General features: G+C 66.3%; 50 protein-coding genes, 2 tRNA genes and 2 pseudogenes (2 of these 54 running past the window's edge). 24 read left to right on the top strand and 30 right to left on the bottom strand.

Annotated features, from left to right (window positions below):
* From GGR46_RS02705 to GGR46_RS02695, 3 genes are all read right to left on the bottom strand, one after another.
* Window positions 1–1,266, bottom strand: the 5' portion of a protein-coding gene (locus GGR46_RS02705; protein ID WP_183994326.1) for an Nramp family divalent metal transporter. It extends 54 nt beyond the left edge of the window; the window shows 1,266 of its 1,320 coding nt (coding positions 1–1,266); the start codon lies at window positions 1,264–1,266; its stop codon lies off the left edge, out of view.
* 245 nt (window positions 1,267–1,511) lie between these two features.
* Window positions 1,512–2,228: a siderophore-interacting protein gene (locus GGR46_RS02700; RefSeq protein WP_221262535.1), complete on the bottom strand. Its 717-nt coding sequence runs from the start codon at window positions 2,226–2,228 to the stop codon at window positions 1,512–1,514.
* 29 nt (window positions 2,229–2,257) lie between these two features.
* The gene (locus GGR46_RS02695) at window positions 2,258–2,965 is read right to left on the bottom strand and encodes a class I SAM-dependent methyltransferase (protein ID WP_183994324.1); all 708 of its coding nucleotides are present in this window, start codon (window positions 2,963–2,965) and stop codon (window positions 2,258–2,260) included.
* 121 nt (window positions 2,966–3,086) lie between these two features.
* Here GGR46_RS02695 and GGR46_RS02690 point away from each other — a divergent pair, with 121 nt between their 5' ends.
* The 3 genes from GGR46_RS02690 to GGR46_RS02680 all read left to right on the top strand — a co-directional run bounded on the left by GGR46_RS02690 (window position 3,087) and on the right by GGR46_RS02680 (window position 4,511).
* Window positions 3,087–3,899, top strand: coding sequence for an AraC family transcriptional regulator (locus GGR46_RS02690; protein WP_183994322.1), 813 nt, complete (start codon window positions 3,087–3,089; stop codon window positions 3,897–3,899).
* A 107-nt stretch (window positions 3,900–4,006) separates the two neighbouring features.
* Window positions 4,007–4,375: a YbaN family protein gene (locus tag GGR46_RS02685; protein ID WP_183994320.1), complete on the top strand. Its 369-nt coding sequence runs from the start codon at window positions 4,007–4,009 to the stop codon at window positions 4,373–4,375.
* A gap of 60 nt (window positions 4,376–4,435) precedes the next feature.
* Window positions 4,436–4,511, top strand: a tRNA-Thr gene (locus GGR46_RS02680).
* Window position 4,512: 1 nt separating this feature from the next.
* Here GGR46_RS02680 and GGR46_RS02675 read toward each other — a convergent pair.
* From GGR46_RS02675 to GGR46_RS02645, 7 genes are all read right to left on the bottom strand, one after another.
* Window positions 4,513–5,196 carry a response regulator gene (locus tag GGR46_RS02675; RefSeq protein WP_183994318.1) on the bottom strand — a complete coding sequence of 228 codons (684 nt, stop codon included), beginning with the start codon at window positions 5,194–5,196 and terminating at the stop codon, window positions 4,513–4,515.
* Window positions 5,189–7,855 (bottom strand): DUF4118 domain-containing protein, encoded by a 2,667-nt coding sequence (locus tag GGR46_RS02670; RefSeq protein ID WP_183994316.1) that lies wholly within the window; start codon window positions 7,853–7,855, stop codon window positions 5,189–5,191. The genes GGR46_RS02675 and GGR46_RS02670 overlap by 8 nt, the downstream gene beginning before the upstream one ends.
* Window positions 7,852–8,451: a potassium-transporting ATPase subunit KdpC gene (gene kdpC / locus GGR46_RS02665; protein WP_183994314.1), complete on the bottom strand. Its 600-nt coding sequence runs from the start codon at window positions 8,449–8,451 to the stop codon at window positions 7,852–7,854. The genes GGR46_RS02670 and kdpC overlap by 4 nt, the downstream gene beginning before the upstream one ends.
* A 121-nt stretch (window positions 8,452–8,572) precedes the next feature.
* A complete protein-coding gene (gene kdpB, locus GGR46_RS02660; protein ID WP_183994313.1) occupies window positions 8,573–10,585 on the bottom strand; it encodes a potassium-transporting ATPase subunit KdpB in 2,013 nt (670 codons plus the stop codon).
* A gap of 11 nt (window positions 10,586–10,596) precedes the next feature.
* Window positions 10,597–12,297 carry a potassium-transporting ATPase subunit KdpA gene (gene kdpA, locus GGR46_RS02655; protein WP_183994311.1) on the bottom strand — a complete coding sequence of 567 codons (1,701 nt, stop codon included), beginning with the start codon at window positions 12,295–12,297 and terminating at the stop codon, window positions 10,597–10,599.
* Between the two features lie 12 nt (window positions 12,298–12,309).
* Window positions 12,310–12,399: a potassium-transporting ATPase subunit F gene (locus GGR46_RS02650; protein ID WP_183994309.1), complete on the bottom strand. Its 90-nt coding sequence runs from the start codon at window positions 12,397–12,399 to the stop codon at window positions 12,310–12,312.
* A gap of 106 nt (window positions 12,400–12,505) precedes the next feature.
* Window positions 12,506–12,817 carry a hypothetical protein gene (locus GGR46_RS02645; RefSeq protein WP_183994307.1) on the bottom strand — a complete coding sequence of 104 codons (312 nt, stop codon included), beginning with the start codon at window positions 12,815–12,817 and terminating at the stop codon, window positions 12,506–12,508.
* Window positions 12,818–12,991: 174 nt separating this feature from the next.
* Here GGR46_RS02645 and GGR46_RS02640 point away from each other — a divergent pair, with 174 nt between their 5' ends.
* The gene (locus tag GGR46_RS02640; protein WP_246425876.1) at window positions 12,992–14,878 is read left to right on the top strand and encodes a potassium transporter Kup; all 1,887 of its coding nucleotides are present in this window, start codon (window positions 12,992–12,994) and stop codon (window positions 14,876–14,878) included.
* Between the two features lie 227 nt (window positions 14,879–15,105).
* On the opposite strand, the gene GGR46_RS02635 is transcribed toward GGR46_RS02640, so the two are convergent.
* The 9 genes from GGR46_RS02635 to GGR46_RS02595 form a co-directional block, all read right to left on the bottom strand.
* Window positions 15,106–18,432 carry a TonB-dependent receptor domain-containing protein gene (locus tag GGR46_RS02635; RefSeq protein WP_183994305.1) on the bottom strand — a complete coding sequence of 1,109 codons (3,327 nt, stop codon included), beginning with the start codon at window positions 18,430–18,432 and terminating at the stop codon, window positions 15,106–15,108.
* A 376-nt stretch (window positions 18,433–18,808) separates the two neighbouring features.
* A complete protein-coding gene (locus tag GGR46_RS02630) occupies window positions 18,809–19,843 on the bottom strand; it encodes a LacI family DNA-binding transcriptional regulator (protein WP_183994303.1) in 1,035 nt (344 codons plus the stop codon).
* Window positions 19,844–19,984: 141 nt separating this feature from the next.
* Window positions 19,985–21,544 carry a carboxylesterase/lipase family protein gene (locus tag GGR46_RS02625; protein ID WP_183994301.1) on the bottom strand — a complete coding sequence of 520 codons (1,560 nt, stop codon included), beginning with the start codon at window positions 21,542–21,544 and terminating at the stop codon, window positions 19,985–19,987.
* Window positions 21,545–21,589: 45 nt separating this feature from the next.
* Entirely contained in the window at window positions 21,590–22,597 is a 1,008-nt protein-coding gene (locus GGR46_RS02620) for a sugar kinase (protein ID WP_183994299.1), read from the bottom strand.
* Complete coding sequence (kduD, locus tag GGR46_RS02615; protein WP_183994297.1) at window positions 22,594–23,349, bottom strand: 2-dehydro-3-deoxy-D-gluconate 5-dehydrogenase KduD; 756 nt, start codon at window positions 23,347–23,349, stop codon at window positions 22,594–22,596. Before kduD ends, GGR46_RS02620 begins: the two co-directional genes overlap by 4 nt.
* A 98-nt stretch (window positions 23,350–23,447) precedes the next feature.
* Window positions 23,448–24,290, bottom strand: coding sequence for a 5-dehydro-4-deoxy-D-glucuronate isomerase (gene kduI / locus GGR46_RS02610; RefSeq protein ID WP_183994295.1), 843 nt, complete (start codon window positions 24,288–24,290; stop codon window positions 23,448–23,450).
* 20 nt (window positions 24,291–24,310) lie between these two features.
* Window positions 24,311–25,759, bottom strand: a complete 1,449-nt coding sequence (gene uxaC, locus GGR46_RS02605; protein ID WP_183994293.1) for a glucuronate isomerase — start codon at window positions 25,757–25,759, stop codon at window positions 24,311–24,313.
* A 16-nt stretch (window positions 25,760–25,775) separates the two neighbouring features.
* Complete coding sequence (locus GGR46_RS02600) at window positions 25,776–27,086, bottom strand: MFS transporter (RefSeq protein ID WP_183994291.1); 1,311 nt, start codon at window positions 27,084–27,086, stop codon at window positions 25,776–25,778.
* 38 nt (window positions 27,087–27,124) lie between these two features.
* Window positions 27,125–27,928: a 2-keto-4-pentenoate hydratase gene (locus tag GGR46_RS02595; RefSeq protein WP_221262534.1), complete on the bottom strand. Its 804-nt coding sequence runs from the start codon at window positions 27,926–27,928 to the stop codon at window positions 27,125–27,127.
* Between the two features lie 404 nt (window positions 27,929–28,332).
* Between GGR46_RS02595 and GGR46_RS02590 the strand changes: the two genes are divergently transcribed.
* From GGR46_RS02590 to GGR46_RS02580, 3 genes are all read left to right on the top strand, one after another.
* Window positions 28,333–32,100 carry a LamG-like jellyroll fold domain-containing protein gene (locus GGR46_RS02590; RefSeq protein ID WP_183994287.1) on the top strand — a complete coding sequence of 1,256 codons (3,768 nt, stop codon included), beginning with the start codon at window positions 28,333–28,335 and terminating at the stop codon, window positions 32,098–32,100.
* Between the two features lie 14 nt (window positions 32,101–32,114).
* On the top strand, window positions 32,115–33,590 hold the full coding sequence (locus tag GGR46_RS02585) for a DUF885 family protein (RefSeq protein ID WP_183994285.1): 1,476 nt from the start codon (window positions 32,115–32,117) through the stop codon (window positions 33,588–33,590).
* 110 nt (window positions 33,591–33,700) lie between these two features.
* Window positions 33,701–36,574: a TonB-dependent receptor gene (locus GGR46_RS02580; protein WP_183994283.1), complete on the top strand. Its 2,874-nt coding sequence runs from the start codon at window positions 33,701–33,703 to the stop codon at window positions 36,572–36,574.
* Window positions 36,575–36,691: 117 nt separating this feature from the next.
* Here GGR46_RS02580 and GGR46_RS02575 read toward each other — a convergent pair.
* Window positions 36,692–36,777, bottom strand: a tRNA-Leu gene (locus tag GGR46_RS02575).
* Between the two features lie 86 nt (window positions 36,778–36,863).
* Here GGR46_RS02575 and GGR46_RS02570 point away from each other — a divergent pair.
* A complete protein-coding gene (locus GGR46_RS02570; RefSeq protein ID WP_183994281.1) occupies window positions 36,864–37,409 on the top strand; it encodes a hypothetical protein in 546 nt (181 codons plus the stop codon).
* Between the two features lie 4 nt (window positions 37,410–37,413).
* On the opposite strand, the pseudogene GGR46_RS02565 reads toward GGR46_RS02570, so the two are convergent.
* Window positions 37,414–38,208: pseudogene (locus GGR46_RS02565) on the bottom strand (ATP-binding protein); the annotation flags it as partial.
* A 156-nt stretch (window positions 38,209–38,364) separates the two neighbouring features.
* On the opposite strand from GGR46_RS02565, the gene GGR46_RS02560 reads away from it, so the two are divergent.
* Complete coding sequence (locus GGR46_RS02560) at window positions 38,365–39,192, top strand: hypothetical protein (RefSeq protein WP_183994279.1); 828 nt, start codon at window positions 38,365–38,367, stop codon at window positions 39,190–39,192.
* Window positions 39,193–39,804: 612 nt separating this feature from the next.
* Here the strand turns inward: GGR46_RS02560 and GGR46_RS02555 are convergent.
* Entirely contained in the window at window positions 39,805–40,062 is a 258-nt protein-coding gene (locus GGR46_RS02555) for a helix-turn-helix domain-containing protein (protein WP_183994276.1), read from the bottom strand.
* A gap of 80 nt (window positions 40,063–40,142) precedes the next feature.
* Between GGR46_RS02555 and GGR46_RS02550 the strand changes: the two genes are divergently transcribed.
* Window positions 40,143–40,481, top strand: coding sequence for a hypothetical protein (locus GGR46_RS02550; protein ID WP_183994274.1), 339 nt, complete (start codon window positions 40,143–40,145; stop codon window positions 40,479–40,481).
* Window positions 40,481–40,912: a hypothetical protein gene (locus tag GGR46_RS02545; protein WP_183994272.1), complete on the top strand. Its 432-nt coding sequence runs from the start codon at window positions 40,481–40,483 to the stop codon at window positions 40,910–40,912. Before GGR46_RS02550 ends, GGR46_RS02545 begins: the two co-directional genes overlap by 1 nt.
* A gap of 6 nt (window positions 40,913–40,918) precedes the next feature.
* Here the strand turns inward: GGR46_RS02545 and GGR46_RS02540 are convergent, their stop codons facing one another.
* Window positions 40,919–41,119 carry a DUF6471 domain-containing protein gene (locus GGR46_RS02540; RefSeq protein ID WP_221262533.1) on the bottom strand — a complete coding sequence of 67 codons (201 nt, stop codon included), beginning with the start codon at window positions 41,117–41,119 and terminating at the stop codon, window positions 40,919–40,921.
* A 136-nt stretch (window positions 41,120–41,255) separates the two neighbouring features.
* Between GGR46_RS02540 and GGR46_RS02535 the strand changes: the two genes are divergently transcribed.
* Together GGR46_RS02535 and GGR46_RS02530 are read left to right on the top strand one after the other, a co-directional pair.
* Complete coding sequence (locus tag GGR46_RS02535) at window positions 41,256–42,215, top strand: IS1595 family transposase (RefSeq protein WP_183996666.1); 960 nt, start codon at window positions 41,256–41,258, stop codon at window positions 42,213–42,215.
* Entirely contained in the window at window positions 42,215–42,415 is a 201-nt protein-coding gene (locus tag GGR46_RS02530; protein ID WP_183994269.1) for a hypothetical protein, read from the top strand. Before GGR46_RS02535 ends, GGR46_RS02530 begins: the two co-directional genes overlap by 1 nt.
* Window positions 42,416–42,903: 488 nt before the next feature.
* Here GGR46_RS02530 and GGR46_RS02525 read toward each other — a convergent pair whose 3' ends face one another.
* The 4 genes and pseudogenes from GGR46_RS02525 to GGR46_RS02510 all read right to left on the bottom strand — a co-directional run.
* The gene (locus tag GGR46_RS02525) at window positions 42,904–43,107 is read right to left on the bottom strand and encodes a hypothetical protein (protein WP_183994267.1); all 204 of its coding nucleotides are present in this window, start codon (window positions 43,105–43,107) and stop codon (window positions 42,904–42,906) included.
* Between the two features lie 60 nt (window positions 43,108–43,167).
* On the bottom strand, window positions 43,168–43,452 hold the full coding sequence (locus GGR46_RS02520; RefSeq protein ID WP_183994265.1) for a hypothetical protein: 285 nt from the start codon (window positions 43,450–43,452) through the stop codon (window positions 43,168–43,170).
* A 509-nt stretch (window positions 43,453–43,961) separates the two neighbouring features.
* Entirely contained in the window at window positions 43,962–44,393 is a 432-nt protein-coding gene (locus GGR46_RS02515) for a hypothetical protein (RefSeq protein ID WP_183994263.1), read from the bottom strand.
* 67 nt (window positions 44,394–44,460) lie between these two features.
* A pseudogene (locus GGR46_RS02510) lies at window positions 44,461–45,186 on the bottom strand (magnesium chelatase domain-containing protein); the annotation flags it as partial.
* A gap of 170 nt (window positions 45,187–45,356) precedes the next feature.
* On the opposite strand from GGR46_RS02510, the gene GGR46_RS02505 reads away from it, so the two are divergent.
* The 9 genes from GGR46_RS02505 (at window position 45,357) to GGR46_RS02465 (ending at window position 52,153) form a co-directional block, all read left to right on the top strand.
* Window positions 45,357–45,680 (top strand): hypothetical protein, encoded by a 324-nt coding sequence (locus GGR46_RS02505; RefSeq protein WP_183994261.1) that lies wholly within the window; start codon window positions 45,357–45,359, stop codon window positions 45,678–45,680.
* Window positions 45,681–45,767: 87 nt separating this feature from the next.
* Complete coding sequence (rpmH, locus tag GGR46_RS02500; protein WP_055760664.1) at window positions 45,768–45,902, top strand: 50S ribosomal protein L34; 135 nt, start codon at window positions 45,768–45,770, stop codon at window positions 45,900–45,902.
* 17 nt (window positions 45,903–45,919) lie between these two features.
* Entirely contained in the window at window positions 45,920–46,252 is a 333-nt protein-coding gene (gene rnpA, locus GGR46_RS02495) for a ribonuclease P protein component (protein WP_343057960.1), read from the top strand.
* Entirely contained in the window at window positions 46,249–46,461 is a 213-nt protein-coding gene (yidD, locus tag GGR46_RS02490) for a membrane protein insertion efficiency factor YidD (protein ID WP_183994259.1), read from the top strand. Before rnpA ends, yidD begins: the two co-directional genes overlap by 4 nt.
* A 21-nt stretch (window positions 46,462–46,482) precedes the next feature.
* Window positions 46,483–48,207: a membrane protein insertase YidC gene (yidC, locus tag GGR46_RS02485; RefSeq protein ID WP_183994257.1), complete on the top strand. Its 1,725-nt coding sequence runs from the start codon at window positions 46,483–46,485 to the stop codon at window positions 48,205–48,207.
* Window positions 48,204–48,842: a ribosome biogenesis GTP-binding protein YihA/YsxC gene (yihA, locus tag GGR46_RS02480; protein WP_183994254.1), complete on the top strand. Its 639-nt coding sequence runs from the start codon at window positions 48,204–48,206 to the stop codon at window positions 48,840–48,842. Before yidC ends, yihA begins: the two co-directional genes overlap by 4 nt.
* Window positions 48,839–49,183: a gamma-glutamylcyclotransferase gene (locus GGR46_RS02475; protein ID WP_183994252.1), complete on the top strand. Its 345-nt coding sequence runs from the start codon at window positions 48,839–48,841 to the stop codon at window positions 49,181–49,183. Before yihA ends, GGR46_RS02475 begins: the two co-directional genes overlap by 4 nt.
* A gap of 207 nt (window positions 49,184–49,390) precedes the next feature.
* Window positions 49,391–50,524, top strand: a complete 1,134-nt coding sequence (locus tag GGR46_RS02470) for an acyltransferase family protein (protein ID WP_183994250.1) — start codon at window positions 49,391–49,393, stop codon at window positions 50,522–50,524.
* Window positions 50,525–50,560: 36 nt separating this feature from the next.
* Window positions 50,561–52,153 (top strand): methyl-accepting chemotaxis protein, encoded by a 1,593-nt coding sequence (locus tag GGR46_RS02465; protein WP_183994247.1) that lies wholly within the window; start codon window positions 50,561–50,563, stop codon window positions 52,151–52,153.
* On the opposite strand, the gene GGR46_RS02460 is transcribed toward GGR46_RS02465, so the two are convergent.
* The 3 genes from GGR46_RS02460 to GGR46_RS02450 form a co-directional block, all read right to left on the bottom strand.
* Window positions 52,150–53,433, bottom strand: coding sequence for an MFS transporter (locus GGR46_RS02460; RefSeq protein WP_183994245.1), 1,284 nt, complete (start codon window positions 53,431–53,433; stop codon window positions 52,150–52,152). The genes GGR46_RS02465 and GGR46_RS02460 overlap by 4 nt on opposite strands.
* Window positions 53,430–53,873 (bottom strand): MarR family winged helix-turn-helix transcriptional regulator, encoded by a 444-nt coding sequence (locus GGR46_RS02455; protein ID WP_246425874.1) that lies wholly within the window; start codon window positions 53,871–53,873, stop codon window positions 53,430–53,432. Before GGR46_RS02455 ends, GGR46_RS02460 begins: the two co-directional genes overlap by 4 nt.
* Window positions 53,874–53,965: 92 nt before the next feature.
* On the bottom strand, window positions 53,966–55,936 hold the full coding sequence (locus GGR46_RS02450) for an alpha/beta hydrolase family protein (RefSeq protein ID WP_183994243.1): 1,971 nt from the start codon (window positions 55,934–55,936) through the stop codon (window positions 53,966–53,968).
* 131 nt (window positions 55,937–56,067) lie between these two features.
* On the opposite strand from GGR46_RS02450, the gene GGR46_RS02445 reads away from it, so the two are divergent.
* Together GGR46_RS02445 and GGR46_RS02440 are read left to right on the top strand one after the other, a co-directional pair.
* Window positions 56,068–56,730 (top strand): glutathione S-transferase family protein, encoded by a 663-nt coding sequence (locus GGR46_RS02445; protein ID WP_183994241.1) that lies wholly within the window; start codon window positions 56,068–56,070, stop codon window positions 56,728–56,730.
* A gap of 85 nt (window positions 56,731–56,815) precedes the next feature.
* Window positions 56,816–56,989, top strand: the 5' portion of a protein-coding gene (locus GGR46_RS02440; protein WP_183994239.1) for a glycoside hydrolase family 19 protein. The gene runs 441 nt beyond the window's last position; only the first 174 of its 615 coding nucleotides appear in the window; the start codon lies at window positions 56,816–56,818; its stop codon lies off the right edge, out of view.

Below are 56,989 nucleotides of genomic sequence, written 5' to 3'. Positions count from 1 at the left end.
CAGCGCCCAGGCGGCCAGCTTCACCGCCGGCCCGTTGGCGTACACCCCCATCACCCCGCGATCGCTGGTGAAGCGGATCAGCGGCCAGATCGCGAAGGGCAGCTGGAGCGACAGCACCACCTGGGTCAGCACCAGCAACCGGCCCACCCCGTCCTCGCCCATCCAGACCACGCCGATCAGCGCCGGGATCAGCGCCAGCCCGCGGGTGATGACCCGGCGCAACCAGCAGGGGATGCTGAGGTTGAGGAACCCCTCCAGGATCACCTGCCCCGCGATCGTGCCGGTGAAGGTCGCGCTCTGCCCCGATGCGAACAGCGCGATGCCGAACAGCAGCGCCGCCGCGGCCGCGCCGGTCAGCGGCGCGAGCAGCCGGTAGGCATCGTCGATCTCCGCCACGCCGGTATAGCCGTTGCTGTGGAAGGTCGCCGCCGACAGCGTCAGGATCGCGCCGTTCACCAGCGTCGCCAGGAACAGCGCCACCACGATATCGATCGTCGCGAAGCGCAGCGCCTCGCGCGTCGCCGGCTCGCTGTTGGCGGTCACCCGCGTCTGCACCACCGCGCTGTGCAGATAGAGATTGTGCGGCATCACGGTCGCGCCGAGGATGCCGACCGCGAGATAGAGTGCGTGGGGATCCTGGAAGATCGTCAGCTTGGGGATCGCGCCGTGCAGCAGCCCCTCGAAGCTCGGCCCGACGATCGCCAGCTGCGCCGCGAAGCAGATCGCGATGGTCAGGATCAGCCCCAGCACGATCGCCTCGAGCTGGCGGAAGCCCTGCCCGCGCAGCCCGAGCACGATCAGCGTGTCGAGCCCGGTGAGCAGCACGCCAAGCCAGAGCGGGACCCCGAGCAGCAGGTTGAAGGCGAGCGCCGACCCCAGCACCTCGGCGACATCGGTGGCGATGATCGCCAGCTCGGCGAGCAGCCAGAGCGTGCGGGTGGTCCCCAGGCTGTACCGGTCGCGCGCCATCTGGGCGAGGTCGCGGCGCGCGACCAGCCCCAGCCGCATCGCCAGCCATTGCAGCAGCATCGCCGCCACGCCGCAGAACAGCACGACGAACAGCAGGTCGTATCCGTAGCGCGAGCCCGCCTCGATATCGGTCGCCCAGTTGCCCGGGTCCATATAGCCGACCGCGACGAGCAGCCCCGGCCCCGCCGAGCGCAGCAGCCGCCGCCAGGCGGGCATGCCCGCGGGCACCGCGACGCTCCCCTGCACCTCGGCCGGACAGAAAGGGGCGGTCGCGATGCGGGGAAGCGAAATGCGCATGGCGCTCCCTAACGTCCGGAGAGGCGCGCAGGCAACGCTACCAAGGGATGAGAATCTCCCTGTTCCGGAGTGGAGACGGTCACCACCCCAAACCAACGTACAATACCGCCCACCCGTCATCGGGCCCATAAAGGCTTTGCAAGGTCACGATGCCCATTCAGCCCCCTCGGCATCGGGGCCTTGCCAAGGCTTCCGCCCCCGGAAGCTGCGGGAGCGCCTCTCCCCCTCCGGCGCTCCCGCATCCTTCAGTCCAGGCCCGTCTTTCCCGGCGCCCAATAGGCCTTGGCCGCGATCCGGCTGCCCGGCACGCCGAGCCGCTTCAGCCCCTGGCGCAGCCGCTGGATCGTCCCCACCTTGCCGGTCAGCACGAACGAAGCGCCGGAAGCCGCCAGCCCGTCCAGACGCGCTTCCATTTCCTCCAGATGCGCATCGCCCGCGCTGCGGCTGAACAGCGCCACCCGGTCCAGCCCCAACTGCTCGGCCACCAGGCAGCTGCTCTCGGCATCACCCACTTCGAAGACGCCGGTCACACTGCGGCCGCGGTCCTGATAGGCGAGCGCATGCGCGAGCCCGATCGACGTCTCGTCGCCGAACACCGCGAGCGATCCAGCCATCCGGCTCGCGTCGAGCGAGGATCGCGGGCCGAAGATGTCGCACACGTCGCCCGGCGCCACGCCCCGCACCCAGGCGCTGCCCGGCCCGTCGCCATGGACATAGCCCAGGATGCAGGCGCGCCCGGTCACCGGGTTCCACTCGATCGGCGTATAGGTGCGTGCGGTGAACGCCGATCCCATCGCGATCTGGATCTTCTGCCCCGGCGTCCAACCCACGCCCTCCAACGCCGGGCCTTCGAGCGTGATCAGCCGGAAGGGGCCGGCGAGCGGCTCGGTCGCGGTGACGGTCGCGCGCTTCATCAACAGCCGGATCAGCGCCTGGCCGATCTTTCCGGGCGCTTTGGCCACGGGCCGTTCGGGGGAATCCACGGTAAGCATCACTTGGTCCTCACACTGAATTCATTGCCCCGCCCCTCGTCGATCGCGAGCGTCTGCGAGCGGTAGCCATTGGCCGGATCGCGGACATGGGCCTGGTATTCGGGGTCGAAGGCGTTCTCGCCGAGCACCACCGCGCCGGGGCGAAGCTGCGGCTCCAGCAGCCGGAGCACCGGCAGATAAAGCGAGAAGGCGCCGTCGAGCAGCACCAGGTCGATCGGCCCGCCCAGCGCGGTGCCGGCATCCGCCAGCGTCTCGCGCGCATCGCCTTCGCGGATCTCGACCAGGTCGGAAAGGCCGGCCGCCTCGATATGACCGCGCGCCCGGGACACCTTGCCCGGCTCCAGCTCGCTGCCGATCAGCCTGCCCCCGCCATTGTCGCGCAGGGCCGCCGCCAGATAGACGGTCGATACGCCCATCGAGGTGCCGAACTCGACGATCCGCGTGGCCCTGCTCGCCCGCGCCATCGCATAGAGAAACTGGCCATAGTCGGGCGTGACCGACAGGAAATGCTCGGCATAGCCCTGATAGACCGGGCGGAGCCCTGCTTTCTCCTCGACGAGCAGGGTTTCCGCCCATTGCTCGGCGGTCTGGCCCGACGTTTCGATCTCGGCCATCACCTTCTCGAAATGCGCATGATCGGCCGCATGCGCCTCGCGGTGCAGCCTTTCGAGCAGCTGCGCGACGATATCGGTGTGCAATGTGTCCACTTCGCTGGCCCTTCCCGGCTCGACTGTTCCGAAATGAACTGATAATGGCTCGCAACAACGGCGTCATTGCGAAGCCTGGACAGAATGTTATCCAATCCCGCCAATCGAACGGACGGTGCCGATGCCCATCCTCAACGTACACAGCAAGGAAGCGGATTGGGTCGATCCGGACGCGGTGCCCCGGCCGGTGGTCACCTATGGCTTCATCACCGATGATTTCGGCGCCATCGAGCTTGACCTGCACCGCCATGCCAAGGGCCAGATCATCCTCGCCCAGCGCGGCGCGCTGAGCTGCGAGGTGGAGGGCGGCCTGTGGATCGTCCCGCCGCGCAGCGCCATCTGGATCCCCGGCGGCGCCCTGCATTCGGTCAAGGCTTCGGGGGTGCTGGAGGGCTACAACGCCTTTGTCGGGCCGGACATCGAGGCGGGCCTGCCCCAGCGCTGCTGCGCCCTCTCGGTCACGCCGCTGCTGCGCGAGCTGCTCACCCGGGCAGCCACCCTGCCGGTGCTCTACGAGGAGACCGGCGCCAATGCCCGGCTGGTCTCGGTCCTGCTCGACGAGATCGCCACCGCCAGGGTCGAGGATCTCCACCTGCCCATGCCCGGCGACGCCCGCCTGCGCCGGGTGGTCGAGCTGCTGATGGACGCCCCTGCCGACCGCGGCACGCTCGACGTCTGGGCCCGCCGCGCGGGGCTCAGCGAGCGTACCCTCGGCCGGCTGATCCACCGCGAGACCGGCATGAGCTTCGGGCGCTGGCGCCAGCAGCTGGCGGTGATGCTCGCGGTCAAATGGCTGGCCGGCGGCGCCTCGATCCAGCAGGTCGCCGGCGACCTGGGCTATGAGAGCGTGCCGAGCTTCGTCACCATGTTCCGCAAGGCGCTGGGCACCTCGCCCGGCCGCTACATGGCCGAGCGGCATGCCAGCCGGCATTGATCCGCGCCGGCCCCGCTGGCAGAACCGCGCCACCAAGGAGATCCCCGTGACCGCGTCCCGATCGGCTTGCCGCCATCTCGTCTGAGCCACGCCTTGGCAACCGCGCCATGCGCCTGTTCTGGGTGCTGCTGGGGTTCTTCTTCGTCGCGCTCGGGGTGATCGGGGCGATGCTGCCGGTCATGCCGACGACGATCTTCCTGATCCTCGCCGCCGGCTGCTTCGCCCGCGGCTCGACCCGGCTCGAGGCCTGGCTGCTCGGCCATCCCAAGGTCGGCCCACCGATCCGCCAGTGGCGCGAGCAGGGCGCGATCCCGCGCAAGGGCAAGATCGCCGCCTGTGCCGGCATCGCGTTCGGCTATGCCATGTTCTGGGTGACGGCGCGCCCGCATCTCGGGCTCGCGCTCGGCGTGGCGGCGGCGATGGCCGCCTCGGCGCTGTGGATCGTCACCCGCCCCGCGCCGATCGGCCCCGCTTAGTTCGGCCCCACCTAGTTCAGCCTTGACCACTCGGCCCAAGCCGATCAAGGGCGGGGCCGTGCCGGTTTAGCTCAGCTGGTAGAGCAGCGGTTTTGTAAACCGAAGGTCGCGGGTTCGATTCCTGCAACCGGCACCATTCACGCCATCAGGCGGTATCCCACCCCCGGCTCGTTGCGGATCGCCGAGGGCATGGCGGGATCGTCCTCAAGCTTGCGGCGCACGCCCCGCGCCGCCACCCGCAGATACTCCACGTCGCGCTCGTGCCCCGGGCCCCAGACGGTGCGGAGCAGTTGGCTGTGCGTCACCACCTTGCCGGGGTGCTTGGCCAGCTCGGCGAGGAAGCCGAACTCCTTGGGGGTCAAATGCACCTCCTCCCCGCCCTTGCGCACCAGCCGCGCGCCCAGGTCGATCTCGATCGCGCCGATCCGCACCACTGGCATCTCGGCCTCGGCGGACAAGCGGTGGCGCAGCGCGGTGCGGATGCGGGCGAGCACTTCCTCGGTGTCGAACGGCTTGGTGACGTAGTCGTCGGCACCCAGGTCGAGCGCGGTGACCTTCTGCTCGGTCGCGTCGCGGGCGGAGACGACCAGCACCGATGCCCCCGCCGCCTTGAGCAAAGGCACCAGCTCAAGCCCGTCGCGGTCGGGCAGGCCCAGGTCGAGCAGCACCGCCTCGGGCTTGTCGATCTGCACCGCGGTCAGCGCGTCGCGCGCGCTGCCGGCCTCGACCACCCGGTAGCCGACGCGGGTCAGTCCGGCGCTCAGCAGCCGCCGGATCGCCGGCTCGTCATCGACGACGAGGATCTTCGCCTGGTTACTCATCGCTCGCACTCATCTTGCGCAACAGCGCCTCCGGAAACCGTATCGTGAAAATCGCCCCCGCGGGATCATGGCGGTTGGCGGCGGAGACGCTCAGCCCCATCGCCTCGGCGAAACCCTTGACGATGGCGAGCCCCAGTCCGGTGCCGCCCTTGCGGTCCGATCCCTCGATCCGGGTGAAGGTCTCGAAGATCCGCGTCTCGTCGCCGGGCGGAAGGCCGGGACCTTCGTCCATCACGCTCAGTGTCATGCTGCCCGGCTGGCGGCGCGCGGCGATCGTGATCGGCGAACCCGGATCGCCATATTTCCCGGCATTCTCGATCAGGTTGATCAGGCAGTGGTGGAATAGCTGCGGGTCGAGCGAGACGAAGGGCAGCTCGGGCGAGACGTCGAGCTGCACCGGATGATCCTCGAGCACGCGCCGCAGGTCGTGCACCGCGGCGGCGACCGCCTCGGCCAGGTCGACCGGCTCGATCGACTGGTGCAGCGCCCCTGCCTCGATCCGCACCATGTCGAGCAGGTTGGCGACGAAGCGGTTGAGCCGCTCCGCCTCGGCCCGGGCGGCAGCGAGCTGCTCGCCCTGCCCCTCACCCACCGGCTGCATCTCGCCCAGCATGCCCAGGATCGTGGTCAGCGGCGTGCGCAAGTCGTGGCTCACCGAGGAGAGCAGCGCCGCCCGCAGCCGGTCGCGCTCCTTGAGCTGGGTGACCGTCGCCATCTCGCTCTCCAGCGCGATCCGCTCGAAGGCGAGCGCGGCCTGGTCGAGCAGGCTGAGCAGCAGCGGCAGCTGGTCCGATCGCAGCGGGTTGCCCGCATCGATCCGCGCCACGCCGAACACCCCCAGCGCCCGCCCGCCGGCGGCAAGCGGGTGGAACAGCCATTCCGACGCGGTGAGCGTGTCCGATCCGCGCCCGGCCGGGCTGTTGTGATCGAACGACCATTGCGCCGCCGCCTGCTCGATCATCTCCAATCGGTCCTCGGGCGGATAGGCCGCGCTAAGGGTCAACTGGCTCCGCTGGGGGAGCAGCAGCACCGTGCTGACATCGAGCAGCCGCGCCACTTCCGCGCACAGCGTCTGCCCCAGATCCTCCTGCGTGCTCACCGCGGTGAGCAGCCGCGCGAAGCCGGCGAGCGTGGAGTTCTGCGCCGCGCTACGCTGGGCCAGCTCGGCCTGGGCGCGCACCCGCGCGGCGAGCTGGCTGGAGACCACCGCCACCCCCATCAGCACCAGCACGGTGATGATGTTCTGCGGGTCCTGGATGGTGAAGGTGTGGGTCGGCGGGATGAAGAAGAAATTATAGGCGAGCGACGAGATCAGCCCGGTCACCACGCCCGCGCGCACGCCGTAGCGCGTCGCCGCGACCATCACCGGCAGCAGGTAGAGCAGCCCGATATTGGTGATGTTGCCGAGCGAGAAGATCGTCGCGCCGAGCAGGGTGACCGCCGCCACCAACCCGAGCGACGCGGCATATTCGGTGGGCGAGCCCCATTGCCCCGCCGGCCGGCGATGCCCGGCGACGGGCTTGGGCGCCTCCACCATCGGCAGCACGTGCACCGCGACGCCGGGCGTCCCGCGCACCAGCTGGTCGACCACCGATCCGTGGCGCAGCTCGAACCAGCGCGAGCGCGCCGACTTGCCGACGATCAGCTGCGTCGCCCGCGCCTCGATCGTGAAGCGCTTCAATCCCTCGATCACCGATTCCGCCGGCACCGTCGCCACCTGCCCGCCAAGCTGGCTGGCGAGATGGAGCGAGGCGGCGACCTGGGCATTGTCGGCGTCGCTGAGCCGGGCGGTGCGCGGCGTCTCGATGTGCACCGCGGTCCAGGGCGCGCGCAGCCCGTCGGCGATGCGCTTGGCGGCACGGACCAGCTCGGCCGAGCCGGGCAGCTCGCTCACCGCCACCACCAGCCGCTCGCTCGCCGCCCAGGTGCCCGCCAGCGCATGGGTGCGCAGGTAATCGAGCATCTGCGCGTCGACCGCCTGGGCCGCGCGCCGCAGGGCGAGTTCGCGCAGCGCGGTCAGGTTCGACTTGGAGAAGAAATGCCCGAGCGCCCGCGTCGCTTCCTCGGGCACATAGACCTTGCCCTCGCGCAGCCGCTCGATCAGCTCGTCGGGCGGCAGGTCGACGATCTCGATGTCCGCCAGCTCGAGCACGCGGTCCGGCACCGTCTCGCGCACCCGCACCTTGGTGAAGCTGGCGACGACGTCGTTCAGGCTCTCGATGTGCTGGATGTTGACCGTCGAATAGACGTCGATCCCCGCGGCGAGCAGCTCCTCGACATCCTGGTAGCGCTTGTCGTGCCGGCTGCCGGGCGCATTGGTGTGGGCGAGCTCGTCGACCAGCACCAGCTGCGGCATGCGGGCAAGGATCGCGTCGATGTCCATCTCGGCGATGCTGCGGCCGTGATATTCCACCGGCCGGCGCGGCACGATCTCGAGACCGTGCACCAGCGCCTCGGTCTCGACGCGGCCATGCGTCTCGACCACGCCGATGACGACGTCGACGCCCGCCTTGCGCCGCGCCGCGGCCTCGGTGAGCATCTCATAGGTCTTGCCGACCCCTGGCGCGGCGCCGAGAAATACCTTCAGGCGGCCGACGCCCTCCTGCGCGGCGGCGCGCAGAAGAGCATCGGGATCGGGTCGTTGTTCGGCGTCGCTCACTCGGCGGCTTTTGCGCCCTGGGGAGCCTGCTTGTCGAGGTCGCGATTGAGCGCGAGCACATTGACGCGCCGCTCACCGAGGAAGCCGAGCAGCGGCTGCTCGACATGCGTCTCGACGATATGCCGCACCTTGTCCCCGCTCACGCCGCGCGCCTTGGCGACGCGCTCCACCTGGAAAAAGGCCGCCTCGGGGCTGATTTCAGGGTCGAGCCCCGAGGCGGAGGTGGTCACCAGATCGGCGGGAACCGAACTTCCTGGTGTAGTGCGGAGCGCCGCGACGTCCTTGGCGACACGGTCGTGCAGCGCCTGGGAGGTCGGGCCGAGATTGGAGCCGGAGGATGCGGTCGGGTCGTTGCCGTCGGCGCCGGCGGCCGAGGGGCGGCCGTGGAAATAGCCGGGGGCGGCGAAGTTCTGGCCGAGCAGCTCGGAACCGCGGACCTGGCCGTTCTCGACGATCAGGCTGCCGCCCGCCTGGTGCGGGAAGGCGACGGTGCCGATGCCGGTGAGCGCCGCCGGATAGGCGATGCCGAGCAGGGCTGCGAACAGGATCGTCAGGACGATTGCCGGACGAAGGGCGGTGGTGAAGTCTTTCAACATCTTGGTTCTTCCTTCTTCTCCCCTCCCGCCTGGGCGGGAGGGGTCGGGAGAGGGCCTGTGACGAGAGGTGGGGACAGGCCCTCCCCCAGCCCCTCCGGCTCGCGCGGGAGGGGAGTTCGGGTCAGGCGAGGTGCAGCCCCGCCACGACCAGATCGATCAGCTTGATCCCGACGAACGGGGCGAGCACGCCGCCCAGGCCGTAGATCGCGAGGTTCCGGGCGAGCAGCGGCCCGGCACCGATCGGACGATATTTCACGCCCTTCAGCGCCAGCGGCACCAGTGCCGGGATGATCAGCGCGTTGAAGATGATCGCCGACAGGATCGCGCTCTGCGGGCTCGCCAGCTGCATCACGTTGAGCACGCCGAGCGACGGGTAGAGCACGATGAACATCGCCGGGATGATCGCGAAATACTTGGCGATGTCGTTGGCCACCGAGAAGGTGGTCAGCGCGCCGCGCGTCATCAGCAGCTGCTTGCCCAGGCCCACGATCTCGATGAGCTTGGTCGGATCGCTGTCGAGATCGACCATGTTGCCCGCCTCGCGCGCAGCCTGGGTGCCGGTGTTCATCGCCACGCCGACGTCCGACTGGGCGAGCGCCGGGGCGTCGTTGGTGCCGTCGCCGCACATCGCGACCAAGCGACCGCCCTGCTGCTCCTTGCGGATCAGCGCGAGCTTGTCCTCCGGCGTGGCTTCCGCGAGGAAGTCGTCCACCCCGGCCTCGGCGGCGATCGCCGCGGCGGTCAGCGGGTTGTCGCCGGTGATCATCACCGTGCGGATGCCCATCCGGCGCAGCTCGCCGAACCGCTCGCGCACACCGGCCTTCACCACGTCCTTGAGCGCGATCACGCCGAGCAGCCGGCCGTCCTCGGCCACCGCGAGCGGAGTCTGGCCCTGGCGCGCGATCTCCTCGGCAACGCGGCGCATGTCGGTCGCCACCGCGGTGTCGCCCACGCCCGGATGGGCGCGCAGGACCGCGTCGACCGCACCCTTCTGGATCAGCGTGGTGCCGATGCGTACGCCCGAGATGCGGGTCTGGGCAGTGAAGGCGATGATCTCCGCCGTCTTGGGCAGCTCGCGAATATCCACCGCGTACTTGCCCTGGGCGAGCGTGACGACGGAGCGGCCCTCGGGCGTCTCGTCGGCCAGGCTGGCGAGCAGGGCGGCACGCGCCAGCTCGTCGGTGGTGACGCCGCCCAGCGGACGGAAGTCGCTCGCGGCGCGGTCGCCGATCGTGATCGTGCCTGTCTTGTCGAGCAGCAGCACGTCGATGTCGCCCGCGGCTTCCACCGCACGGCCCGACTTGGCGAGCACGTTGAAGCGGACGAGACGGTCCATGCCGGCAATGCCGATCGCCGAAAGCAAAGCCGCGATCGTGGTCGGGATCAGGGTGATCAGCAGCGCGGCGAGGATCGCCACCGGCACCTGGCCGCCGGCATAGGAGGCGAAGCCTGGGATGGTCGAGACGGCGATCAGGAAGATGATCGTCAGGCCGACGAGCAGGATCGTCAGCGCGATCTCGTTCGGGGTCTTCTGGCGCTCGGCACCTTCGACCAGCGCGATCATGCGATCGAGGAAGCCCTGGCCCGGCTCCTGGGTGATGCGGACCTTGATCTGGTCCGAGATCACCCGGGTGCCGGCGGTCACTGCAGAACGGTCGCCGCCCGCCTCGCGGATCACCGGCGCGCTTTCGCCGGTGATCGCGCTTTCGTTGACCGAGGCGACGCCTTCGATGACCTCGCCGTCCGCCGGGATCAGGTCCCCGGTGTGGACGAGGACGGTATCACCCTTCTTGAGCTGGGAGGCCGGAACCGTCTTGCCGTTCGGCAGGCGGGCGGTCAGCTCGGACTTGGTGGCGCGCAGCGAGGCGGCCTGGGCGCGGCCCCTGCCTTCCGCCAGCGCCTCGGCAAAGGTGCCGAAGAGGACGGTCAGCCACAGCCACACGATCAGCTGGATCTGGAAGGCCATGGAGAGGTTGGTGCCGCCGATGAACAGCAGCACGGTGAGCAGGAGGGCCACCACCGCGGTGGTAAAGAGCACGGGGTTCTTCACCAGCTGGCGCGGATCGAGCTTCTTGAACGCGTCGCCGATGGCAGGGCCGATCAGGGACGGTTTGAACATGGTTGCGGTCGTCATGGAATTGGACCTCAGAAGAGCTGGCCGTGGATCATCGCGAGATGATCGGCGATGGGACCGAGCGCGAGGCTGGGAAGGAACGTGAGTCCGCCCAGGACCAGGATGATGCCGACGAGCAGGCCGATCCAGAGCAGGCCGGTCGTCGGGAACGAGCCCGCGCTTTCCGGGTGCACCTTCTTCGCGGCCAGGCTGCCGGCGATGGCGAGCACGGGCACGATGATGAAGAAGCGGCCGATCCACATCGCCACGCCGAGCAGCCCGTTGTAGAAGGGCGTGTTGGCGGTCAGGCCGGCAAAGGCCGAGCCGTTATTGGCCGTCGCGGACGTGAAGGCGTAGAGGATCTCGCTGAAGCCGTGCGGCCCCTTGTTGAGCGGACCCGCAAGGCCGGCCGGCAGAACCGAGGCGAGCGCGGTACAGCCCAGGATCATCAGCGGCAGCACCGCGATGGCGAGGACGGCGAGCTTGACCTCGCGGCTCTCGATCTTCTTGCCGACATATTCCGGCGTGCGGCCGACCATCAGGCCCGCGACGAACACCGCGAGGATGGCGAAGAGCAGGAAGCCGTAGATGCCGGCACCAACGCCGCCGATCACGACTTCGCCGAGCTGCATGTTGAACAGCGGGATCAGGCCGCCCAGCGGGGTCAGGCTGTCGTGCATCGCATTGACCGCGCCGCACGAGGCCGCCGTGGTCACCACGCTGAACAGCGCGCTGGCGGCGATGCCGAAGCGGACTTCCTTGCCCTCCATGCTGCCGCCGGCGAGGCCCAGCTGGTGGAGCATCGGGTTGCCCGCGGCTTCCTGCCAATAGGTGACGGCGGTGCCGGCGACGAACAGCGTCAGCATCGCGGCGAGGATCGCCCAGCCCTGACGCGTGTTCCCCACGGCCTTGCCGAAGGTATAGGTCAGGCCGACGCCGATCACGAGGATCGACAGCATCTGGAAGAAGTTGGTCAGCGCGCTCGGATTCTCGAACGGATGCGCCGAATTGACGTTGAAGAAGCCGCCACCGTTGGTGCCGAGCATCTTGATCGCTTCCTGGCTAGCCACCGGACCCATCAGGATGGTCTGCTTGGCGCCTTCCAGCGTCGTCGCGTCGACCGAGGTCATGAAGGTCTGCGGCACGCCGCTGGCGATCAGATAGGTCGCATAGACCACGCAGATCGGCAGCAGGACGTAGAGCGTCACCCGGGTCATGTCGGCCCAGAAATTGCCGATGCCGTTCGCCTGGCGCCGGGCGAAGCCGCGGAACAGCGCGAAGGCGATCGCGATGCCGGTCGCCGCCGACAGGAAGTTGTGGATGGCGAGGCCGAGCATGTTGCTCAGGATCGACAGGGTCTCGCCCGAATAGCTCTGCCAGTTGGTGTTGGCGACGAAGCTCACCGCAGTGTTGAAGGCGAGGTCGGGCGACTGGCCGGCCAGCCCGCGCGGATTGAGCGGCAGCAGGTCCTGGAAGCGCAAGATGAAGTAGGTGAACGCGAAGGTCGCGATCTGGAAGGCCAGCATGTGCAGCGCGTAGCGGCGCCAGCCCTGCTCGGCATTCGGGTCGACGCCCGCGAGCTTGTAGAAGCCGCGCTCGACGGGGCCGAGCACGGTGTGGAGCGGCGTGCGCCGCCCCTCATAGATGGCGAACAGCCAGAGCCCCATCGGCTTTGCCAGCGCGACGAGGATGAGGGTGAAGACGAGGATCAGCATCCAGCCTTGGACGGTCATGGAGATTTCCGATCAGAAGCGCTCGGGCCGGACGAGCACGGCCACGAGGTAGAGGAGCAGGCCCAAAGCGGTGAGCCCGGCGAGGATGAGCGGCAGCGGCATGGCGGTTCTCCTCAGGCCTGGTCGCAGAGGCGGACGAAGCCGAGGGTGAGCAGGACCAGCCCTGCGAGTGCCCCCAGCCAGATCAGGTCGTTCATGGTTTTCTTCCCTATTTCGAATGGGATGTATCGAAGCGCGACTTGTCGAAGCGGATATGGCGGGGCGGCACCGGGATCAGGCGGAACAAGCCCGGCCCCTCGATCAGCAGCGCCCAGCCCAGCATCCAGGCCGCGACGGAGGAGACTGCCTCGCCGAACTCGGCCGGGCTGGCGCTGTGCTCGGGCGGGCGGTGCATCGAGACGACCAGCGCCCACACCGCGAGCGCGCAGGCACCGAGCAGCAGCACGCCGCCCAGCCGGAGACCGAGCTGGGCGCGCCAGCCGCCGGTTCCTTCCTCCAGATGACGCAACGACAAACCCACGGTCAGACTCCCACATTGTCGGCTGGCGATGTGGTCCGGGGGGGAGTTAAGGTTCCACGGGGAAGTTGGTACCCACCATAAAGATTCCATAAAATCGTTGGCTGGGGCGGGAACCTCTGGATACTAGGAGGGTTCGAGGGCGCCGAGGGCGGTGCCGGAAGTGAAAGCTACGCCTTGGACACCACACACTCGGCCGAACCCGGCCATCAGGATCGGCTCGGCACCCTGGCGGTAGGCGCGATCGGCGTGGTGTTCGGCGACATCGGCACCTCGCCGCTCTATTCGCTCAAGGAAAGCTTCATCGGCCACCACCCGCTGGCGGTGGACCGAGCGCACATCTTCGGGGTGCTCTCGCTGGTCTTCTGGACGATGATGCTGGTGGTGACGGTCAAGTACGTCTTCATCATCCTGCGCGCGGACAACAAGGGCGAAGGCGGCAGCCTGGCGCTGCTCGCGCTGATCTCGCGCAAGCTCGGCGAGACGCGCTGGACGCCCTGGATCGCCGCGCTGGGCGTGAGCGCCACCGCGCTCTTCTACGGCGACGCGATCATCACCCCCGCCGTCTCGGTGCTATCGGCGGTCGAGGGCCTCGCCACGGTGCACAGCTCGCTGTCCGAGCTGGTGCTGCCGATCAGCATCGTCATCCTGATCGGCCTGTTCGCGATCCAGTCGCACGGCACCGCGCGGGTAGGCCGGCTGTTCGGGCCGGTGATGGTCTTCTACTTCCTGGTGATCGCGGTGCTCGGCGCCTTCGGCATCGCGAAGAACCCCGAGATCCTCTGGGCGCTCAATCCCTGGTACGCGCTCAACTTCTTCCTGCTCGATCCGATGCTCGCCTTCCTCGCGCTCGGCTCGGTGGTGCTGGCGGTGACCGGCGCCGAGGCGCTCTATGCCGATATGGGCCATTTCGGCCGCAAGGCGATCATGGTCTCCTGGCTCTACATCGCCTTCCCCTGCCTGATGCTCAACTATCTCGGCCAGTCGGCGCTGCTGCTCAGCCACCCGGCAGCGGTCGAGAACCCGTTCTTCCTGCTGGCGCCGGATTGGGCCCGCCTCCCCCTCGTCATCCTCGCGACCATGGCGACGGTGATCGCGTCGCAAGCGGTGATCTCGGGCGCCTTCTCGGTCACCCAACAGGCCGTCCAGCTCGGTTTCCTGCCCCGCCTGCGCATCCTCCACACCAGCGCCAAGGCAGCCGGCCAGATCTACGTCCCGCTGGCCAACTGGCTGCTGCTGGTCATGGTCATCCTGCTCGTCCTCGGCTTCCGCAGCTCGAGCAACCTCGCCGCGGCCTATGGCATCGCGGTCACCGGCACGATGTTCATCACCGCCTGCATGCTGGGCGTGCTGACCTTCGCGGTGTGGAAATGGCCGCCGGTGGTGGCCGGCCTCGTCACCGGCGGCTTCCTGCTGATCGACGGGCTCTATTTCGCCTCGAACGTCACCAAGATCCCCGATGGCGGCTGGTTCCCGCTGCTCGTCGCCGCGATCGCCTTCACCCTGCTCACCACCTGGGCGACCGGGCGCAAGCTGGTCCGCGCGCGATTGCACGAAGGCGCGATGCCGATCGAGATCTTCATCCAGTCCGCCGGCCAGTCGGTGCAGCGGGTGGGCGGCACCGCGGTGTTCCTCGCCAGCACCGACGACATCCCGCCCGCGCTGCTCCACAACCTCAAGCACAACAAGGTGCTGCACGATCGCGTGGTGATCCTCACCGTGGCGATCGAGCAGGTGCCGCACGTCGCGCCCGAAGCACGCAACCAGGTGACCCAGCTCGGCGCCGGCTTCTACCGCGTGGTCCTGCACTATGGCTTCATGGACGAAGTCGACATCCCCGCCGCCCTGCGCGGGCTGGGCGCTGCGGCGGGTGAGCCGTTCAAGCCGATGGAGACCAGCTATTTCCTCGCCCGCCAGACGCTGATCGCCTCGTCGCGGCCGGGCATGGCGATCTGGCGCGAGAAGCTGTTCGCCTGGATGGTCCGCAATGCGGAAAGCGCGATGGAGTTCTTCAAGCTGCCGACCAACCGCGTGGTCGAGCTGGGCAGCCAGGTGGAAATCTGAGCCCACCCCTCCCCCCAATCGTCATCCCGGCGAAAGCCGGGATCTCGTGCGGCTCAATCCCCGCCCTCGCCTGAGATCCCGACTTTCGTCGGGATGACGGCCATCCGCACACAAAACGGCCGGCGCCAGGAGGCATTGGCGCCGGCCAGTGAGCAACATAGTGCCCGTCGCGGGGCGAAGAATGGAGCGGCGCCGATTGGCACCGCCCCACTCCCTCCCCCCGAAGGTCAGAAGGACATGCGCAGGCCCGCGGTGATGATCCGCCCGGTGCTGGCATAGGTCTGCGAGACCGGGTTCGCCGCGTACATCGTGCGGTATTGCGGCGAATTGGTCATGTTGCGGCCCTCGAGCGAGAGCTTGGCGAAGTCGGTCACCGCATAGGACAGCGCGAAGTCGATGTTCAGCTGGTCCTCGTTATAGCCGAAGTCCGCGAACACCGGCGAGTTGCAGGGGCCGCCGCCGACGGTGGTGGTGCCCACCGAGCAGGTGCCGGTCGAAAGCGGGAAGCGGTTCACGTAGCGCGCGCGCCACGAACCCGAGACGCGAGCCGAGAACTTGCTGTCCTCATAGTAGAGCGTCGCGTTGAACGCGTCCGGCGAGGTGTTGAGGAACGGCCCCTCGGCATAGCTGTTCACCGCCGTGCCCGACACCGTCTGGCTGGTGTTGAGCACCGTGCCGGTCAGGTAGCTCAGGCTCGATTCGATGTGCGTGTAGTTCGCGGTCACGCCGAAATGCTTCAGGAAGCCGGGCAGGAAGAAGAAGTCGGTCTGCAGATTGACTTCGATGCCCTTGATGTCGCCGCCCGGCGCGTCCTTGAACTGGCGGATGGCCCAGGTGCCGCCCGCCGTGGTGTAGTTGAGCAGCGCGGCATTGGTGATGAAGCCGAGCACCTGCTGATACACTTCCGGCTCGAACACCGCGCCCAGCGGCGCCTCGAGCGCCACCTGCTGCGGGAAGCTGTCGATCGTCTTCTTGAACAGGTTGACCGCGACCAGCCCGTTATGGGCGAAATACTTCTCGACGCTCAGGTCGAGATTGGTCGCGCGGAACGGGTTGAGATAGGGATTGCCCACCGTCAGCGACGGCGCGGTGCCGTTGGCGTTCAGGCTGGTGGTGAAGGCGGTGGTGCCCGGCGTCAGGCTGGAGAGCTGCGGACGCGACATCACCTTGGAGGCGGCGAAGCGGACCAGGAGGTCGTCGGCGACTTCCCAGTTCGCGTTCATCGAGGGCAGCCAGTCCCAATATTCGTTCTTCGCGGTCACCGGCAGGCCGGCGACGCCATCGGCACCGCCGACATTGCCCGAGCCCGAAACGCGGGTGTTGGCGACGCGCAGGCCGACATTGCCGCGCAGCGGACGACCGAGCAGGTTGACGTTGTAGTCGACCTGGAAATAGCCCGAGACGTCATTCTCGGTCACGCCGCTCTTCTGGCGGCCGTCGACCACGGCGCGATAGTCGCCCCATTTGTTCACGCAATTGCAGTTGATGCCGAACTGATTGATGAACTTCTGGATGTCCGGCGCATAATAGCTGGTCGGCGTGCCCTGGGTCACGTTCAGGCCCTGGCCGAAGCCGATGGTCTGCCCCAGGTCGGTGATGTTGAGCTTCGATTCCGCCAGCGTCGGGTTGATCGCCTCGATCGACTGGTTGCGGCGGCCCTGATCGCCTTCATAGGAGAACTGCTTGGCCGTGCCGCCGAAGCGGATCGACATCTCGGGCAGCGCTTCATAGGTGAAGTTGACCCGCGCCACCTTGAACTCGTTGTCGACGGTGTTGGTGAAGTAGCGGATCGTCGAGAGACCCTTCACCAGCGTCCAGCTGTTCGGGTCGGCGACGTTGAAGCCCGGGTTGAACACCGGCATCTTGCCACCGGCGCGTTCGTCGAAGGTATAGCCGTCGCGGTCGATCGCGTTGAATTCCGCCAACAGGCCATAGGCGCGGAATTCCGACTTGGACCAGCCACCGGTAGCATCGGCATAGAAGCCCGGCGCGAACTCCTGGTGGACGTTCAGCGTCACCTGCTTGAAGTCGGTGCGGCCGAACTGGGTGTCGGCGAAGCTGCGCCAATCGACGTCGTCGAGGACGAGATAATCGGCCTGGCCGGCGCTGTTGACGTGCGCCTGGCGGATCTTGGTGTTCGGGCGGCCGAGCAGCTCGTTGTAATAGCCGATCTGGTTGGCCGTCGCGACGTACCCGGGCGAGGCCGGATTGTTGTAATAGTCGAACGGGTTGAGGTTGTTGGGGTTGAGGCTGTTCAGATAGCCCGCGAGCGGCGTCTGGCCGACGCCGTTGCCGGCCTGGTCGCCGTTGCAGTCGATGATCGCGCTGGGCACGCAGTTCGCGTAGAGCGCGACGCGGTCGGCATTGCCGTTGGTCGTGCCGATCGCGCGCAGGCCGGCCGTGCCGGTGCTGACGACGCGGGCATTGGTGCCGTTGCGGTTGAGGCCGATCGGCGTGATGCCGGTGTTGTTGCTGTTCTGGTCGTAGCGCGAGAAGACGCCGTCGACGGTGATCTCGGTGCCGGGACCCGGCTTCCACTGCGCGGTGGCGGTGGCGCCGATCCGCTCATAGTCGAGATACTGGCGACCGACCGAGGGCAGGCCCGGGATGATCGTGGTCGGCGTGACCGTGGCATAGGCCGCCGGGTCCGAGCCGAAGGTCGCGCCGGTGCCCTGGTTGCTCGGCCGCGCGAAGCCGAAGACGTTCGGCGTGATGCCGGCGATCTGCGAGTTGCGATAGGCATATTCGAACACGCCGATGTTGCGGCGATAGGCGTCGATCTGCTGTTCCTGCTTCTGGTAGGCGCCGGAGACCAGGATGCCGAAATTGTCGGTCACCCGCACCGATGCCAGGCCAGTGAAGCGCGGGTTCCACTTCTTGCCGTTCTCGCGATACTCGGCCTCGGCGCCCACGGCGAAGCGGTTCTTCTTGTACGAGAGCGGGCGGCCGGTGGTCAGGTCGATGATCGCGCCGAGCGAGCCCTCGTCATTCTCGGCCGCAGTCGACTTGGTCACCTTGATGCCGCCGAACAGCTCCGAGGCGAAGGTGTTGAAGTCGAAACCGCGCGAGCGGTTGGCGCCGGCGTCGGACTGGTTGCCGCCCGCGACGTTCTGGGCGTCGGCGCCGTTCAGGCGCACCGCCTGGAAGTCGCCGCCCAGACCGCGCACGGTGATGGTGCGGCCCTCGCCATTGTCACGGTCGATCGAGACGCCCGGCAGGCGCTGGATCGATTCCGCCAGGTTCGCGTCCGGGAAGTCGGCAATGTCCTCGGCAGTGATCGCGTCGACGATCTGGTTCGAGTTGCGCTTGATGTTGACCGAGTTGGCCAGCGAGGCGCGGAAACCGGTGACAACGATCGCATCGCCGCTCTCGGTCTGGTCCTGCGGCCGTGCCTGCGGATCGTCCTGGGCGGCGGTGGTGACTGCGGCGGCAGCCTCGGTGGTCTGCGCCCAGGCCGGCGTCGCCATCAGCAGCGCCAGGCCGAGCGCGCCGAGCGCAGTCGTGCCACGGAGCGCGGCGCGGCGCAGCGCCAGAGTGTCAGCGGTAGAAATCATCTTATCCTCCCCAAGGACTTTTCATCGACAAGCACTGGTCGATGCGCCCGGAGAAGCCTGGAATCAGGGTGCGACGCAGCATCTCGGAAAACGACCTCCGTCGCTCCGCAAGTTACAGCCATGTCGCGACTTGCCCCCTCCCACGCCCCCTTTGCGAATCTTCTCGTCCGCTTGGGCGCAAGCGTATCAGCCACGCTTGTTCACCCTATTGATCACGCTACCAGTCGCCGATGTCAACCGGTGTCATTGAACAAAATTTCACATTCCGGGCGTTGCGGCATTTCAGCAACATCGGGGAAATGCTGCTATGCAGCGCACAAATCCAGCCTAGGCACGCCCTTCCACCTCCCCTCCCCGCAAGGGAGGGGAATGCAGGCTACCCCTCGCGCGGCGGGGCGACCGAGGCGCGGTGGATCAGCGTCGAGGGGAAGAGCGACGGCTCCTCCACGGCGCTGCCATCGTCGCCGAAGAACTCGGCGAGCAGCTTCAGCGCCGCCGATCGCGCCATCGAGATGATCGGCCAGTGCACCGTGGTGAGCGGCGGCCAGATGTGCGAGGCGATGGCGGTGTCGTCGAAGCCGACGATCGACAGGTCCTCGGGCACGCTCATCCCGCGCCGGCGCGCGGCGTGGAGCGTGGCGGCGGCCATCTCGTCGTTCGAAGCGAAGATCGCGGTGGGGCGCGGCGACAGGTCGAGCAGCCGGTCGGCGGCGGCCAGGCCGGTCTCGAACGTGTAGTTGCCGTCGGCGATCAGGCTGCGCGGCAGCTTGATCCCCGCCTCTTCCAGCGCGTTCTCGAAGCCCTTCCTGCGCTCACGGGCCGAGCGGAAGCCATGCGGCCCCGCGATCAGGCCGATGCGGCGATGGCCGAGCGCGATCAGGTGGTTCACCGCCTCGGTCACCACTTCGCTGTCGTTCGAGGCGACCATGTGCTCGGAGCTGTCCAGCGTCGCCGAGCCCATGCGGACATAGCGGATGCCCAGCTCGCGGCAGAGTTCCGCCACCATCTCGTTCTCCGAGACCGGCGGCAGGAACATCACGCCGTAGAGCCGCTGGCGCTCGAGGAAGTTGCGGACATCCTCGAGCATGGTCGAGCTGCCGCGGTCGATCGGGCGGACGATCAGCTCGAACTCGGTGTCGCGCATCGCCTCGAGCATGCCGGCCTGCACGTTCATCACCATCTGGGCATTGGGATTGTCGTGGATCAGGCCGATCAGGAAGTTGCGCCGCAAAGCCAGCGCGCGCGCCTGGACATTGGGGACATAACCCAGGTCCGCGATCACCTGCTCCACCTTGGCGCGCGTGTCGCTATTGAGCAGCGGCGAGCGGTTGATCACCCGGCTGACGGTCTTTTTCGAGACGCCCGCGATACGCGCGACGTCGTTGATCGTGGGCTTTCCGGTTCTCTCCATCCCGCGACCATAATGGCTCGCGAGACAAAGACAAACCTGCTTGCGTGCGCAGCAATTCGGTAACCGGTGTCAGATACTTCCAGCAGTCATCCCCGCGAGGGCGGAGATGACGATTAGTCCGCGAGGATTACGATCAGGACGTCAGCTCCCAGGCTGGATGTACGGCACCCTGCCCCACAGCTCGCGCTCCCATTTGCGCGGGTCATTGGCCAGCCGGCTGGGCACGTCGAAGACCATCGTCGCGCGGTTGGGCAGTGTATAGGGCGCCCAGGCCGGCAGCCCCTTCGCCACCGGCCGTCCCGTCCGGGCCAGTGCCGCGAAGGCGCCCATCACCTGCCCGCTAAGCTTCCGCGCCGCCGCCCCGGTGCCGGTGAACGAGCCCGGCGCGTCGAGCGTCCCGAAGGCGAGCGCGATGTCCATCGTGTGCGGCGCACCACGCCCGGGCTGGGTCGGCGACTGGAAATCGACCTGATAGACCCAGGTGGCCTTCGCTCCCGCAGCGGCCCGCGCATCCGCCTCGAGCCACTGGCCCGGCCAGCTCCGCCCGGCGGTGGTGGCGCGGTAGAAGAGCTGCTCGGGCGTGTCCGACGGGAAATGCTCTCGGTACCGGGCGACCACCCATTCGGGCAGCAGGTCCATGCGCAGTTCGGGCGCCATGCGCGCGGCGACATTGTCCCAGGTCAGCCCCTTCACCTTGGCCGAACCGGGATCGATGAAGGCGCGTGTCTCGTCATGGGTGTTGCCCAGGATCATCGGGATCGACAGGCTCTGCGGATTCGCGTCGGGCCAGAACGGGTGGCGAGTGAGCCACTTCATGTCGAGCACCGGCCCGAAATAGACGCCGCCGCCCAGGATCGGATCGGTCGCGTCGAGCGCGTCGACCAGCTTCTCCACCGGCATGTCGAGCAGCGGCTGGAGGCTTTCCTCCTTCACCCCCAGCTTTGCCAGATAGGCCTGGGCACGCTTGGTGGCGTTGATCGGGCCCGAGGCGGTGACCTGCTGCCCGCTCATCGTCGCGGCGGAGTGGAACAGGCCCTTGGCCGCCGGCATGCCCATCAGCGTCGCGATCTTGGCGCCGCCGCCCGACTGGCCGAACACGAAGACACGCCGGGGATCGCCGCCGAACGCCGCGATATTGTCCCGCACCCATTGCAGCGCGAGGATCAGGTCGAGCTGGCCGAGATTGCCGCTGTCCGCAAAGCGCGGGTCGAACCGGGCGAGATAGAGATAGCCCAGCGCGTTGAGCCGGTGGTTGACCGTCACCACCACCACATCCTCGGTCGCGGCGAGCGTCGTTCCGTCGTTGAGCGGCACGGTGACGGTGCCGTTCGAATAGGCGCCGCCATGGATGTAGAGCATCACCGGACGCTTGGCGGCCGGATTGGCGCCGGGGGTCCAGATGTTGAGGAACAGGCAGTCCTCCGAAGCGGGCTGGCCGCCCTTCCCCTGGGGGCAGATCGCGCCGAAGTCATGCGCCGGCACGCTGACTCCCGGCGTCGCGAACGGCACCGGCGCGCGGAAACGGGGCGCGTTGCCGTAGCGGATGCCACGGAAGCGCAGCATGCCGCCGTCGAGCCTGTCGCCCTCGAACCGCCCCGCCCGTGTCTCGACCACCGCTTCGCCCGAAGCCGCCCGCGCGATCAGCGGCGCCGCCGCCAGCGCCATGCCACCCGCCACCACGCCACGCCGCGAAACCTGCATCACTCTCTCCCGACCCAAATATCCCCGCCTCGGATCGGGCGAGGTTCAACGGCGGACGTCGAGCCCGCCTTCGCCGAACGCAGCCAGATCGGCACGCGTGAACAGGCTCGCATCGCCCGGCAGCGAATGCTTGAGCGCCGTGAGCGCCAGGCCGGCATGCGCCGCGACCCTGGCATCGCCGCCGCTCTCGATCAGCCCGTGCAGCACGCCGGCCGCAAAGGCATCGCCCGCGCCGATGCGATCGACGATGCCGGCAATCAGGATCTCGTCGGTCTGGTAGCCGCCGGCACGCGTATCGACCCGCGCCGAGACGCGGTGGCTGTCGGCATCGTCGACATGGCGCGCGGTGTTGGCGATCGTCTGCAGCTTCGGGAAGGCCGCGAACGCCGCCTCCGCCGCCTCGCGCCGCCGATCGGGCCCGTCGCCCGAGAATGCGCGCCCGAGCAGCAGCGAGATGTCGCGGTGGTTGCCGAACAACAGGTCGGCATGGCCGATCAGCTGCGTCAGCACCGCCCTGGGATCGCTGTCCCAGCTCTCCCACAGCTTCGCGCGGTAATTGCCGTCGAACGAGACCGGGATGCCCTTCGCGCTCGCCGCCTCGGCCGCAGCGATGGCAGCGCTGGCGGTGTTGTGGCCGAGCGCCGGGGTGATCCCCGACAGGTGCAGCCGCGTGGCGCCTTCGAGCAGCTTGTCCCAGTCCCAGCTTTCCGCCGGCCGCTGGGCGAACACGGAGTAGGCACGGTCATAGACGACCTCGGACGCGCGCAGCCCGGCGCCAGGCGTCAGGAAGTACAGGCCCAGCCGGCCGGGCTCGGAAGCGATCGTCGAGGTATCGACCCCGCGCCGGCGCAACTCGCCGATCACGGCACCACCCAGCGGATTGTCCGCCACCGAGGAGATCATCCGCACCGAATGGCCAAGGCAGGCGAGACCGGTAGCGACATTCGCCTCGGCCCCGCCGACATTCACTTCGAGCTTCGGCGTCTGGAGCAGCAGTTCGCGCCCCGGAGGCGAGAGCCGCAGCATCAGCTCACCGAAAAAGGCGATGCTCATCGCGCCAGCCACCCGCCATCGACCGCCAGGATATGGCCCTGGACATAGTCCGCCGCCGAGGAAGCGAGGAACACCGCCGCGCCGCCCATGTCTTCGGGCGAACCCCAGCGACCGGCGGGGATGCGCTCCATGATCTGGCGGTTGCGCGTCTCGTCGGCCTGCAGCGCCGCGGTGTTGTTGGTGGCGATATAGCCCGGGGCGATCGCGTTCACATTGATGCCCTTGGCCGCCCACTCATTGGCGAGCAGCTTGGTGAGCCCGCCAATGCCCGACTTGGACGCGGTGTAGCTCGGCACGCGGATGCCGCCCTGGAAGGTCAGCATCGAGGCGATGTTGATGATCTTGCCGCCGCCATTGGCCACCATGTGCTTGCCCGCGGCCTGGCACAGGAAGAACACCGACTTGAGGTTGGTGTCGACCACCGCATCCCAATCCTCCTCGGTGAAATCGAGGCTGTCGTTGCGGCGGATGATGCCGGCATTGTTGACCAGGATGTTCAGCCCGCCCAACTTATCCACAGCTTCATCCACAACCCTGCCCACAGGCTCGATGGTCGAGAGATCGGCCGAGATGATCTCGGCGCGGCGGCCCAGCGCACGGACCTTCTCCACCGTCTCCTGCGCCGGCGTGCGGCCCACGGCGGCAACGTCCGCGCCCGCCGCTGCGAGCGCCAGCGCGATGCCTTGGCCGATGCCGGTATTGGCGCCGGTGACAACCGCGACGCGGCCAGTGAGGTCGAAAGGATTGGTCATTTTACCTCGTCATTCCCGCGAAAGCGGGAACCCACCTCCCGCCGTCGCACCAAGATCATCGCGTAGGAGATGGGCCCCCGCTTTCGCGGGGGTGACGATCAAACCAGCTGGCAGATGTCCAGCACGTTCATGTCGGTATAGTCCTGGTTCTCGCCCGCCATCGCCCAGATGAAGGCATAGGCCTTGGTCCCCGAACCCATATGAACCGACCAGGGCGGGCTGATCACCGCTTCCTCGTTCTGGACCACGATGTGCCGCAGCGCATCCTCCTGGCCCATGTAGTGGAACACGCGGTCCTTCGCGAGATCGTCGAGCTCGAAGTAGAGATAGATCTCGCTGCGACGCTCATGGATGTGCGGGGGCATGGTGTTCCACACCGAACCCGGCTTGAGCACGGTCAGGCCCATCACCAGCTGCGCGCTGTCGCACACCCCGGGGATGACGAGCTGGTAGATCGAGCGCTCGTTCGATTCCTCCAGCGTGCCGCGATCGAGGCGGTTGGCGTCGGCGATGCCGAGCTTGCGGGTCTGGAAGCCCTTATGCGCCGGGCACGAGACCAGATAGAAGCGCGCGCCGTCGCCCGAGAACTGCACGTCCTTGGCGCCCATCGTCACGTACAGGCAGTCCTTGTTGCCCAGCGTGAAGCTCTCGCCATCCACGGTCACGGTGCCTTCGGCACCGCTGATGTTGACCACCGCCAGCTCGCGGCGCTCGAGGAACGGATGACCCGCGGCCGAGGCCGGCTCGGTCTGGTCGGGCAGCTTCACCGAGCCGCTGGCCACCGCGACGCCGCCGATCACCATGCGATCGGCATGGGTGTAGTTCAGCACGACCTCGCCGTCGCGGAACAGGTCCGTGATCAGGTAGCGGTCACGCAGCTCCTCGTTCGAGACGCACTCCATCATGTCGGGGTGCGTGGCATAATAGGTACGGTCGAACATGGATGACTCCGTTGGTTGGATCAGGCTGCGGCGGCGACGGGCGCCGGCGCTTGTTGGTCGAGCTTGTACGCTTCACGCACCAGCCCGTTGGTGAGTTCGTACGCCAGCTCCGCCGCTTCCCAGTCGAGCAGCCGCCCCTCGGCGACCAGCCGCGCGAGGAAGCCGCAATCGATCCGCCGCGCGACGTCGTGGCGCGCCGGGATCGAGAGGAAGGCGCGCGTATCGTCGTTGAAGCCGACGGTGTTGTAGAAGCCGGCGGTCTCGGTCACCTGCTCGCGGAAGCGGCGCATGCCCTCGGGCGAGTCATGAAACCACCAGCTCGGGCCGAGCTTCAGGCACGGATAATGGCCGGCCAGCGGCGCCAGCTCGCGGGCGTAGACGGTCTCGTCGAGCGTGAAGAGAATGATCGAGAGATCGGTCGAGGTGCCGAACCGGTCGAGCAGCGGCTTGAGCGCGTGCACATAATCGGTGCGCATCGGGATGTCCGCGCCCTTGTCGCGGCCATGGCTCTCGAACAGCCCGCCATTGTGATTGCGGAACGAGCCCGGGTGGATCTGCATCACCATCCCGTCCTCGACGCTCATCGCCGCCATCTCGGTCAGCATCTGGGCGCGGAACAGCTCGGCATCCTGCGGGGTCCAGCGATCGGAGAGGATCGTGCGGAACAGCCGCTCGGCCTCGTCCTTGGAAAGGTTCGCCGTGGCGGCCGTCGGGTGGCCATGGTCGGTCGCGGTGGCGCCGGCGGCGCGGAAATCGGCGCGACGCTTGCGGTGGGCGGCGAGATAGCCGTCCCAGCTGTACACGTCCTCGCCGGTCTTCTCGGCGAAGATCTTCATCGCGCCGGCGAACTGCTCGTGCTCGACGTCGATCACCGCATCGGGGCGATAGGTGGTGACCACCCGGCCTTCCCAGCCGCTATTGTGGATCGCATGGTGCGGCGACAGGTCGTCCTGCGGCCCCTCGGTGGTGGCGAGGAAGCCGATGTTGAAGCGGTCGAACAGCGCCCGCGGCTTGAACGCGTCGGTCGCCAGCTTCTCGTTGATCGTGTCGTAATAATGATCGGCGGTGGAGGCATCGAGCGCCACGTCGAAGCCGAACACCTCGCCGAACACATGGCTCAGCCACATCGCCGAAGGGGTGCCGCGGAAGAGGTAGGTGTGCTCGGCAAAGGTCCGCCACGCCTCGCGCGGATCAGTCCCGGGCATGCCCGCCTTGCTCGGCACGCACAGATCGTCGAGTGCCACGCCCTGCGAATAGAGCATGCGGTAGATATAGTGATCCGGCGAGAGCAGCAGCTCGGTGGCGTTCGACCAGTTGGCATTGGTCGAGAACCAGGTCGGATCGGTGTGCCCATGCGGGCTGATGATCGGAAGCCCGGCCACCTCGGCATAGAGCGCACGCGCGATACGCCGCGTGTTCTCCTCCGCCGGGAACAGCCGGTCAGGGTCAAGCTTCAGGGGCCGGGGCATCTCTCAATCCTCTCTTTTACGCGACGTCCGCGCGCTCGAGGCGCGGCGAAAGCAGGTGGATCGAAAGCAGCGCCAGGAAGTACGCCGCACCCGCGACGATGAAGAGCGGCGCATAGCTGCCGATCACGTCGAGCACATACCCCGCGTACTTCGAGAAGACCATGCCGCCAACCGCACCGACGGTGCCGCCGATCCCGATCACCGAGCCTACCGCGAAGCGCGGCACGGTGTCCGACGGGATGGTGTAGAGCGTCGCCGAGAAGCTCTGGTGTGCAGCCGCGGCCACACCGACCACGAACACGCTGATCCAGAGGTTGCCGTAGAAGGTGGTGAACACCACCGGCAGCACGAAGCAGGCCGAGATCAGCATGGTCAGCTTGCGCGCCTTGTTCACGCTCATGCCCGTGCTCATCAGCTTGCCCGAGAGCCAGCCGCCCGCGATCGAGCCTACGTCGGAGATCAGGTAGATGGCGCCCAGCGCGATCGCCGCGGTCGGCGTGTCCCAGCTCGTCAGGTTCAGGCCATATTCCTTGCCCAGCCAGCTCGGCAGCCAGAACAGGTAGAACCACCAGATCGGGTCGATGAAGAACTTGCCGAGCGCGAACGCCCAGGTTTCCCTGGTACGGAGCAGCTTGCCCCAGAGGTTCTTCACCTTCACCTCGGGATCGGCTGGGTCCTGGGTGATATAGGCGAGTTCGGTCGCGCCTACCTTGGGGTGATCGGCCGGCTTGTCGCGGAAGATGGCGAGCCAGGCGATCAGCCAGACAATGCCGAACACGCCGGTGATCACGAAGGTCATACGCCAGCCAAAGGCCGGCACCATCGCCCAGATCAGCAGCGGGGTGAGGATCGCGCCGACGTTCGAGCCGGCGTTGAACAGGCCGACCGCGAAGGCACGCTCCTTGGCCGGGAACCAGTCCGCGACGGTCTTCACGCCCGCCGGGAAGTTGCCCGATTCACCGATGCCCAGGCCGAAGCGAGCCAGGGTGAACTGCATGACGCTGTGCACGCCGCCATGCGCGACGTGCGCGATCGTCCAGATCACGACCGCGATGGCGTAGCCGAAGCGCGCGCCGATCGCGTCGACGATCTTGCCGAAGGCGAGATAGCCGATCGCATAGGCTGCCTGGAAATAGAAGACTATGTTGGCGTAGTCGGTCTCGGACCAGCCGAGTTCCTTGGAGAGATCGGGCTTGAGCACCGCAATCATCTGCCGGTCGACATAGTTGATCGCGGTGGCAGCGAAGAGCAGCCCCACGATCACCCAGCGGTAGCGACCGACGCGCGAAACCGCGCCGGAGACTGCCGCCTCTCCCTTACTCGCCATCATTCTCTCCCTTTTATTTTTCTTCCGCGACCACCGAATCAGGCGTCGTGAATGCCGACGATACGGCACTTCACGCTGTAGTCATTCGCGAACCGTGCCTCCACCAGCTCGCCGACGCGAACGGGATGGACACCGGTGACTGCGCCGGTGGAGATCCACTGGCCCTTCGCGAGCGGAAGCTGCCGGTTGGCGGCGAGTTCGAACAGGAAGCGGACGGCGCCGAACGGACCATCGAGCATGGTGCTCGCCGTCGCCTCGCCGGCCACTTCGCCGTCGATCGTCAGCGCAACCGGCCATTCCAGGAAGTCGGTGCCGCGCGGGATCTCCGCACCGATCACCAGGCCGTTATTGTTGCCGAAATCGGAGACGGTCACGGCCGGACCATGCTCGTTGATCCCTGGGAAGGGCGAGCTCGCCACCTCGATGCCGACATGGACGGCGTCGACATATTCGGCGACTTCCGCGTTGGTCCAGGCGCGGTCGAAATTCTCGGGCAGCGTGCCCAGGCGCAGCAGATATTCCGCCTCGCCCGCTGCGAAACCGCGCTCGAACACCGGCATCACGGGCACGTCGCCTTCGTCGGCGGTCACCACCGAATCGGCGAAGATCGGGCCGGCCAGGCGGTTCGAGCCATAGGTGTCGTCCAGCGGCGCGGGAATCTTGCCCACCTTCCAGCCGGCAACCTCGTCGCCGAACAGCGCGATCGCGCGCTCCTGGATGCCGTAAGCCTCGTCGAGCGTACCGGGCAGCTCGCCCGGATAGTCGATCGGTGCATTTCCTGCCTGTCGGGCCGCGACAAATGCTTGGGCGATGGCCTCGGCCGGTTCACGTCCTTCAATCAACGGTAAATCCCCTGCTCCGGTCGCGTGAGAGTCGCCCGCCATGTCTCGACCACGCAAACGCAGCCGTCGCCCGACATCGCCGTTCCACCCGCTTCGCCTTGATCCGTGGACCGCTCGCCTCCCGCGATCCGCGAATTTGTGGAGAAGACAGGCCGGAACCGGTGCCGGACCATGTCGAGTAACTTGCGCGCGATCTCCTCTCCGAGTGGCCGCGTCCCGGCTTTGCGCGGGTCCGCGGAATGTCGCTACGATGCTACCGGTGTCAGGGCCATGCGTCAACGCACCTCGGCTCGGAAGATCGAAATAACACGGAAACGAGAAAGATATTGCCACCGGTGTCACCCATAGGCATGCTTGACAGCGGAGACGGCAAAGACCGTCCTGTTCGTTCAGAGAGGCATGTCATGATCCGCACCTCCACCAGCATCGCCCTGGCCTGGGTACTTGCGCTCGCCGCGAGCCCCGCCTTTGCGCAAACGGCGGATGATGGCCTGCTCTTCCGCGCATCCGGCGACCGGAACGGCACGGCGGAAGTGGCACGCGGCGATGCGGTGCCCAACTTCCAGTCCAAGGTCACCAATGTTGCCGACGGGGCGATCGGCGGCGCCTTCCGCTGGGCCGATGACGGCTACATCGCCTGGAACGCGCCGGGGAACATCGAGGCGCAGCGCGGCACCCTCTCCTTCTTCTGGCGCGCCCGCGAGCCGCTCGGCGAAGCGCCCTTCGTGATCTTCCGCACCGGCTTCGCGGATCATTCGAGCTGGGACATGGCGTTCCTGCGCATCGACTGGAACGGCCATGGCTTCGACGCCTTCGTGACCGATGCGAACCTGTCTCGCGTCCGCGTCTCGTTCCGCATGCCCGAAGTCCCGGCCGCCAATGCCTGGCACCATATCGCCTTCGCCTGGGACGAAGCGGTCGGCGTGCGCCTCTTCGTCGATGGCAAGGAAGTCGCCCGCAAGGACCAGAAGGCCGATCTCGATTCGGGGCTCGACCAGTTCGGCCTGGCCGGCCGGATCATGTCGCCGCACCAGGTACAGAGCCGCTACAATTTCATGCGCGGCAGCGATGTCGACGAGCTGCGCGTCTACAACCGCATGCTCGACGGCGCCGGCATCGCCGCGCTCGCCGCCAAGGCCGAGCCCGCGCCCGAGCCCGCCGCCGATACGGCAGGCAAGCGCCCCGCGTGGCTCCACCGCTTCGGCTGGGACACCGCCTCGCCGCCGGTCCTCGCCGACAAGGTCACCAGCGTCCGCAAGGTCGAGTTCGCCGATGCCAAAGACCTGAAGGAATGGATGTGGAAGGGCGTGGACGGAATCGCCGAGACCACCTGGCCCGGCGTCTACAACCGCTCGAAGCTGCCTGGCCGCGACGACTATTTCGAGCTGCCCGACTGGAACGTCTATGTGCAGGGCGGCAAGACCTACACGCTGACCGTCCCCGCCGCCGAGAAGTTCAACCGCGTCGAGATCCGCGGCGCAGCCTATGGCGCACTCGACTACAGCCCTGACGGCACCAGCTTCCGCTCCGTCGCAAAGCGCCCTCAGGGCGTCGTCCGCAGCGTCACCTCGCTGGGTGAGGCGCAGGGTGGCACGCTCCGCTTCACCAATGTGATGCAGGAGCAGCCGATCCAGGAGATCTGGGCCTATGACGTCGGCACCGCGAAAGAACCGGAGGGCAGCTTCAAGCTGAGCTACACGGTCGACGCCAAGGTTTCCGCCGATCTCGCCGCGCTCGAGCCGCTCAACAAGTTCATCCGCGGCCGCTATCCCACCGACGAGCGCAACACCGTGCTGGCCTTGCCCCCGGGCGCAGGCTCGGCCGCAGCCGGCGCGGGCAGCGCCGCCTCGACCGGTGCTGCCGCGCATGTCGAAGGGGCGATGCCGATCGTCCATGTCCTGATCCCCTCGGGCTTCGGCGACGCCTTCGCCGGCCGCGCCCTCGCCCGCGCCTGGAACTATGGCTGGGAGAACAGCCGCGACGGGCTCGACGGCATCGCGCTCGACATCCCGGCACTCAAGGCCACGCCCGGCAAGGACGGGCTGATCCCGCTCAACATCAAGGTGAAGGACCCGATCTGGCCGGGCCGCGACATGATCGACCTGTCGGTCTCGGTCCGCCCGAACGAGGCCCGCACGCTCTGGCTCGACCTGCGCGACCGCATCCTCACCAACGACAGCCTCTATCTGTCGGTAGCCTCCGCCGCGCCCGACTTCGGCCCCGCCTCACTCGACGGGATGAACATCCGCCTGGTCTTCAAGGACCGAGCCGCCGCACTTCCCGAGCATGTCGCCGACCGGTTCAACCAGGTGAAGGACAATTGGGCCTTCCTGGTCGAGGAACACACCGCCTCGAAGCGCGAGGGGCTGTACCGCCGCGTCTTCGCCGATGCGAGCGACCTGCTGCGCGTCGATCCCGACCATGTCGAGGGGCGCCGCTACTGGGCGGACATCAGCTATGGCGCGCAGAACCTGCCCGAGTTCAAGCAGCCAGAAGCCCCCGCGGGCATGCCGCTATGGGCCTTTCGCCAGCTCGAGGACCTCAGGATCACCCGCCAGTTCGTCAACTGGTGGATCGACAATCGCCAGGTGCCGTACGGCGATTTCGGCGGCGGCATCTCGGACGACACCGACCTGACCCAGCAATGGCCGGGCCTGGCGCTGATGGGCGTCGATCCCGACAAGATCAACACCTCGCTCCGCGCGCTTTCGGACGCCGTCTACACCAACGGCATGATGGTGAACGGCCTCGGCCACATCACCACCGATGAGCTCCACGCCTATGAGGAGGGCATGAACTCGGACGCCGAGCGGCTCTACCTCAACTGGGGTGAGCCCAAATCGGTCGAGCGGCTGATGGCGACGGTGAAGGCGCTGAAGACCGTCATCCTGCCCAACCCCGCCGGCCATATGCACTTCGCCAGCAACTGGTACGGCGCGCAGAAGGTCTACCGCGAGGGGCCGTTCGAGTGGCAGAAGCCCTATAGCTGGGTCGTCCTCCACGCCCCAACGCTGATCGGCGTCTATAACGGCAACCCCGATGCCCGCGGCCTGATCACCGGCACGGTCGACGGGCTGCTCGCGCACGGCAAGCAGGACGCCAAGGGCAATTGGAGCTACCCCAACGAGATCAACTGGCGCAGCGATGCCGAGCGCGCGGGCGATGGCGGCGGCGCTTCCACCCCGATGCAGGCGGTGTGGTCGGCATACCGCTTCACCGGCGACACCAAGTACCTGAACCCGATCCTCGCCCGCGCGACCAAGAGCGGCCCGGCCTCGGTGCAGGACATCAACGAGAACCTGGTCAAGCTGCTCGGCGGCGACAAGGACTGGTCGAAGACGCTCACCGACAGGGCGAAGAAGGGCGGCGCCTTCGAGCAATGGGCCGCCTGGGACGCGACTGGCGACACCAGATACCTGGAATCGCTCCATGCCGCGGCAATCGAGGACAAGTCGCAGCGCCAGTACATGTACACCGAGGGCCATTGGTGGTCCGACCGTGTCGACCAGCCCAACGAGATTCTCCAGCGCGAGCGTCTCGGCGGCATCGCGCTGCGCCGGAACCAGACCTGGCCGGGCAATGCGGTGAGCTGGCGCTTCGACGATCCCGAAGGTGCGCTCAAGACGGCGATCCTCGTCCCAGGCGCCACGCAGACCCACTTCAAGGTCATCGCCTACAATAGCGGCGACACGCCCCAGAGCGCGGAGATGTCGACCTGGAACGTAGCCGCAGGCGAATGGGAGATGGTAGCGAACGGCACTACCACCCCCCTCCATCTCGAACGCAGCGCCTCCACCCGCGTGACCTTCGCGCCGCACGCCACGACGGAGATCGAGTTCACCCTGAAGACGCCAGGCGAAGAAGTCGCCACGCGTGCGGACCTCGGCATCGGCAATGACGATATCGTGGTGAAGGGCGGCAGGCTCGCCGCCACCGTCCACAGCCTTGGCGCGAAGGACGCCGCGGGCGGCACGCTCATCATCGAGGACGCCTCGGGCAAGACGCTGGCGAGCGCTCCCGTCCCCGCCCTCGCCGCGCCACTCGACCTCACGCCCAAGACCGCGACGGTGCGCCTCTCGCTTCCCAGGGGGGCGGCACGCGTGCGCGTTGCGCTCCCCGGCAATGCCCCGGAGGTGACGCAGCGGAACAATGTGGTGAAGCTGCCCAACTGATCCGGAGGACCGCGATGCAACGCCGTCAGTTCCTCGCCGCCGCCAGTGTCGCCGCGCTTCCGCGCATCGCACTGGCCGCACCCGATCGCGATGCCGAGCTGCGCGCGATGCTCGACGGGCTTTCCGGCACCCCTTCGGTGAAGCTGGGCCGGGTCTCCGGATTCGATCCGAACGGCCTTTCCGCTTCGTCCCGGATCGACCTGGAGACGGTCCGCGCCGGGCTCGAGGCCGATTCCGCGATGATCCGGCTGTTCCCCATAGGGCGCTTCGGCCGTTCGCCCTATGTGATCGCGCCCAATGCGGGCGCCTGGCGCGAAGCCGTCCCGTCTGCGCAACGGGTCGAGGCGGAGACCACACAGATCGAGGCCGATGCCCAGCGGGGCGTGATCCTCCCCGCGCCGCTGCTCGCGAAAACGCGCGCTGGTATCGGCGCGGCCGCCGACAAGGCTGGCGGTGCCGCCGCCCAGGCCTTGCGCAAACAGGCAGCGCTGCTCGCCGAGCTTGTCTCCAGGGCGCCCGCCGAGCCGGGAACCGGACGCTTCCCGGGCGGCCGCGATTATTTCGCGCTGCTGCTCGAACGCCATTACGGCCGGATCGACCCGGCGGAAGCGCACCGGATCATGCTCCACAAGGCGCGCGAACTCACTGCCCGCACCGATAGCGTCCTCAGGCGTCTGGGCTACACAAAGGGCAGTGTCGGCGCGCGGATCAGCGCGGCGTTCAAGGACCCGCGCTTCCTCTACAGCGACGACGATGCCGGCCGCGATCGCGCGGTCGCCGACATGAACGCGGCGCTCGCCAGGGTCCCTGAGCATCTGCCCGCGTTGTTCGGTCCGCTGCCGCCCCAGTGCCTGAACGTCGCCACGGTGCGGATGACGCGGGCCGAGGAAGCCGAAGGCAAGCAGGGCTATCGCACCGTCCCCACCGCCACCACGCCCGGCGCCTATTATCCCGACCTCAAGCGCATCCGCGATCGCCCGTCCTGGACGCTGCCCGCCGTCGTCCATCACGAATTGCTGCCCGGCCACATGATCCAGCTGCCGATCGAGGTGGCGGCCAACCCGCACCCGCTGCGACTCGAATATGCCCCCGCCTTTGCGGAAGGCTGGGCGATCTACACCGAGCAGCTGATGGCCTCTGAAGGCGCCTTTGCCGGCGACGATCATGCCCTTCTGGGGCATTTGCACTGGCTGCTGTTCCGGATCGGTCGCGGACTGGTTGACACCGGTGTCCATATCGGACAAGAAACCCTTGCACAGACGAGCGGGAAGCTCGCCACATTGCAGGGAGAGGCAGCCTATTTCGCGCCGATGGCGCAGGATATCGAGCGAATCTGCATTGAACCCGCCATGCGCGCCGCGGAGGCGCTCACCTGGCTGGGACTGGCCCGCAAGGGGGCCGCTGCAAAGCGCAACGGCCTGGAATCGCTCAGGAAATTCCATCGCAAGGTGCTGGCCGACGGCCGCAAGCGCTTCGCGATGATCGGATAGAGCCGACGCAAGCCGGCCAGGACGAACAGAGAGCCGGCATCAGCCGGCCAATACACCAGGCGAGCCGCGTGCGCGGCGGGACCTGGGACACTGACCATGGGAGAATTGGGATGCGTAAAGGGATAATCAGGCAGAATCTGTGGTGTGCCGGCGCTTCGCTGGCGGTGATTGCCGGCGCGAGCATCGCGTCTCCGGCGCTGGCGCAGGACGCGCAGGCGCCCGCCCCCGCCGACACGACCGTGCAGGAGCAGGACCAGGCCACCGAAGGCGCCATCGTTGTCACCGGTTTCCGTCAGTCGCTCGACAAGGCGCTGAACGTGAAGCGCGAGTCGGTATCGTCGGTCGACGCGATCGTCGCGGAGGACATCGCGAAGTTCCCGGACCAGAACCTCGCGGAATCGCTGCAGCGTATCCCGGGCATCTCGATCCAGCGTGACGCCGGCGAAGGCCGCGCGATCACCGTGCGCGGCCTCGGCGCGCAGTTCACACGCGTCCGCGTCAACGGCCTGGAGACAGTCGCCACCTCGACCGACGGCGCCTCGGCCAATCGCGATCGTGCGTTCGATTTCAACGTGTTCGCGTCCGAGCTGTTCAGCTCGCTCGTCGTCCACAAGACCGCCGAGGCCTCGCTCGACGAAGGCTCGCTCGGCGCCGTGGTCGATCTCAACACCGGCAATCCGCTCGCGGGCAAGGCCGGCTTCACCTTTGTCGGCTCGGTGCAGGGCAGCTACAACGACCTCTCCAAGAACTGGGGACCGCGCGTCGCCGGCCTGCTGTCGTGGAAGTCGCCGGACGGGACGTTCGGCGTGGCGGTCTCGGGCGCCTATTCGAAGACCGACAATCTCGAGCTCGGCAACAATTCGGTGCGCTGGGCGCAGGCGACCTTCGACCAGGTCGACGGCACCAACTGCTGGACCACGGCGAACTCGGGCGGCACCTATGTCCCAAGCGCGGCCTGTTCCAAGGCTGCCCTCGCCTTCCACCCGCGCATCCCGCGCTACGGCATCGTCGAGCATGACCGCGAGCGCCTGGGACTCACCGGCAGTGTCCAATGGTCGCCGAGCGACGCCACCAAGATCTCGATCGACGGCCTCTATTCGCGGTTCAAGGAAACCCGCGAGGAGAAGTGGCTCGAGGTGCTGGCGCGTTCGAACGAGCGTTCGATCAACGTCGTGAACCCGGTCTACGACAGCAACAACAACATGATCTCGGCGACGCTCAACGACGCCTGGGTGCGTACCGAGCATTATCTGCGCAAGTCGGACACCGAGTTCTACCAGATCGGCGGCACCTGGGATCAGCAGCTGGGCGACAGCTTCCGCTTCACCCTGCTCGGCGGTCTGTCCAAGTCCAACGCGGACATCCCTGTCGAGACCACGCTCATCCTCGATGACCGCGACGCGCAGAACTACAAGTACGACTATACCAACATGCGCCAGCCGGTGCTGAGCTACGGCACCAGCGTCACCGATCCGGCGAACTTCCAGCTCGCCGAAATCCGCGATCGTCCGTCGAACGTCACCAACAAGTTCCGCACCGCCCAGCTGCGCACCGAGTGGGACGTGGCCGAGGGCTTCCAGATCAAGTCGGGCGCGATGTATCGCCGCTTCGATTACACGGTGAAGGCGTTCCAGCGCGACACAGCGGTCTGCGGCAATGGCGGGCTCGACCTGGTACTCAAGACGATCACCTGCTCGACCACCTCCACCTTCGGCCCCAGCGCGGTCTACGGCTTCCAGGCCACCCCGGCGCTGACCGAGCTGGTCAATCTGGGCAATGCCGGCCAGCCGGCGGGCACCACCACCAGCTGGGTGGTCGCGAACATCGACGCGGCGGCCAAGTACACTGGCCTCTACAACCGCGCGCTCGCGCTCGACGTCGGCAACAACCGCAACGTCACCGAAGAGGTGAAGGGCGGCTATCTCCAGTTCGATGCCAAGGGCGAGCTGCTCGGCCTGCGCTATGCGCTCAACGCCGGCATCCGCTATGCGAGCACCGACCAGAGCTCGACCGGCATCAACGGCACCACCCCGGTGACCGTGAAGCGCAACTATTCCGACTGGCTGCCGTCGATGAACATCGCGCTGTTCCCGACCGACAAGGTCATCCTGCGCGGCGCCATCGCGGACGTGATGACCCGCCCGACGCTCGGCAGCCTGACTCCCGGCGGCTCGGCCGACGGCTTCAACTACCGGGTGAGCTTCGGCAATCCGAACCTCGATCCGTTCCGTGCCACCGCCTATGACCTTGCGGCCGAATGGTATTTCGCGCCCCAGTCGATCTTCTCGGTCGCGGTGTTCAAGAAGGACGTGAAGAGCTTCCCGGTCAGCGCCACGCTGACGGGCCAGACCTTCACCTCGACCGGCCTGCCCGCCTCGGTGCTCGCCGCCTCGTCGCCGGCCTTCCTCAACCCGGCCCAGCTGTCGCAGCCGATCTGGACGGTGGTAACCACGGTCAACGGCACCGGCGCCTCGCTCAAGGGCGTCGAGATCGCGATCCAGGCGCCGTTCCGCTTCCTGCCGGGCTTCCTCAAGAACTTCGGCGGCATCGCGAACGCGACCTTCATCGATTCGACCGCGAACTACAGCCAGTCGGCACCGGCCACCGCGGTCAACGCCAACGGCTCGCTCACGCTGCCGAACAAGGTGTTCTCCTCGACGCTCTACGGCGTGTCGAAAAAGGCGTTCAACGCGACGCTCTACTATGAGGACAAGAAGTTCAGCGCCCGCGCCTCGGTCAGCTATCGCGGTCCCTATGTCGACGCCGGCTCGGGCACGGGCAACGTGTTCGAAGGCTATAACGCGATCACCAATGTCGATGCCTCGGTGCGCTACAAGCTCACCGACTGGATCGAGCTCTCGATCGAGGGCACCAACCTCACCGACGCCTATCGCGACCGCTACACCGACACGGCGGCGAACCGGAACTACGAGTACAACCACTTCGGCCGCACGTTCCTGTTCGGCGCCCGCCTGAAGCTCTGATCGCCTCCGCGATCCACTTGGGGGCCGTCGCATCACCCGATGCGGCGGCCCTTTCTTTTGCCCGCACGCGAAAACGCACACGGCGCGAGCCGGCGGGATCTTCTACTGGCTGGAGATTGGTACGGGTGGTCGGACTCGAACCGACATGTTGTTGCCAACGGCGGATTTTGAGTCCGCTGCGTCTACCATTCCGCCACACCCGCAGCGAAGCGGCTGGCTAGACCATGGGGCGAGCCAGGGCAAGCCGCTGCTGCTGGCGATCCGCGGGGAAATCGCGCATGGGAAAGCCATGAGCGCAAGCGAACCCATTGGCATCCCCTATGACGGCACGGCACCCGAAAGCATCGATCCCTGGTCCCGGCTGATCTTCGATACGCTGTCGCCGTGGCCGATCGCCCAGGCCGGCACCTGGACGCGCTGGGATCCCGGCTATCTGCTGCTCCAGATCGACACCTCCGGCGACGCGAAGATCGAACCGATCTTCATCGACAGCGCCGATAGCGGCCTGACCGTGATGTTCGGCCATTGGGAAGACACTCTGCCGCATATGGAAACCAGCTCCACGGATGAGGATGCAGCCGTAGCGGCGGCGCAGGTCGAGCGTCTGGTCGAGCAATGGCTGGGCGGCGATTTGCGGACTGCGGTCTATTACCGGGCAGACGGAGAATGGTGCGGCAGCATCGCGATCGAAGGCCATGATGCCGGATTGCAGCTGCGTCATGCCGCAGCGGAACTGCGCGATTTCAGCCCTGTCCGGGTCGAGCTGCGCAGCCCTGCCCGCAAGGACTGGGAAGAGATCGCCATTCCGCCCGAGTGGCTGACACCATCCGGCTGACAGCTCAGCTCCGTGGCGCCTGGCGGCGATAACTCAGTGCCTCGGCTACATGGATCCGCCCTACCCCGTCCGCGCCCGCCAGGTCGGCGATCGTCCGGGCCACGCGCAGCACCCGGGTATAGCCGCGCGCCGACAGCCGCATCGCCTCCGCCGCCTGCGCCAGCAGCTTGCGTCCCGCTTCATCCGGCGCGGCATATGCGGTTAGCACATCGCCTTCCGCCTCGGCATTGGTCCGCGCCGCCACGTCCCGGTAGCGCGTAGCCTGCAACGCCCGCGCCTCCGCCACCCGCGCCGCCACCTCGGCCGATCCCTCCGCCGGCCGGTCGAGCACCAGGTCCGCCGCCGTCACCGACTGCACCTCGACATGCAGGTCGATCCGGTCGAGCAGCGGGCCCGAGACCTTGGCCTGGTAATCCGCCGCACAGCGCGGCGCCCTGGCACAGGCCAGCGCAGGATCGCCCAGATGCCCGCAGCGGCACGGGTTCATCGCCGCGACCAGCTGCACGCGCGCCGGAAAGGTAACGTGCGCATTGGCCCGCGCCACGCTCACCACCCCCGCCTCGATCGGCTGGCGCAGCGAATCGAGCACCGCGCGCTGGAATTCGGGCAGCTCGTCGAGGAACAGCACCCCCATATGCGCCAGGCTCACCTCGCCCGGCTTCACCTTGAGCCCGCCTCCGGTGAGCGCCGCCATCGAGGCCGAATGATGGGGCGAGCGAAACGGTCGCGTGCGGGTCAGCCGCCCGCCCTGCAGCGTGCCGGCGACCGAGGCGACCATCGACACCTCCAGCGCCTCCGGCATTATGTAGCAGATGCACCAAGATGATTGCATACATCATCATATGAGATACTGTAGCCATCACTCATGAGGTATAATGGTATCCCCGTGCTGACGAACCGAGGGGATCAGGTTGAGGTGAGTGACTTGGCCCAATAGCTCGCATATAGTGGGACTATGGGGGATGACAGCGCACACGTTCGGCTGACGTTAGATACTGACGAGCCGATTTCGCTTTCTGATTTCGTCGGCACCTTTGTCGGAATCGAGAGCCAGTTCGAGAAGTTCATCGCGGCACAACGTCCTGACCTTCGCGGCGAGAGCGAGTTCTTCGTCAAGGAGGTGAGGAAAGGTTCTATTGAAGCCGACTTGATCGTATTGGCTGCTATTAGTGCGGGGGCGGGCTTTCCGGAGCTTCCCGGCCTCATCGACGCGCTCGATAAAACGCAGATTCTCACCAAGTTCGTGGGCGACCTTCGGGACCGGATCGCTCCTTATTTTATTCGTGGCGGTCGTGATCCGAAGGCGAGCAAGAGCGACCTTTCCGATTTCTACAAGGTGGTTTCGGCGATGGTTCGAGACCCCAAAGGCCGGATGAATCTGGAAACGGCGGTATATGAAGACGGGAAGCGCGACGTTCGCGCCGCCTTCAAATTCTCGTCTTCCGACGCTCGAACCGCACAAGGTGAAATTAGCGAGCATCGGAGGGAGTTAGAGGCCAAGTCGGACAGTGATTACGAGCGCGTTCTACTGCGCTTTGTCAGGCCGAGCGTGGAGAAGGGAAAGCCCGGAAAGAAGGGTGGTGAACGTGGTGTTATCGAGAAGCTGCATAAGAGGGCGCTTCCGATCGTATATGCGTCCGATCTGGCCGAGCAGCGCATTCGGCATGAGAAATTGCAGGTTGAGGGAAACGTGTTTCGCACATTGTTCGACGTGGACGTGAATGTGGAACTCAACGCGAACGGGAAACCTCTCGCATATAACCATGCCTGTATCGCCAAATAAGCTCTCGCAGATCGGCTTCGTCCTGTTTCTCGTAATCCATGAATCTATTTAGTTTGGAGGCTGTTGTGGACCGCGCGGTTTATTATCTCCGGGCTGCCAATGGCCAATGGCCCGGCCAAATCGGACCCCGGCTGCTTGACATGCGCGTAACCGGGTCTTCACGAGAAAAGGCTATCACCAAGGCTCAGCAAATCCTGCGCGAGCAGATAACGTTGCCCTACGATCATGCTTGGCTTGTGGATGATGACGGGTGGACTGTCTGGGCCTCGGCCGAGGAAGGTTTCACATCCGTTATAAATACGGAAGATGCCCAACCAGAACGATCTGCACAAACGCCGTAAGGCCCTCGAACCAATAACACCTATAGATGCTCAAGCGTCAGTTGGCGGCCTATCCGAACCGATAGCCCCGCTGAAAATGCCGCAAAAGCGGGGCGTTCGAAGGGTGATCAAACCGCGAAGCTAAATAGCTTCATGGAACAGAAAATCCCCCGCGTATCGCCCGGCTCCCTGCCCATCAGCACGCCGAAGCTCCCACGGCCACATCAGCCGCTACCGTCGATGACTCCGGTCCCACCGAAGCGCATTCACCGATGATGAGTGGGGGCGAGAGCTAAATCTCGACCTTCGCCGGGAGCCCAGCCACCACTTCGATAAACAGTTGGACGGGATCGACGTTCAACGCGCGCGCTATCGCGTAGAATTCGATGACATCGACGCGCCTCTGCCCCCGCTCGATATTGCTGATGAAGCTCTGATCCTTGCCGATAATTTTGGCGAGATCGGCTTGGTGAATTCCTGCGTCGCGGCGTGCGTCGGCCAGCGCCGAAATCAGCAACTGGTGCGCATCGCTGAACGCCGATTTCGACATGCAAGTTGAACTACATGCAGAAATCTCATATGCAGTTTTCGCATATGAGCGCACGTGGCGTGGCGGGGAGGTGTCGAGCAATGGATTACATGGAACGCATGCGCATCCAGTATGAAGAGCGCCTTCGCGCCAAGGCCCGCGACGACTACGCCGACGATCAAGAGCGAGCCCGGCGCAACCATCTCGCCTCAATCGAGGAGCGGGAGCACTACGTCGCGACGCACGGCCGAGACGGCGCATTCCGCAGGACGCTCCGGAAATGGAGCATTGCCGGTGCCGCTCTGGCGATCCTCGGCTTTGCTGGATCGATCGGCGAAAGCGGCTTCTCGAAAGCCCTTGAGTCGGCAATCTACGTCTTCGTGTTCTTCGGCGTCATCGGCATCTGGCGCGCCTTCAGCATCGTCAATTCGGTTCGCTGATGCGCACGATCCTCGCAACGGTCGCGCTCGTCGCCATGACGGGATGCGCCCAAGCTCCTGCCAACAATCATGCCGAACGCCCCGTCGATGACGCGCCACGGCACGTAACCGCTACGCTTTCATGCACCGTGCACGGCACGCCCATCGGCGTATCTGGATGCCTGATCGGCGGAGGCCAGACCACGGCCGGAAGCCTCAAGGTTTCCAGCGCGGGAAGCGTGAAACAGTATACCGACTATGATCTCGCGCGTGAGAATTCGAACACGTTAGAGCTTCGCCTCACGACGCCATTCAGCATCACCGCGCAGGCGAACAGCGAAGCCGGATACGTCCTCCGTATGACGGTCGCTGAGGGCTCTAAGAATGTCTTCGAGGATGAGGCTACCGAGTTCGGTGTCATCGATTTCGATGATAGCAGCCTGCCCGAATAATCGGCTTTAATCGTCAGAGAGGCGCAGCGATGATGCGCCAATGGCGTCCATGCACTGAAGCAGGAAGACGGCGGTGAACTTGCCCCGGCTGATCTTGTTGCGGATGTTGGGCTCGTTCTCCTTCACGCCAATCGCCGCCAGCTTCTCGGCAAGATCGGCATAGGTCACGTTCCGCCGCACCAGTTCGCTCTTGAGGAGCGACTTCACCCGATTTTCCCAATCCTTATCCGAAGGCATTCATCGCTCCAATAATGCGAAATGCCATCATATGCGATACTATAACCATTGACAATCACGATCCGATGCCATCATATACGATGCATTAGAACTCGAAACGATGGCAATGCAACACTTCTTACTCTCCACTCAGGCCCGCTCGCTCAGCCTAAAGACCGTCTTCCGGATGTCGGAAGACGAAGCCTATCAGCACTTCTGCCAGCTACGTTGGCCGGAAACCGATGGCGAAGCGGTTTGCCCGAAATGCGGATGCGCGGAGACCTACAACATCACTTCGCGCCGTCGCTTCAAGTGCGTCGCATGCCACCACCAATTCAGCGTCACGAGCGGCACCATTTTCGCGAGCCGAAAGCTGTCGTTCGTCGATCTGCTCGCCGCCATCGTGATTTTCGTGAACGGTGCAAAGGGCGTCTCGGCGCTACAGGTCAGCCGCGATCTGGACGTGCAATACAAGACCGCATTCGTCCTCTCGCACAAGCTGCGCGAAGCCATGGCGCTGGAACAGCAGAACCGCCGACTTGATGGCGTGGTCGAGATCGACGGCGCGTATTTTGGCGGGCACGTCAAACCCGCCAACGTCAAGGCCGAGCGAAAGGATCGGCGCCTCGCTGAGAACCGGAACGGTAAGCGGCAGTGCGTGGTGGTCATGCGCGAGCGCGGCGGCAAGTCGCTCCCGTTCGTCGTCCGCAACGAAGGTGAGGCGGTGCCGATCGCGCGCCAGCGCATTAGCCCCCAAGCCATCATCCACGCCGATGAGGGCACGGGCTGGGATGTCATGTATGGCATCTGGGAAACCAAGCGGATCAACCATTCGGTTCGCTATTCCAGCGACACCGCATGCACGAACCAAGCCGAGAGCTTCTTCTCGCGCCTTCGTCGCATGGAAGTTGGCACCCACCATCACATCGCCGGTCAGTATCTCCACGCTTATGCTGGCGAGGCTTCGTGGCGTGAAGACAACCGGCGTATCTCCAACGGGTCGCAGGCCATGCTGGTCGGTGAGAGCGCCATGGCCTCGGCGGTGTCGCGGCAGTGGGCGGGATACTGGCAGCGGAGGGCTGCATAATGGCCCGGTTCAAGTTCTTCCTGATCGGCTCCACGGATGCGCCCGTGCTCGATGTCGAAGCGATCGATCTGGCCGAGCTTCACGCGCTTATGTCGCGGGAGCGCTTCATTGCGGGCCACATGGCTGACCCCGATACCGATGGGATATTCTCCGGCGTTCTCGTCCCCATCTCGCGGGTGCAGTTTGTGATGGAGATTTAGCTGCGCTCTATCTCTGCAAAATCAACTCGAAATATTTGGCGTTATACAGGCCAATATAGTCCGATACTTTTTCGCTTGCTCGACTCAGGCGATCAGCCCCACATCCCCGAAGGGGATCAAGGAAATCCCACAAGAGGCAAAGCCCACCAGCCCGATGCAATCCGCCGTAATCGACCGAACGCCGGTCTATTATCGAAGTTACAGGGTCGTGGTTGGAGCGATAGAATGTTCGAGCACTTGGCTAATGGCTTGAATCTCAACGGGATCGGTTGGGTTAGGGTTAGCGTAGCGCTCATTTTGCGCGAGTGGTTTGCCGGTCGAGCAAAAATAATCCGGGCAACGCGAGGCGATCCAGAACCTCCTACTTGGCGGTCCTCCCTGCCAGCCATTCTCGGACTTGTTCTGAGGAGGGGGAAGGCTCCCGAAACCCTGCCGGAAGGCTGACGACATGCGGCCCAGCAGGCTTCCCGCTGAGCCGCTATACGCCGCTACTTCTTCTTCGTCCCGTAAGGGCTCTGGTTCGTGGGCTTAAGCGATACGCCAACATTGCTCGCATGACCGGCTATCGAAGCGGGCGTGCGGCCCATCTTGATCCCGATTACTCGCGTCGGCGTGTTACCCGCCGCAAGCTGCTTCAACTGCTTATCGGCCGCAGCCGTCCACGGCTTTCCGTGGTTCGGGGGCTTCTTCATCGTCACCTCCAATCAAAGCCGTGACGGGCAAAATGATGCCCGTCACGGAAATGAGACTGCTCAGTAAGCGCGCTTCTGAAGGCGATCCTTCAGCCACTTGCCTTCTTCGTCGCCGTAGCCGAGCCATGCAGCCTCACCCTCAAGGCGGGCGACCAGAAGCTTGTCGTTCTGATCAAGGCAGGGCTTCAGGCTATCCCTGATCTGCACTGCGCTCTGCGTGGTTTCGATGATCCACACCGAGCCCTGCAAGTGCCAGTGCGTGCCATAAGACTTCAGCTTGTTGGTGATGCAGGTGTAGTTCTGACCCTGCTTCATAAGGTCATAGGTAACGATAAACGCGGCCATAATGCTGCAATTCCCTTGATGGGAGGAGCGGCAACCGCCTTGACCCTTGGCACTAAAAGGGACATTTTGTCCCCCGCATACTTAATGCATCGTCCGCCAGCGGTTACACGTTGGGCGGGTGACCGGGCCGGAAGTTGGTAGCTTCCGGCCCCATCACGTCAGGCGCTAATCTTCGTTAACCGGATCATAAGAGTCCAGTTCGGATTCGCCTGCGCGCATGAAAATATGGGGAGGTGTGGCAATAATGCCACAGTTAAGTTATCCTCCATCTAACCCGTGTATGAGTTATCCACAATATCCAACGTTGCTGATATCGTCACTTTTGTGGTGATTGTTGCCTTTAAATCACACGGTTCTGATTGTGTTCCTGTTATCGAGCCTATCAACAACGTCGGAAATGATTTCCGTATGCGTTATCGATCCATATTCCTGCGTATCGAACTGATAGCGATAATCGTGTTGCAACTGGTTGCACTGATATCCTGCACAGCAACCCTCTTTCGATAACGCTATCGAACCATCTCCCACTGTAACCACAATCCGGTCTCTTCAATCGATCGCACCACGCCATGCTCGCGCTTATCCCGCAGACAATGCGCAACGCGTCGCGTCATGATGTTCAATGTCGAGGAAGTAACTTCCAAACCGCGCTGCCGAACGATCGTCTCCGCAATCTCTCGCGTGGTCATGGGAGCCTTTGCCAAGCGCAGGATCGACAGCACCCCACGGCTCATCTCGCCACGCTTCGACCAACTCGACGGCGGCACAAAAACCTTCGGCAGAACCGCTTCCTGAACAAAGTCAGGAGCGAGGATCGCCAACACCCCGTCCACATGCTCAAGGTCCTTGGCCAGCTTGCCAAGCTGTGCCTGACACCGAGCTATCTCACCCGTGATCTCTCCGCGCTTCCGCTTAAGCGCCTCAACCGCATAGTCTGTCATACAATGACATTAAGCATCGCATACGATGATGTCTGCAATCATCTTGGTGCATCTGCTACATAATGCCGAGCGCCTCCGCAGCGTCGAGCGGCGGCAGGATGCCGGGCAGGCAGGAGGCCAGCAGCGACTTGCCCGCGCCGGGCGGACCACACATCAGCAGGTTATGCGAGCCCGCAGCCGCGATCTCGAGCGCCCGGCGTGCCGTCTCCTGCCCCTTCACTTGGGAAAGATCGGGCCCCGGCGCCGGCGGATCGACCGTGCCGGCTTCGGCCGCGGGCAGCAGCTGGTTGCCCTTGAAGTGGTTGAGCAGCGCAATGAGGTCGGGCGCCGCGACGACCTCGACCTGCCCGGCCCAGCTCGCCTCCGGCCCCTGGGCGGCAGGACAGACCAGCCCCTTGCCCGTCTCGGCAGCATGGAGCGCGGCCAGCAGCACGCCGGGGCTCGGCGCGATCCGCCCGTCCAGCGCCAGCTCGCCGACCACGACATAGCCCGACAGCGTCTCGGCATCGACTACACCCATCGCCCCCAGCAGCGCGAGCGCCACCGCCAGGTCGAAATGCGAGCCTTCCTTGGGCAGGTCGGCCGGCGAAAGGTTGAGGATGATGTGCTTGGGGGGCAGCGCCAGCCCGATCGCCGCCATCGCGGCGCGCACCCGCTCGCGGCTTTCCGCCACCGCCTTGTCGGGCAACCCAACGACGACGAATTTGGGCAGGCCGGCGACGAGGTTGCATTGCACCTCCACCGCCCGCGCTTCCAATCCCAGATAGGCAACCGTCGAAACGCTCGCGACCAAGCCCGTCCCCCTCCCCGCAAGCGCCGGACGATAGCGGCCGATTCCGTCGATGCGGCGAGGGATGCGACCGGATCGGATGCATCCCCGCGGACGATGAACCCACCCCCGCGCGCGACCAGCCGCGCCGCATGTGTCTTGCACAACCAACACACACTCCCCACCTGCCAGCCATGACACGCAAGCGCAGTCCGCTGGTCCGCACGATCCTGGTCGTCACCGGGTTCGTCGTGATCGCGCTGTCGCCGCTGGTCGGCATCCTCCCCGGCCCCGGCGGCATCCTGGTGTTCGCCGCCGGCCTGGTGCTGGTGCTCCAGAACGCCAATTGGGCGCAGCGGGTGTTCGCGCGAATGAAGCGCCGCTGGCCGCGATTCGGCCGCTACGCCGACATGGCGCTTCGCCGCGGCAGTGCCCGCCGGCGCCGCCAGCGCGAAAAGGACGCCGAAATCGCTCGCGCTGAGGCCGAACTGCTCGGTTTGCGGAACGGAACGCGTTGACTCGTCCGGATCGTCCCCTTATGGGCACCCGACACGCGGCCGCCCCTGTGGTGGCCATTTTACGTTCTAGATACTCGAGGATGAGCGATGAAGCGGACCTTTCAGCCGAGCAACCTGGTGCGTGCGCGCCGGCACGGCTTCCGCAGCCGCATGGCGACCCCGGGCGGCCGCAATGTGATTCGCGCCCGCCGTGCTCGCGGCCGCAAGAAGCTGTCGGCGTAATCACCGACGGTGAAGTCGTGGGCCTTACCCGGCTCACGCAGCGCAAGGATTATCTCGCGGCGAACGCTGGCAAGCGGGCTCCCATGCCCGGCTTCGTCCTGATCGTCCGAGTACGCGACGATGCCGATCCGTTGATGCGGGTCGGCATTACCGTATCCAAGAAAGTCGGCAACGCGGTGATCCGCAACCGGATGAAGCGCCGGTTCCGGGCGCTCGTCCGCGAAGTCCTGCCCGTAGCCGGCCTGCCCGGCGCCGATCACGTGCTGGTCGGCCGGGCCGGCGGCGTCGAGCGGCCGTACGACGATCTCAAGGCCGAACTGGCCAAGGCACTGGGGAAGGTGAAGCGTTGATCGCGCGCCTCCTCATCCTGCTCGCGCGGGCCTGGCAGATCGGCCCTTCGGCGGTGCTGCCGCCCAGCTGCCGCTATCAACCCAGCTGTTCGGCCTATGCAATCGAGGCGCTTCGCCGCTATGGGGCTGTCAAAGGCAGCTGGCTCGCCGTCCGGCGGATCGCCCGCTGCCACCCATGGGGCGGGCACGGCTACGACCCAGTGCCATAAGTTTTTCCGGGGAATCGGTACGTGAAGGAAGACCAGAAGAATTTTCTGCTGTTCGCGGTCATCGCGGGGGTGCTGCTGTTCGCATGGCCCGTGGTCACCAACTGGCTCTTCCCGCAGCAGAAGCAGATCGCCTCCACCCAGATGGTGAACGGCAAGCAGGTCGCGAAGCCGACCCCGGGCACCGCAGGCCCCACCGCCGATTCGCCCAGCACGATGCGCGACCGCGATGTCGTGCTGGCGGAGACGCCGCGCGTCGCGATCGACACGCCGTTGCTCAAGGGCTCGATCAACCTCAAGGGCGCGCGTTTCGATGACCTCGTCCTGGTCGATTACGGGCAGACCGTCGCCAAGAATTCGCCGCCGGTCCGCCTGCTCTCGCCGGGTGGCGCCAAGGCGTCCTATTTCGCCCAGTTCGGCTGGCAGGGCGCCGGTGTCCAGGCGCCGGACCAGAACACCATCTGGCAGGCTAGCGGCACCAAGCTTACCCCGACCACGCCGGTCACGCTGACCGCGAAATCCGCCACCGGCCAGATCTTCCGCATCGAGCTGGCGGTGGACGAGAACTACATGTTCACGATCCGCCAGACGGTGGCCAATGTGGGCCAGGCGCCCGTCTCGGTCACGCCCTATGCGCTGGTGTCGCGTGGCGAGCGTTCCACCGACGTCGACCAGTGGGCCGCGCATGTCGGCCCCATGGCGGTGTCGCAGGGCGCAGCCAAATATCTCAAGTGGAGCGAAGTCGAGAGCACGCCCAGCCAGTTCTCCACCACCGGCGGCTGGGTTGGCTATTCGGATCATTATTGGCTCACCGCGCTCGTCCCCGATCAGCGCGTGCCGGTCTCGATCCAGCAACGCGGCACCACCGCGCAGACCTATCAGGCCGATTATCAGCTCGCACAGGCGCTGACGCTGGAGCCGGGCAAGAAGGTCACCTATTCCAGCCGCTTCTTCGCCGGCGCGAAGGAAGTGAAGCTGCTCGATGGCTATCAGGAGAAGTTCGGCATCTCGCAGTTCGATCGAGCGATCGACTGGGGCTGGTTCGGCCTGATCGAGAAGCCGATCTTCTACTATCTCGGCTGGCTGTTCCGCCTGGTCGGCAATTTCGGCGTGGCGATCATCCTGCTGACGATCACCATCCGCGGCCTGCTCTTCCCGATCGCGCACAAGCAGTTCGAGTCGATGGCACGCATGCGCGTCATCCAGCCGAAGATGAAGGCGCTGCAGGAACGCCACAAGGACGACAAGCAGCGCCAGCAGCAGGAGATCATGAAGCTCTACAAGGAAGAGAAGGTGAACCCGCTCGCGGGCTGCCTCCCGATCCTGCTCCAGATCCCGATCATGTTCGCGCTCTACAAGGTGCTGCTGCTCACGATCGAAATGCGCCACCAGCCCTTCGCGCTGTGGATCCGCGATCTTTCGGCGCCCGATCCCGCGACGATCATCAACCTGTTCGGCTATCTCCACTTCACCCCGCCGGGCTTCCTGGCGATCGGCGTGGTGCCGGTGCTGCTCGGCGTGTCGATGTACTTCCAGATGAAGTTCAACCCGGCGCCGATGGACGAGATCCAGAAGCAGGTCTTCGCGATCATGCCGTGGATGCTGATGTTCATGATGGCGCCGTTCGCCGTCGGCCTGCAGCTCTACTGGATCACCTCGAACTGCATCACCATCCTGCAGCAGCAGTGGCTCTATTCGCGCCACCCGGTGCTGAAGCAGCCGATGAAGAAGGAAGCGAAGGCCAAGTGAGCGGATTCGACGACGATCAGATCGAGGCCGCGCGAAAGATCTTCGCCGGCCCGGTCGCCTTCCTGAAATCGGCTCCCAAGCTCGAGCACCTCCCCAGCCCGGTGGTGCCCGAGGTGGCGTTCGCCGGCCGGTCGAACGTGGGCAAGTCGTCGCTGCTCAACGCGCTCGCCAACCGCAACGGCCTGGCGCGCACCTCGAACACCCCGGGGCGCACGCAGGAGCTGAACTTCTTCGACGTGGGCGATCCGCTCAAGTTCCGCCTGGTCGACATGCCCGGCTATGGCTTCGCCAAGGCGCCCAAGGACATGCTGCGCCAGTGGCGCTACCTGGTGAACGACTTCCTGCGCGGGCGCGACGTGCTCAAGCGCGCGCTGGTGCTGATCGACAGCCGCCACGGCATCAAGGACGTCGACAACGAGATTCTCGACATGCTCGACACGGCGGCGGTGAGCTACCGGATCGTCCTGACCAAGACCGACAAGATCAAGGCGACCGAGCTCGCCGAGGTCCTCGAGCAGACCCAGGCGCAGGCACGCAAGCGCCCTGCCGCGCATCCGGACATCATCTCGACCTCGTCGGAAAAGGGCATGGGCATCCCCGAGCTGCGCGCCGCGGTGCTCGAGGCGATCGGGTGAGCAACGGCGCCGACGCGCTGCTCTTCTCCTATGGCACGCTCCAGCTGGCGAGCGTGCAACTGAGCCAGTTCGGCCGCCTGCTCGAAGGCAGCGACGACACGCTCCACGGCTGGCGCCAGACCGAGATCACGATCCGCGATCCCGACGTGCTGGAAGCCAGCGGCATCGAAGTGCACCTGGCCCTGGTCCCCGATGCCGACGCCCCGCCCATCACCGGCAAGGTCTTCCGCCTGACGCCCGAGGAACTGGCCGCGGCGGACGTGTACGAGAGCGAGAATTACGTGCGCGTCGAAGCCCCGCTGGCGAGCGGCGCGACTGCCTGGGTCTATGTGAAGGCCTGATTCCCAAATCCTCCCCCGGAGGGGGAGGGGGACCAGCGAAGCTGGTGGAGGGGTAGTCTCCACCAGCGGTCCCGCCTGAGGCGCGCTACCCCTCCACCACCAGCTGAAGCTGGCGGTCCCCCTCCCCCTCCGGGGGAGGATTTTCCCGGCCCTTTGACCTCTCCCCCCAACCGCGCCAAACTCCCCTCCAACCGGAGGGGATCGCCAATGACCGACGCGCCCAGCGCACCCGCCCGCCTCGGCGGGCTCGACCTGTTCCGGGGGCTGACCGTTGCCTTCATGGTGATCGTCAACACGCCGGGCAGCTGGGCGCATGTCTGGTGGCCGCTCGATCATGCCGAGTGGCACGGCTTCACTCCGACCGACCTGGTATTCCCCGCCTTTCTCTGCGCGATGGGTGTGGCGCTCGGCCTGTCCTTCCCGCGCATCGTCGACGCAAAGCTGTGGAATCGCGTGCTTCGCCGCACGCTATTGCTAATCATTATCGGATGGGCGTGGCAGATGCTCGCCCGTCCCGGCCTGGCCGACTTCCGGGTGTTCGGCGTGCTCCCCCGTCTCGGCCTTTGCTATGGGCTCGCCGCCACGCTGGCGATCCTCACGGCGCGCAAGGATGCCGAAGGGCGGGCCCATCTGAGCGCTTCTGCCCTTGGCATCGCCAGCGCCGTCATCCTGCTCGGCTATTGGGCGCTGCTCAGCTTCGTCCCCACTCCCGATCATGTCGCGGGCGACCTGAGCCCCGAGGGCAATCTCGCCGGCTATGTCGACCGGATCGCGGTCACCACCCATCACATGTACCGCATGGGCACCGATGCGGCGGGCAACGTGGTCTATGATCCCGAGGGGTTGCTCTCCACCCTTCCCGCCCTGGTCAACGTGCTGCTCGGCGCCCTGGCCGCCTTGTGGTGGAAGGCCGCGCCCGATCGCGCGACGATGCGCATCCTGCTCGCCGGCATCGTCCTCGCCGCGCTCGGCTATGCCTTCTCCTTCGCCTTCCCGCTCAACAAGAAGCTGTGGACCAGCAGCTTCGCGCTGTGGACCTCGGGCCTGTCGGCGATCCTGTTCACCGGCTGCATCGTCGCGTCGCGCAGCACCACGGTGCGCAAGGCGCTATGGCCGCTCGACGTGCTGGGAATGAACGCGATCCTCGGCTATCTCCTCTCGCTGCTGCTCTCGCTCGCCGCGATGCGCACCGGCTTCCAGGCCTGGGCGTGGGACGGCCTTGCCGCCTTGCTCCCCGGCAACCTCCTCCTCGCCTCCTTCCTCTTCGCGCTGGCGGTGCTGCTGCTCGTGATCGCCCTGCTCATCCCGCTCCACCGCCGTGGAATCCATATGCGACTGTAAACGGGCTGGTAACCATGCACGGTTACAGCGGGCCGGATGGGAGAGGCTAGACTCGAGGCCCTGAAGGGGGCGTTCTGGGGCAAATGGGCGGCGCTGCCGACCAGCCTGATGCGCGCCCATGGCATCGCCATCCAGCGCGCCTATCCCGTTTCCTTCGTGGCCAGCATCTTCGTCAGCCTGGTGCTGATCCTGATGATCCACGACAATGGCTATCTGCCCTGGCAGATCTCCGCCTTCTCGCTCCATCTGGCGATCAGCACCGCCGCGCTCGTCCGCTGGCGCAACGGCCGCGCACAGGACTGGCAGGTGACCGATACTCCCAGCGCCCTGCGCGCCACGGTGATCGAAGCCGCCGCGGTCGCCCTCGGCTGGTTCCTGTTCCTGTCGACGCTCGGTCTCGGCGCCACCGACCAGCAGTTGATCGTCACGACGACCACCATCGCCGGCGTCGCCGCGATCGGGGCGCTGCGCTATGCGCCGCTGCCACCCGCCAGCCTCGCCTATCTCGGCATCGCCGTGGTGATCTGCGCGCTCTACGCCATTTTCGCCAACATCCCGGCAGGCGTGTTCGTCTTCCTGGCCGTCTTCGTCGTGCTCCTCGCCCGCACCGTGGTCGGCCAGGCCGCGCTGGTCAGCGAACAGTTCGCCCAGGGCGAGGCGCTTGCCCGCGCCGCCAGCGAGCGCGACCTGCTGCGCGCCGCCGCCCAGCGCGAGGAGCTGCAGCAGGTCGCCTCCGCCGCCGAAGCCCGCCACCGCGCGCAGATCGACAGCGAGCGCGACCGTCGCACCGAGATCGCCCGCATCGCCGACCAGTTCGAACGCCAGTTCGTCTCCGCGATCAGCGAACTCGCCGCCGCCGCCGAACAGACCCGCGTCTCGGCCGATGGGCTCAAGACCTCCACCCTCGCCACGCATGACGAGATCCGCGGCATGGCCGGTCGTGCCGCGCGGGCTGATACCGGCGCTTCCACCCTGCTCGAGGAATCGGCCAATCTCGGCCTGTCGCTCGTCGCGGTCGAAGCCAGCCTCGGCGCCCAGGCCGAGACCACCGCGCATCTCCACGACCTTTCCCGCTCGGCCGACGCCCGCTTCGCCACCCTGGTCGAGCACAGCGCAAGCGTCGGCAGCATCGCCGACATGATCGCCGAGATCGCCGCGCGCACCAATCTGCTCGCGCTCAACGCCAGCATCGAGGCCGCCCGTGCCGGCGAGGCAGGCCGCGGCTTCGCGATCGTCGCGCAGGAAGTGAAGAGTCTCGCCGCCCAGACCGCGCATGCCACCGGCGATATCCGCGCCCAGCTCACCCGGATGAGCGACGCGGTGCAGGCGACCACCTCGATCGTCGGCGAGATGCGCGGCAGCTTCGACCGGATCGGCGAAGTCGGCGGCGCGGTCGGCGATGCGATGACTCGCCAGGGCGACGTGATCCGATCGATCCAGAGCTATGCCGGTACCGCCGCCTCGCTCACCGCCGATCTCCAGGCCGGGGTCGCCAGCGCCGAGAGCGCCACCGATGCCGCGGCCCGCACCACTGCGGAGATGGACGCCGCCACCGACGAGCTGGTCGGCCAGGCCCGCCGCCTGCTCGGCGAGATGCAGCGCTTCCTGGGAACGCTGCGCGCGGCCTAGGCCATCGCCAGCCGCGTGCCCGGCTTCTCCGCCCGAGCCGCCAGGATCGCCACCGCCGCCACGAGCCCGAAGGCGCCCGCCACCAGGAACGCCGGGGTATAGGTCCCCGTCCAGGCCCGCACCGCACCGGCACCGAATGCCGCGGTCGCCGCGCCGATCTGGTGCCCCACCATCACCCAGCCGAACACGATCGGCGCGTCCCGCTCACCGAAATGGACGTTGGCCAGCTTCACCGTCGGCGGCACCGTCGCGATCCAGTCGAGGCCGTAGAAGATCGCGAAGAGCAACAGGCTGGAGGCGCTGAAGTCGAGGAACGGCAGCGCCAGCAGCGAAAGCCCGCGCAGCCCGTAATAGACGAACAGCAGCTTGCGGGGGTCGTAGCGGTCGGTCAGCCAGCCCGATGCCGTGGTGCCGATCAGGTCGAACAGGCCCATCAGGCTGAGCAGCCCCGCCGCCTGCACCGGCGCGATGCCATGGTCGCCGCAGAATGCGATCAGATGGGTGCCGACCAGCCCGTTGGTGGTCAGGCCGCAGACGAAGAAGGTGCCGAACAACAGCCAGAAGGTCATGCTCTTCGAGGCGCGGAACAGCGCGGTGAAGGCCAGTGCCGGCGTGGAGGCCTGCTTCATCGGTGGCGGCGGCGCGCTTTCCTCGGTCTCGCCGAAGCGGCGCACGCCCAGCTGCTGCGGGTGCTCGGGCACGAAGAACAGCACGAGCGGGATAACACAGGCGCTGGCGATCGATACCGCGAGTGCCACCGGCCGCCACGCTCCGCCTTCGGCCAGCCAGGCGAGCAACGGCAGGAATACCAGAGCACCGGTCGCGGTGCTGGCGGTGAGCATGCCCATCACCAGGCCCTGGCGGGTGGCGAACCAGCGATTGACCACCGCCGCGCCCAGCACCGACGCCACCGCACCGCTGCCCACGCCCGAGAACACGCCCCAGCTCAGCACATATTGCCAGGGCTCGGACATCCACAGGCTGGAGAAGGTCGCCAGCGACATCAGCACCAGCCCGCCCAGCATCGTCCGCTTGATGCCCACGGAGAGCATCAGCGCGGCGGCGAAGGGACCGACCAGCCCGTAGAGGAAGATGCCGATCGCGGCGGCGGCGGAGATGGTCGCGCGGTCCCAGCCGAAATGCTGCTCGAGCGGCAGCATCATCACGCCCGGCGCCGAACGCAGCCCCGCCGAGACCAGCAACGCCACGAAGGTGATCGCCGCGACGATGCCGGCATAACCGCGCCCGCCGACCGGCAGGCGGGACAGCAAAGCGATCATGCCTGCGCCCCCGCCCGCTCGACGCTTTGGGTGAGCGACTTGAGCCCGGCCTTCATCACCGACCAGAGCGCCGAGCCCGCCTCGTCCTCCACTCGCTGCTGGAGCGCGGCCCAGTCGGGCTCGGCGGCATGGAGCGCCGCCCTGCCCGTCTCGGACAAGGTCGCGCATTTGCTGCGCCCGGCACCGGGCTTCACCACCACCCAGCCGCGCTTCTCGATCGGCGCCAGCGCGCGGTAGAGCGAGCTGCGGTCCATCTGGAGCTGTTCGGCCAGCCGGCTGAGCGCCAGCGGCTCCTCGCGCGCGACATGGCGCAGGATCGCGAACTGCGCCGTGGTCATGCCATGGCTGGCCAGCGCCTCGTCATAGACACGGCCTACGGTGCGGGCGGCCTTGCGCAGCATGGTGCAGGCGCAGACGGCAGGGAGCGACTCTTGATGCATATACATGATGTACATGCATCAAGCCGATCGAACAATGATGCATATGCATCATGCATATGCATATGCATATGCATCAAGCCCATGCTCGCCGCTCAGGCCGGGTTGTACTTCGCCAGGAACGCCTCGAGCGCCTTGAGGAACTCTAGCCGATCCGCCTCGCGGGTGAAATGGTGATCGCCCTCGGGCTGCTCGATATAGGTCGCGTTCTTGCCCGCATCCTTCAGCCGCTTGGCCATCAGCCGCGATTGCGAGACCGGCACGGTGCGGTCCTTCTTGCCATGGACGACCAGGATCGGCGTCGAGAACTGCTCGGGGAAGTTGAGCGGCGACACGCCCTTCAAATCCCCCACCTGCTGGCGCAGCCAGTCCTGCCGCGCACCGGCGCCCAGGAAGTTGCTGTTGAAGCGCAGCATCCGGTTGAGGTCGGACACGCCGGCATAGGAGACCGCGCAGCGATAGCGCGATCCGTCCCGCTGCGCCGCGCGCATCGCCGCATAGCCGCCATAGGAAGCACCGACCATGCAGACCCGCTTGGGATCGATCATCCCCTGCCCGGCGAGCGCGGTCACCGCATCGTCCAGGTCGTCCTGCATCGCCAGGCCCCATTGGCCCAGCCCCTTGCGGGTGAACTTGGTGCCATAGCCCGAGGAGCCGCGATAATTGGGCTGGATCACCACATAGCCGCGATCCGCGAGGAACTGCGTCCACCAGTCCCACTCCTCGGTGTCGCGCGCGAAGGGGCCGCCATGCGGCATCACGATCAGCGGAGCATTGTGCGGATCGCCGCTCGGCAGGGTGAGCACCGCCGGTATCTCGAGCCCGTCGCGCGCCTTGTAGCGGATCGTGCGCACCGGATGGACCAGCTTCATCCCCAACGTGCGATTGACGCTGCCGATCATCTCGACCGTGCCATCGGCGGCATGGAACAGGAAATAGCCGCCCGGCCCCGAAGCGGCGCCCGCCCGGAAGATCACCGTGCCGTGATCGCGGCTCATCGAGATGATCTCCGGCTGCCCGCCCTTGATCATGGCGTCGAGCCGCTTCTGCAGCGCGATCATCGCCGGGTCGGTCCACACCATGCCCGGCCTGTCGCGGGTCACGTCGATGCCGAGATAGCCGGCGCCGGTGGGATCGCTCCACAGGCCTCCAATGTCATAGCCCTTGGACGCGAAGAGCTGCTTGCCGCGCTCCAGCTTGGTCAGGTCATATTCGTACAGTGCCGAATAGCCCTCGGCATCGTCGCCGATGATCAGCGCCTTGGTCGGGTCGTTCAGGAACAGCGCCGGCACTTCCAGCGAGTCATCGATCGAGGTCGTCTTGTCGATCACGCGGAAGGGCTCGCCGCGCTGCTGGCGATAATAGAGCCGCCGCTTGCGCCCGTCGTCGGACAGGCCATAGCCCATCCGGACGATGCCATTGCCGTCAGCATACCAGTTCCACACGCTGGACTGGCCGGACTGGACCCGCTTCGCGCGGCCGGTGGTGACGTCGATCTCGTCGACCCGCGGCCAGAAATCGGCATTGTCGCCATAGATCGAGTTCTGCGAGGCCAGCAGGACCCGCGGCGAGCCGTCCCGCGCCACCCAGACCAGGTCGGACCCGTTCTGGCCGGCGGTTTCCTTGTTGAGCTTCACCAGCTTCTTGCCGTCGGCCTTCACGCCGAACGCGCGCGTGAGGTACCATTCCTCGGACTCTACCGGCACCATCTGACCGATGCCGATGACCAGCCAGTCGTCGTTGACCCAGCGCCACCAGTTCAGGTCGGTATCGCCCAGCGCCACGATCGCCGGGTCCCCGCCCCCTATCGGATAGATGCCGAAATACTGGACGCCGTTCACCGCGATGCGCGCGGCGATCTTGTTTCCGGAGGGGGAAAGCGAAGGCGCCTCGATCGCCGGCAGCTCGGCGAAGACCGAGGTGTCGAAGCGGGTCGGCCGCGCAGCCGGCGCAGCTGTCGGCACCGACGATGCCGCCGGCGCGGTCTGCGAGGAAACCGCCGCCGGAAAACCAATACCAAGGGCCGCCGCGGCCAATGCCGTCGACCCGAACCACTTGCCGCGCATGGATCCCCCCATATCTGCGGCCCAATTATTCAAGCGATTTCGTTACGTTGGCAAGACAAGATGTCACCGTTTCCAGTTCGGCACACCGCATGCGATTGCCCCCCGGCCAACCGCCCGCTATCCCGGCTGCCATGAAGCTCTACATCGGCAACAAGGCCTATTCCTCCTGGTCGCTGCGCGGCTGGCTCGCCTGCAAGCAATCCGGCCTGCCCTTCGAGGAAGTGGTCGTGCCGCTGTACGACCAGGATTGGGAGCAGCGCCGCGAAGGCGACGAGTTCGCGCCTTCCTCGGGCAAGGTGCCGATCCTGTGGGACGGCGACGCGGTGGTTTGGGACAGCCTCGCCATCGTCGAGTATCTCAACGACAAGACCGGCAACACCAGGTTCTGGCCGGAAGACCCGGCCGCGCGCGCCATGGCCCGATCGATGGCCGCGGAGATGCATTCCAGCTTCGCAGCGCTGCGCCGCAAGCACAGCATGAACGTGCGCCAGGTCTATCCGCCCAAGACGCCCGATACCGACGTGATCCAGGATATCGGCCGGATCATGGAGCTCTGGGCCCAGGCGCGTGCCCGTTTCGGCGGCGAGGGCCGGTTCCTGTTCGGCGAGTTCGGCGCGGCGGACATCATGTTCGCGCCCGTGGTGACGCGCCTCGTCACCTATTCGCTCCCCGTCGCCCGCTTCGCCCCCGCCTATATGAACGCGGTGCTCCAGCATCCCTTCATGCAGGACTGGATCGCCGGGGCGCAGGAGGAGGATTGGGTGATCCAGCAATTCGAAGCCGATACGGTCTGATCCCCTTGCACGGCCACGCCGCCGCGCGCAGGCTTCCCCCGAGCAAGATTCCACCGTGTCGCGCGGATCAGCCGGGGAATGGCCCATGTTCGATGTGAAGAAGCTCCAGCAGCGTCTCGGCGTGTCGGACGATGGCGCATTGGGACGCGACACGCTGACCGCCCTGTTCCTCAAGGCGGGCGCCAAGGCGGAAATCGCGCCGGAGCTCGGCCTCGCCGCCAATGTCCACTTCCGCACCTATGGGCTGGTCGAGAACGGG

This window comes from Sphingomonas kyeonggiensis, from assembly GCF_014196745.1.
Taxonomy (GTDB): domain Bacteria; phylum Pseudomonadota; class Alphaproteobacteria; order Sphingomonadales; family Sphingomonadaceae; genus Sphingomonas; species Sphingomonas kyeonggiensis.
Note: the sequence above shows the minus strand (reverse complement) of the source record. Positions and strands in the feature narration are given on the sequence as shown.

What these genes read in the sequence shown, in the direction of transcription:
- GGR46_RS02690 (WP_183994322.1), top strand. Translation starts at nt 3,087, where the DNA reads ATGCCCATCCTCAACGTACACAGCAAGGAAGCGGATTGGGTCGATCCG.
- GGR46_RS02685 (WP_183994320.1), top strand. Translation starts at nt 4,007, where the DNA reads ATGCGCCTGTTCTGGGTGCTGCTGGGGTTCTTCTTCGTCGCGCTCGGG.
- GGR46_RS02675 (WP_183994318.1), bottom strand. Translation starts at nt 5,196, where the DNA reads ATGAGTAACCAGGCGAAGATCCTCGTCGTCGATGACGAGCCGGCGATC.
- kdpC (WP_183994314.1), bottom strand. Translation starts at nt 8,451, where the DNA reads ATGTTGAAAGACTTCACCACCGCCCTTCGTCCGGCAATCGTCCTGACG.
- kdpB (WP_183994313.1), bottom strand. Translation starts at nt 10,585, where the DNA reads ATGACGACCGCAACCATGTTCAAACCGTCCCTGATCGGCCCTGCCATC.
- kdpA (WP_183994311.1), bottom strand. Translation starts at nt 12,297, where the DNA reads ATGACCGTCCAAGGCTGGATGCTGATCCTCGTCTTCACCCTCATCCTC.
- GGR46_RS02650 (WP_183994309.1), bottom strand. Translation starts at nt 12,399, where the DNA reads ATGCCGCTGCCGCTCATCCTCGCCGGGCTCACCGCTTTGGGCCTGCTC.
- GGR46_RS02635 (WP_183994305.1), bottom strand. Translation starts at nt 18,432, where the DNA reads ATGATTTCTACCGCTGACACTCTGGCGCTGCGCCGCGCCGCGCTCCGT.
- GGR46_RS02630 (WP_183994303.1), bottom strand. Translation starts at nt 19,843, where the DNA reads ATGGAGAGAACCGGAAAGCCCACGATCAACGACGTCGCGCGTATCGCG.
- GGR46_RS02625 (WP_183994301.1), bottom strand. Translation starts at nt 21,544, where the DNA reads ATGCAGGTTTCGCGGCGTGGCGTGGTGGCGGGTGGCATGGCGCTGGCG.
- GGR46_RS02620 (WP_183994299.1), bottom strand. Translation starts at nt 22,597, where the DNA reads ATGAGCATCGCCTTTTTCGGTGAGCTGATGCTGCGGCTCTCGCCTCCG.
- kduD (WP_183994297.1), bottom strand. Translation starts at nt 23,349, where the DNA reads ATGACCAATCCTTTCGACCTCACTGGCCGCGTCGCGGTTGTCACCGGC.
- kduI (WP_183994295.1), bottom strand. Translation starts at nt 24,290, where the DNA reads ATGTTCGACCGTACCTATTATGCCACGCACCCCGACATGATGGAGTGC.
- uxaC (WP_183994293.1), bottom strand. Translation starts at nt 25,759, where the DNA reads ATGCCCCGGCCCCTGAAGCTTGACCCTGACCGGCTGTTCCCGGCGGAG.
- GGR46_RS02600 (WP_183994291.1), bottom strand. Translation starts at nt 27,086, where the DNA reads ATGGCGAGTAAGGGAGAGGCGGCAGTCTCCGGCGCGGTTTCGCGCGTC.
- GGR46_RS02590 (WP_183994287.1), top strand. Translation starts at nt 28,333, where the DNA reads ATGATCCGCACCTCCACCAGCATCGCCCTGGCCTGGGTACTTGCGCTC.
- GGR46_RS02585 (WP_183994285.1), top strand. Translation starts at nt 32,115, where the DNA reads ATGCAACGCCGTCAGTTCCTCGCCGCCGCCAGTGTCGCCGCGCTTCCG.
- GGR46_RS02580 (WP_183994283.1), top strand. Translation starts at nt 33,701, where the DNA reads ATGCGTAAAGGGATAATCAGGCAGAATCTGTGGTGTGCCGGCGCTTCG.
- GGR46_RS02570 (WP_183994281.1), top strand. Translation starts at nt 36,864, where the DNA reads ATGAGCGCAAGCGAACCCATTGGCATCCCCTATGACGGCACGGCACCC.
- GGR46_RS02560 (WP_183994279.1), top strand. Translation starts at nt 38,365, where the DNA reads ATGGGGGATGACAGCGCACACGTTCGGCTGACGTTAGATACTGACGAG.
- GGR46_RS02555 (WP_183994276.1), bottom strand. Translation starts at nt 40,062, where the DNA reads ATGTCGAAATCGGCGTTCAGCGATGCGCACCAGTTGCTGATTTCGGCG.
- GGR46_RS02550 (WP_183994274.1), top strand. Translation starts at nt 40,143, where the DNA reads ATGGATTACATGGAACGCATGCGCATCCAGTATGAAGAGCGCCTTCGC.
- GGR46_RS02545 (WP_183994272.1), top strand. Translation starts at nt 40,481, where the DNA reads ATGCGCACGATCCTCGCAACGGTCGCGCTCGTCGCCATGACGGGATGC.
- GGR46_RS02535 (WP_183996666.1), top strand. Translation starts at nt 41,256, where the DNA reads ATGCAACACTTCTTACTCTCCACTCAGGCCCGCTCGCTCAGCCTAAAG.
- GGR46_RS02530 (WP_183994269.1), top strand. Translation starts at nt 42,215, where the DNA reads ATGGCCCGGTTCAAGTTCTTCCTGATCGGCTCCACGGATGCGCCCGTG.
- GGR46_RS02525 (WP_183994267.1), bottom strand. Translation starts at nt 43,107, where the DNA reads ATGAAGAAGCCCCCGAACCACGGAAAGCCGTGGACGGCTGCGGCCGAT.
- GGR46_RS02520 (WP_183994265.1), bottom strand. Translation starts at nt 43,452, where the DNA reads ATGGCCGCGTTTATCGTTACCTATGACCTTATGAAGCAGGGTCAGAAC.
- GGR46_RS02515 (WP_183994263.1), bottom strand. Translation starts at nt 44,393, where the DNA reads ATGACAGACTATGCGGTTGAGGCGCTTAAGCGGAAGCGCGGAGAGATC.
- GGR46_RS02505 (WP_183994261.1), top strand. Translation starts at nt 45,357, where the DNA reads ATGACACGCAAGCGCAGTCCGCTGGTCCGCACGATCCTGGTCGTCACC.
- rpmH (WP_055760664.1), top strand. Translation starts at nt 45,768, where the DNA reads ATGAAGCGGACCTTTCAGCCGAGCAACCTGGTGCGTGCGCGCCGGCAC.
- GGR46_RS02470 (WP_183994250.1), top strand. Translation starts at nt 49,391, where the DNA reads ATGACCGACGCGCCCAGCGCACCCGCCCGCCTCGGCGGGCTCGACCTG.
- GGR46_RS02465 (WP_183994247.1), top strand. Translation starts at nt 50,561, where the DNA reads ATGGGAGAGGCTAGACTCGAGGCCCTGAAGGGGGCGTTCTGGGGCAAA.
- GGR46_RS02460 (WP_183994245.1), bottom strand. Translation starts at nt 53,433, where the DNA reads ATGATCGCTTTGCTGTCCCGCCTGCCGGTCGGCGGGCGCGGTTATGCC.
- GGR46_RS02455 (WP_246425874.1), bottom strand. Translation starts at nt 53,873, where the DNA reads ATGCATCAAGAGTCGCTCCCTGCCGTCTGCGCCTGCACCATGCTGCGC.
- GGR46_RS02450 (WP_183994243.1), bottom strand. Translation starts at nt 55,936, where the DNA reads ATGCGCGGCAAGTGGTTCGGGTCGACGGCATTGGCCGCGGCGGCCCTT.
- GGR46_RS02445 (WP_183994241.1), top strand. Translation starts at nt 56,068, where the DNA reads ATGAAGCTCTACATCGGCAACAAGGCCTATTCCTCCTGGTCGCTGCGC.